The sequence below is a fragment of the Paraburkholderia sp. Clong3 genome (genome assembly GCF_050436485.1).
GTDB classification, from domain to species: Bacteria; Pseudomonadota; Gammaproteobacteria; order Burkholderiales; family Burkholderiaceae; genus Paraburkholderia; species Paraburkholderia tuberum.
In genome coordinates this window covers 2,355,932-2,413,227 of sequence record NZ_JBNDMH010000002.1, presented here as the reverse complement: position 1 = coordinate 2,413,227, position 57,296 = coordinate 2,355,932, and the positions used below count along the sequence as shown (strand labels likewise).

The following is a 57,296-nucleotide window of genomic DNA, read 5'->3' as shown; positions in this document are numbered from 1 at the left end:
CTTCGTCTTGATTTCGGGTCTCGCGTGGTTCACGCGCAAGGTGCTGTGGCGCGATCGCGTGGCCGTGCTGCTTTATCACGATCCCGATCCGGACACGCTCGACCGTCACCTGACTTATCTCGGCAAGCTGTGCGAGTTCGTGCCGTTGACCGACGTCAGCGCGCCCGGCCGCGGCCGGCCACGCGTGGCGATCACGCTCGACGACGGCCACGCGGGCAACGCGAAGCTGTTGCCGGTGTTCATCAAGCACAACGTGCGCCCGACGATCTTCCTGTGCAGCCGCATAGTCGGACGGCCGCGCAGTCACTGGTGGCTGCATCCGGGCTCGCTGCGCGTCGGCCATGAACGTCTGAAGCGGATGACGAACGACGAGCGCCTCGCCGCGCTGGCGGCCCAAGGCTACCAGCAGGACGGCGATGACCGGCCGACCGGCCTGTCGATCGAAGCGATGCAGGCGATGCGCGAGCACATCGACTTCCAGGCGCATACGCGCTTCCATCCGATCCTCACGCATTGCAGCGACGCTGAAAGCGAGGCCGAAATCCGCGATAGCCGCCATGAGATCGCGGCGCTGCTGCAACAACCGTGCGAGCACTTCGCGTATCCGAACGGCAATTACGGCGAACGCGAAGTGGCGTTCGTGCGGGCCGCCGGCTTCAAAACCGCGCGCACCTGCGACATCGGCTGGAACGATCAGCACACCGATCCGTACCGGCTGCGCACGATCATCATCGACGATGCGGCATCGACGCTGCGCTTCGCGGCGCAATTGAGCGGCATTGCGCTGTTTCTGCGCTATCTGCGCGAGGGTGGAGGCTGGCGCGGCAAGTTTCCGCAGTTTTGAACAGAGGGAGCGTCTGGACGAAGCGATTCGTCCGGGCAACGCCGTCCGGGTTTTTCGCGAGACGGCACGAGGGGCATACGACAGGAGGGGACATGCAGCGCTGCAGGGTACTGGTGATCAACGATTACGCGCACATGGGCGGCGCGGAAGTGGTCTATCAACAATCGGCCGAGCTGTTGGGCACGCTGCCCGGCGTCGAGGTCGAGCGTTTCGACGATAGCCAGTTTTCCGCGCGCTCGACGATGCTGTCGCGCTCCTGGAACACGACCGCCGCGCGCGCGCTCGAAAAGGCGCTGCATCGTTTCCGGCCGCATCGGCTGATGGTGCACAACTACCACAACGTGCTGTCGCCTTCGATTCTCAGCGTGATCGCGCGGCACGAGCGTCAGTTCGGTTATCGCGCGTATCACACCTGCCACGACTATCACCTCGTCTACTACAACCCGTCGCTGCAGTACTTCGACAAGGATAAGCGTCCGATCATTCTGCCGCTCGACGTGCTGCGCACGCGCGCGGTCTTCACGTTGCGGCCGACGCCGAAGGGCCTCGTGCACGATCTGATGACGAAGGCGTGGTGGCACGCGGTGCGCGCGGCCTATCAGCCCGCGCGCGTGTTCGACAGGATCTTGTGCCCGAGCCTGTTCATGCAGCAGGCGCTGCATCGCGTCGGCATCGAGAATACGGTCATCGTGCACAATCCGTCGGCGGTGCCGAGCGCGATGCCAATCGTCACGGTGCGTGACAAGGAGCGCTTCAACATCGCGTTCGTCGGACGGATCTCGCCGGAGAAAGGCCTGCTGCAATTTCTGACGCTCTGCGAGGCGACGGGCTTCGAGCGCATCAATTGCATCGGCGTGTACGGCGACGGCCCGGACCGCGCGGCGATCGAGCAGCGCTACGCGTCGCTGATCGCACAGCGCAAGCTGATCCTGTTCGGCACGATGCCGCAGCAGCAGTTGTTTCCCGCCGTGCGCGAGTTCGCCGATGCGGTGGTCGTGCCGTCGGTGGGCGCGGAGAACGCGCCGCTTGTCGTGATCGAGGCGGCGATGCTCGGTCTGCCGGTGCTGGTTCGCGATGGCGGCAGCATGGCGGTGACCGCGGAATCGGTCGGCAACAAGATCAAGTTCAGGTTCGATCCGGGCAGTCTGAAACAGGCGCTCGGCGAACTCGCCATTCATCTGGCCGATGAGCACAGAAAGTACGACGTCGAAGAATATCTGCCCGAGCATTACGCGCGGCGTCTGGCTGAAATCATGCACATCGGCGAAAGTTCGACGCACGTCGCGCCGTCGCGCCGTCGCGCGCGCTATGCGGATAATCCGCGTCCGGTGCCCTGAAAATAGTCGGCGCTGATTGTGGCAAACGGCGTGTATATCCGTGCCGTTATCGTCGCTTTAAACACGTGTTTTTTATCGCGTGATTTGTCTGAAGCAATCCTGTAGCAATCGGCTTTTGTGTGCGCTGCCGAACGTTGTAAGGACGGGCTCTCTGAATATTATGATCGCCAAGGAAAGGCATTTTATCGAGCGCTGAAGCGCGTGGCTCGACAGAGTAAACGAAGCCGCGGTGACGGCGCGGAGTTGGCGATGACCGGCTCAATGGGTCGGCGAAAAAGCCAGACTCATCAGAACAAAAGCATGTGCATGTCGTGAGCGTTTGCGTGGAAAAACGGCGGACGAGACGCGGCTAATCGGGGAATCTTCGCGACCGGGCCCGGCAGTCAGTTCAAACCAAACAGGAATGTGGCCGCAAGCGGCCACATCGGCGATACGGGGGGTCCAGACGGTGATGCGCTACAGCTCAGCGCACGCTGTACGGATCGGCGGTCTCGGGAGACGCGTAGGTCTGGTCTGAATTCCACAAATCGCTGCCGTAGGGGTCCGCTGAGTTCTTGCCGCGGACAGGCTGTGCAACGCTTGTACGTTTCTGCTTCGGAAGGCTGTTTTTGGTTTGGGTGTACACGTTGGGCGCGACATAGCGGTTCCTTTTGGCGTACGCGAAATCCGACGAGGAGCCGTAGAGCGTGGTGGAACTGGCCGCATGAGGCGTCATCGCGTCGAGTTGCGAGTGTTTGGCGACATAACTCGGCGCATAAGACGAAGAGGCGGCGGACACGATGCTCTGGGCGTAACCCACCTGGGCGCTCAGCAATACGGGCATTACGGCGGCAAGAAGTTTTTTCATTTCGGGATCCGTAAGAAAGCATGTGGTGCGATGTTAGGGAAAAGAGCCGACCTCGCATAGGCGCTGTTACACACAAAGGTAGCCGATGTGGCGTAAATCAGCTACCCCCGTCCGATCGAGGCGGTCAGCTCGCTGGACACAGGCGTGACTGGATGCGGCGACGTGCCGGTCCCGGCGCCAAGAACAAGTGGCAAACCGTCGAGACTTTGGGAGAACTCGCATGAACCAAAGCAGTGCACCATTCGATAGCCGGAACAACAACAGCGAACATGCGCCGGCAGGCTTCGCGAATTATCTGGATGCGCTGTACGACAATCGCAAGCTGATTGCCATCACGACGGCCATCGCGGTCGCGCTCGGCATCGCCTATTCGGTGTTCTCCCAACCCGTGTATCGCGCGGACATTCTGGTGCAGGTCGAGGAGAACGCGGGTACCTCGTCCAGGAGCGTGATCGGCGACGTGTCCGCGATGTTCGACGTGAAGACCGCGACGTCAGGCGAGGCACAGGTGATCGGCTCGCGCATGGTGGTGGGCCGCGCGGTCGACAAGCTCAATCTCGACATCGAAGCGGCGCCGCGCTACTTCCCGCTGTTCGGCCGCTGGCTCGCCCGTCATTCCGATCACCTCTCGACGCCGGGACCGCACGGCTACGTGTACGGCAACGAGCGCATCACGGTGTCGAAATTCGACGTCCCCGAAGAGCTATTCGACCGTCCGTTCGTGCTGAAGATGGGCGAGGGATCGAGCTACGAGTTGCAATACGGCAAGCTGAAGCTCGAAGGCACGGTCGGCCAACCGCTGAGCGCGACGACCAACTACGGGCCGCTCACGCTCGTCGTCGACCGGATCGAGGCGAATCCCGGCGCGACCTTCGAAGTGCGGCGCCAGTCCGCGCTGACGACGACCGAAAAGCTGCGCAAGGAACTGACGATCTCGGAAAAAGGCAAGGAATCGGACATCCTCGGCGTGTCGCTCGAAGGTAGCGATCCGAAGAAGATCAGCGCGATTCTCGCGACCATCGCTGGCGAATACGTGAGCCAGAACCTGAAGCGCAAATCCGAGGAAGCGGAGCGTTCGATCCGTTTCCTCGAAATACAGCTTCCGGAAATGCGCCAGCAGCTTTCCGCTTCGGAAACGCGCTTCAACGACTTCCGCGCGAAGCATGGCACCGTCGATCTCGGCGAGGAAGCGACCAACCTGCTGCAACTGTCGGTTCAGGCGCAGACGCGGCTCGCGGAACTTCAACAGAAGCGCAATGAACTGCTGACGCGCTTCACCGACCAGCATCCGGCCGTGCAGTCGGTCAACGCGCAGTTGCATGCGGCGCAACAGGAAGCGAAAGATCTCGCGAGCCGGACGCAATCGCTGCCGCCGCTCGAGCAGAACGTGCTGCGCCTGCAGCGCGACGTGCAGGTCGGCACCGAGCTCGATACGTCGCTGCGTAATACGCTCGAACAGCTGAAGCTGATCAAGGCGGGTAAGTCCGGCAACGTGCGCATCGTCGACGGCGCCGTCGCGCCCGATACGCCGGTGCGGCCCAAGCCGCTGCTGATCATCATCGGCGCGCTGATGCTGGGCGTGTTCGTCGGCGCGGTGATCGCGCTCGTGCGTCAGCGTCTGTTCGACGCGATCGACGATCCGTACGAAGTCGAGCTGCGCACCGGTTTGCCGGTCTACGCGAGCGTGCCGTTCAGCCGTCAGGAAGAGCGGTTCGCGCACAGCCGTCGCCGTCCGGAATCGAAGGCGCTCGTGCTCGCGGGCGAAGCGGTGATCGATCCGGCCATCGAAAGTCTGCGTGGCTTTCGCACCGCGCTCGAATTCACGATGACCAAGGCGCGCAACCATATCGTGCTGATCACGGGCCCGACGCCGGGCATCGGCAAGTCGTTCGTGTCGCTCAATCTCGCCGCGGTAATCGGTGCGACCGGCAAGCGCGTCCTGCTGATCGACGGCGACCTGCGTCGCGGCTTCCTGCATCGGCATCTCGGCGGCGATCGCGGTCCTGGCCTCACCGATCTGATCCAGGGCGCGTACCGTCCCGAAGAGCTGATTCGCGCGACCCGTTTCCAGGGTGTCGACTTCATCGCGAGCGGCCGCCAGGTTGCGAGCCCGAGCGACGTGCTGTCGAACACACGGCTCGAAGCGGTGCTGCGCCAGGTCGCGACCGGCTACGACGTCGTGCTGCTCGACGGACCGCCGGTGCTGCTCGCCGCGGATGCGGTCCGGCTCGCCTGCGTGGCAGGTACGACGTTCTTCGTCGCGCGTCAGGGTGTCACGGGCATCGGCGAGCTGCGTGAGTCGGTCCGCCAGATGCAGAAGGTCGGCCTGCCGGTGCGCGGCGTGATCATGAACGGACTGCGGATGCGGCCGGGACGCTACAGCTACGGCTACGGACGCTATCGCTACGCGGCCTACATCTACAAACCGTACGACAGATAAGCCCGGGCGCCTGGTTCGCGACGCGCCCGCGGTGCGGGGCGTCGCGCCCGACTGGACCGATCAGAACAGCAACATGGCAATGCGAAGGGATCTTACGGCCGCGCCTGCCGAGCGCATACCGTACAGGCAAGGGACTACCCGGATGAAACAGCTATTTGTCACGCCTTTTCTGCCTCAGAAAAACGCGCCGCAAGCTGGCCACCGTTTGGCCTACGACTACCTGATCAAACTGAGCGCGGAATCTGAGCTCGACGTGCTGATCGTGTCGCGCGTGCCGGTCGACGAACAAGCCATCGAGTTTCGCGCGAACGTGCGCAACGTGTACATCCAGTACGTGAGCCGGTTCGACCTGATTCCGTCGTTCCTCGCGAATCCGCTGACTTTTTCACCGCGCCTGTTCTCGCGCTATAAGCCCGCGATCGGCAAGTTCCTCTGCGAGCTCGTCGACAGGAACCGATACGACACCGTGCGGCTCGAGTTCTCGCAATGCTTTGCGTATGCCCAGAATCTGCGCGAGCGTTTCCACGACCGCGTGAAGATCGTGATGTGCGCGCATGACTTGCAGATCCAGGTCATATTGCGCGTCAAGTCCATCGAAGGATGGCTGTTCACCCGGCAGACCTTCATGCTCGAGCAGCGTCTGCTGAAGCTGGCCGACAAGGTGCTCGTGCTGTCCAGCAAGGACGCGCAGCTGATCAACGGCCTGTACCCCGGGGTCGGCACGTTGCAGGTCGTGCCGATCTCACTGCCGGCGTTTCTGAAGGAAGTGCGGCGCTCGAAAGACACGGTCGAGAAAGGCAACATCCTGTTCTGGGGGGCGATGCAACGCCGTGAGAACGAAGAGGCGCTGCTCAATTTCGTCGACACGATTTTTCTGCCGCTGCGCCGGCGCGGCCTGCAACTGAAGCTGTTCGTGGTCGGCTCCGATCCGAGCGACCGCGTAAAGCGCCTGAACGGCGACGATATTTGCGTGACCGGCTTCGTCGAAAATCCGGGCAAGTACTTCGAGTCCGCCGATATCGGCGTGGTGCCGCTGCTGTCGGGCGCCGGCGTCAAGCTGAAGACGCTCGAAATGCTCGCGGCGAAACTGCCGGTCGTCTCGACGCCGCTCGGCGCGGAAGGCGTCGAGCACGACGGCACCTTGCTCAACGTCTGCGAAATCGATGAGTTCCAGGACGTGATCGAACGCATCTACCGCGGTGATCCGGTCAACGTCAACGCCTCCGTGGCGTATCAGGCCTGACGCCATGATCGCAACCATCGCCTATCTGCTGGCCGTCGTGCTGTGTGCCTCGCGCGGCGTGCTCGAGTATCTGATCGGCAAGGACGCCGCCTATCTGATCCAGGTCGGCGGTATCGTCGGGCTGCTCGTGTGGTACATCTCGCCGACGGCGATCGCCGCTTACTTCCGCGACGAAGGACGCCTGTCGTTCGGCTTCCTCGTGGGCATGCTGTTCTCGACCGGGCTGTCGATCGTCGCGACGCTCGCGCTCACCGGTGAGTTCGGGCCGTCCTATCTGTTCGTCTTCATCTTCACGCTGTTCATCTACTTCTACGCGATCTCGAACTATCAGAGGCGCTTCGTGCAGCCGCGCGTCGCCTATGCGGGGCTCGTGCTGATCGCGCTGATCGAGGCGGGTGTCGCGCTCGCGCAGCAGCAGAACGTCTTCCCGATCGATCTGCCCGGCGCGACGTACGGCTTCGACAATCTGCGCGCGCCGTCGCTGACCGGCAGCTATCTGCACTACCCGCTGTTCGTCGCGATTGCCGCGTCGCTGTGCGGCGTCGACTATCTGGTGCGCAAGAACGTGCTGTCGGGCCTCGCGTGCGCGGTGCTCAGCTTCGCGATTTTCTCGGCGCTGTCGCGCAGCGGCATGCTGATCATTCTCGGCACGTTTGGGCTCGCGTTCCTGCAGGCGCCGATCCAGTTCATCACGAGAAACGCGAAACTGATCGTTGCCACCGTGTTCGCGACGATGGCGATCATGATCTTCGGCGTCGCGGTGAGCAGTCAGAACGATAGTGTCGTCAACGTCGGCACCGAACGGATCATAGGCGCGACCGATCTGCAATCGGACGGCAACGACGGCCGCACCGAAGCATGGGAAAAGGCCAAGTCGCTCGTATTGCCGGTCAACGTGATCGCCGGCACGTACTTTGGGCTCGTCACGAACTCGGCACCCGAGCCGGTGAAACAGGAGTTCGGCGTCGTCGAATCGAGCGTGCTGCAGCAGATTCTGAATATCGGCCTGATGGGCGCGATCTTCTATTACGGCGTGCTGATATCGGTGACGAAACTCGCGAGCAGCGCGAGCCGGATTTCGTTGTGCATGTGGGCCGCTTTATTTCAGACGCTCTTCTATCAATCGATCGAAGTGATTCCGTTTGTCTTCATCCTGATGACATTGCCAGTGTTCGATTACGTGGGCGGACCGCGTGCAAACAGCACGTAGCGAACCACAAGGCAGTGCGTTCCAGATCGTCTGCATCGCGCGGACGAGCAAGTGGGTAGTCGGTAGTGCGCGCGAACAGCGCGAAGCAAGGTGCAAGAACCAGAAAGCCGTGTTTGGGGGTAATTCCACGAACACCAGATGTAAAGCAGGAGGTGGGGATGAACCTGAAGGGGATGTTTAGCGTGGTGATCGTCAATTACAACACGCCAAAACTGGTCGGAAATTGCGTGCGCTCCGTACTAGAACTTTCGATTGCGGATAAGGAGGACATCGTCGTGGTGGACAACGCTTCACCCGACAATTCGTTTTCCTATCTGAGGGAGACGCTTCCGACGGGAGTGAGGCTCGTCAAAACGTCGATCAATCGCGGCTTCGGAGCCGGCGTCAATTTCGGCATGGTCGGTTGTCTGCGCGAACTCGTGCTCGTGCTGAACCCGGACACCTATTTCGTCGATACATCGCTCGAAAACGCGGTGCAGTTGTTCAGAACGGAGAAGGATGTCGGCCTCGTCGGCCTCGATCTGGTCTATCCGGATGGCGAGCGGCAGTTTTCCGCGCGGCGCTTTTATTCGGTGCTCGACATACTCGGCCGGCGTTCGCCGCTCGGGCGGCTCGGCGCGTTCAAGCGCCGCATCGACAACCACATGATGCGCGAAGCGTGGGCCGCGGGCACGCCGTTCGAGGCCGACTGGGTGCTGGGCACGGGCTTTATCGTGCGGCGCGCGCTATTCGGCGAACTCGGCGGCATGGACGAGCACTTCTTTCTCTATATGGAGGACGTCGATTTTTGCGCGCGCATCTGGCAGGCGGGCTACCGCGTGCTGTGCGTGCCGGGCGCGCGACTCACGCACGAGCATCAGCGTGCGTCGGCAGCGGGCTTCCTGAGCAAGGCGGGGCGCCGGCATATGAACAGCTTGTGGCGTTTCAGCCGCAAGTATCGTGTGCCGCTGTTCAGACCGCCAGGCGTGCAGGGCCTGAGTCGCAGCGCGAAGGCGCGTGCGGTGCCGGTCCCCATGACCGTGAGCGCGCGTCCGGCGGCCGCCGAGCAGGGGCAAAGCATCACGGTGGACTGATGCCTGTCGATGTCTCGACGTGAAAAAAGAACGGAGTAACGCAATGGGGGAAGGCTAGATGAAAACCCGGCGACAGGCGCTCAAGACGTTCCTGCTCGGCGGCCTGGCCGGGGCCAGTGCAAGCACAGCCGATTTCGGCATCGCGCGCGCGACGGGGCACGCGCCGCGCGAGCGCGGCGCGTTCGCGAGTATGGGTAACGGCGCGGACGACGGCGCCGGCGGCATCCTGCGCGTCGCCGCGTCCGTGCCCGAGCGTGCCGCATCGGAACCGGTTGCGCCGAGCTATCTGAAGACGCTCAGCGATATCGTCGCGGGACTCGAGGTCAGCGTCGCGCGCTTCGTCGATCCGCACCGGCTGGCGGCGATCCAGCGCGGCGCGTCCGGTTACGACTGCGGCGCTGAACTCAGGGAAGCGTTCGCGAGCGGTGCGCGCGGGTTGTATCTACCGCGCGGCATCTGGCGTTACACCGGCGACCTGGCCACCGCGAACGGCTCGAGACTGCGCGGCGACGGCGGCGGCGAATACGTGGTGATCACCGACATCGCGATGGCGGCGACCGTGCTGGAGAGACAGGACTCGGGCGGCCCGAGGTCGGCGGCGCTGACGCTGGGCGACTCGGCGTTCGTCGAGCATGTGCAGGTGCGGCCCGCGCATTACGACAAGGTCATCTACTACCTCGCCAACTATCCGGCGCACACCGGCAACACGGCGATCGGCATCCACTTCGGTACGTCGGCCGGGGCTAGTCGTTGCACGGCGATCGGTTTTTCGCGCGCGGGCTACGAACTCGGCGTCACCTCGACGCTCGAGCGCTGCTATGCGTACATGTGCGAGCGCGGCTTCTACGCGACCGAGCACACCGACGGCTCGCTGATCAATTGCATCGGCATGTTCTGCCATACGGCCGGCGCCGATATCGTCGACAACTTCTGGCAGGTGATCGGCGGGCGCTGGGAATGGAACGCGCGATACGGCGTGATTCTCGGCGCGGAGTCGCTGATCGTCGGCGCGGTGTTCGATCGCAATGGCTTTGCCGGCGTCTATATGAAGAGCGGCAACTGGGGCAAGGTGGTGAACGGCAATTACTTCTCGCGCAACGGTTGCGGCGGCGACGGCAAGATCGGCCGCTGGAAATTCTCGACGCGCGGCCATCCGTCGTACCTCGATGTGCCGCCCGGTCAGAGTTGCCACATCCAGATCGATTACCAGCAGGGGGCGACGATCGTCGGCAATCGCTACCGTCCCGGCCAGGACGACGAGAACGCCGGCTGCGACGGCCCGCAGTTCGTGTACGGCAGTTCGACCGCGCCGGGCAGCACACCGCTCGACGGCATCACGATTCAGGGCAATTTCGGCGATCGCGCGGGTGACACGATCGTCGGTTACGCCAAGGCGTATCCGGGCGGCGGCGCGATCGCGGGCGGCAAGGACGCGAGCCTCGTGCATGCGCTGAATCTCGGCGTCGGCTACGAACGCGGCGGCGTCGCGGCGGCGCTGCATTGCGGAAACCAGACCGTGTCGCAGGAGACGACGCGCATCTCGATCAACGTGCTGCGCTCGACCTCGGGCCGCGTGGTGTTGCGCGCGGCTACACGCGGCCATGCTCTACTCGCCGAAATCCTGTTTGCAACCGACGCCACCGACGCCAACTACAAGACCGTGGTAAGCAATCTGATCGGCAATGCGGTGAAGAGCGCGGTGTTGAACGCAAATGGCGAAGACGATCGCTACAACAAGATCGATATCGCACTAAGTGAACCTTCTTTCGTGTCGTATTCCGTTTTTTCGACCTGAGTTTTAACCGCCTACTGCAAACAGGACGATTGTGTCGACGAGAAACGTCATCATCGCGCTGTATTCGGTGTACGCACTGAACTACGTGCTGCCGCTCGTTACGTTGCCGTATCTGTCGCACGTACTTGGGCCGGCCGGGTTGGGCGTGATCGGTTACGCGCAATCGATTTCGCAGATTCTTCTCGTCATCGTCGACTTCGGCTTCGGCCTGTCGAGCGCGCGCAAGGTGGCGGTGCACATCGATAACCCGGAGGTCGTGAACCGCATCTACTGGTCGACCACGATCGGCCGCGCGATTCTCGCGTTGCTGTGCTCGCTGGTGCTGGTCGGCTGGGCCTTCGCCGCGCACATGTCGCCGCAGGAGCGCGGTGCGACGCTGCTGGGCTCGCTCGTGATCTGGGGCGGCGTGCTGACGCCCGGCTGCTTCTACGAAGGCACACAGCGCCTGCCGGTGCTCGCGGGCACGCTACTCGCGACGCGCGTGGGTCTGCTGATTCCGCTGTTCCTGTTCGTGAGGACTCGCGACGACGTGATGCTCGCGGCCGCTTTGCAATATGCGCCGACCTTCGTGTGCGGCGTGATCCTGATGGGCGCGCTGATCTGGAAGCGCGAGATCCTGCTGACCGTGCGGGTCAGTTGGGCCGACGTGATGGCCGAGGCGAAAGAGGCGTATCACATCTTTCTCGGTTCGGCGCTGACGTCCGTGTACATGTACGCGAACGTGATCATGCTGCGCATGATCAGCGGCCCGGGCGCGGTCGGCTATTACGTGGCGGCCGAGCGACTCACCAACGCGCTACGCGCGTGCACGGCGCCGGCCATCCAGGCGTTCTTTCCGAAGATCTGCGTCGCTTACGAGCGCAACGACATCGCCTATATCCACAAGGTCAACCGCGGCTTCATGGTCGCGTTCGCGGCGTCGGCGGTGCTGATTCTGGTTGGCTTTACGGTGCTCGGCGAATGGTTCGTCAGACGTTTTCTCGGCGAGGCGTTCGGCGAGACGTTCCGCATTTTGCGCATTCTCGTGTTCGTGCCGGCGATCGTCGGCATGACGACGACCCAGGTGATGCTGACGATCATCGCGTCGGGCAATCAGTCGTTGCTGAAGCGGATCTATATCTACGGCGCGCTGTTCCATCTGGTGCAGGCACCGATCAGCATCTACCTCTGGGGCGGTGTCGGCACCGCGTGCTCGGTGGCCGCCACCGAGCTGTTCATGCTGATCGGCGTGTACAACGTGTCGAGCCGAATCAATCACGGCCAGATCGCGGTGCGCGCGCAGACGACGATCAAGCAGGAGATGGCGGCGGAGAGAGATTAGCCGCGAGGATGGACAGCGGGATCGAATGGCCGCGGCGCGCGTCGTGAAGACTTTGCGCGTCGCGGCCTTTGCGTCAGCGCCGCGCGTTCGTTGCGCGCGTTCACTGCGAGTGCTTACTGCGAGTGCTTACTGCGCGGTAGACAGACTGGTTACTTTCGCGTTGCGCAGATACAGCACCGTCGACAGCACGACCGCCGCGGCAGCCGCGATCGCGGCAAACAGGAACACCGAGCCGTAACCGAACTCGCCGGCGATATACCCCGCCAGCGGCCCGGTAATGCCGAGCGACAGATCGAGAAACACCGAGTACGCGGACAGCGCTGCGCCGCGGCTCGCCGGCGGCACGAGCCCGACCGCCTCGACGCCGAGCGCCGGAAACACCAGCGCGAAGCCAAAGCCGGTCAGCGCGGCGCCCGCGAGCGCGATATGCGGCTCGGGCGCGAGCCACAGCATCAACAGACCCGCGCATTCGAACGAGAACGACGCGATTGCGACACGAAAGCCGCCGTAGGTCTTGATCGTGTTCGCGAACAGCAGGCGCGCGCCGATGAACAGCGTGCCGAACAGCGTCAGCGACAGCGCCGCATTCGGCCAGTGCTTCGCCGCATAGAACAGCGTGATGAAGGTCGCGATCGAACCGAAGCCGGCCGAGCCGAGCGCGAGACCCATACCGTGCGGCAGCACGCGCGTCAACACGCTGCGATACGACATCCGCTCGCCGTGCACGACCGGCACCGGCGCGATCAGACGCGCGAGGTAATAGCCGAGCCCCGCGAGCGCGATCACCAGAATGCCGAGCGCGGTAAAGCCGATCGAGCGCGAGATCATCACGCCGAGCGGTGCGCCGATCGCGAGTGCCCCGTAGGTCGCGATGCCGTTCCACGAAATCACGCGGGCGTTGTTGGAGGTGCCGACCCGGCCGATTCCCCACAGGATCGCGCCGGTGCCGCACAGGCTCTCGCCGAAACCGAGCACGAGCCGGCTGCACACGAGCAGTGCGAGGCTCAGTCCCGGCCAGCGACCGGTCAGCGCGGCGAGCAACAGCAGCACACCGCTCGCGCCGCAGCCGAGCAGACCGATCGACACCGTGCGCTTCGGCCCGAGCGTATCGGCCGAGCGGCCCGCGAGCGGCCGCGACGCGAGCGTCGCGAGGTACTGCACGCTGATCGCCGCGCCGGCCAGCACCGCGCTGTAGCCGAGGTCGCCGTGCACATAACCGGGCAGCACCGCGAGCGGAATACCGATCGCGAGGTAGCAAAGAAAGGTGAAAAAGACGACCGGAATGATCTGCAGGGTCGTCGCAAATTCGCTGCGGGCGGACGCGGAGTCGGTGGACATCGGGAAAACGAGACTTGAATTCGGCGGGAAGGCGTGATTCTCCCATGGAACCGATTCCCTTGCAGAGTTTGCTTAAAAAATGGGACGAATCAATGGCGGGTCATATCGCGCGAACAATATGTCCCCCATGCGATTCAGGCTATGGGTCAGGTTTATTGACGGTGATAGCTTTCAAACCATTGACGCGGCGTGTCCGCGCGAACACGGAACAGACGAGAGCACCGAGACATGACCGAGCCGATTCGTTTCTATCACCGCAACGCGATCCGCGAAATCGAGGACGCGCCCGTCACCCGCACGGTGCTGCAGTATCTGCGCGAGGACGCGCATTGCACCGGCACCAAGGAGGGCTGCGCCGAAGGCGACTGCGGCGCCTGCACCGTCGTGATCGGCGAGCGCAATCCGGCGGGCGGCGTCGAGTTCAAGGCGGTCAACGCCTGCATCCAGTTCGTGCCGACCCTCGACGGCCGCGCGCTCTTCACGGTCGAAGACCTGCGCCAGCCGGACGGCTCGCTGCATCCGGTGCAGCAGGCGATGGTGGACTGCCACGGCTCGCAGTGCGGCTTCTGCACGCCGGGCTTCATCATGTCGATGTGGGCGCTCTACGAGAAGCACGGCCACGAGCATGGCTGCGCGAACCGCACGGTGCCGTCGCGCGAGGCGATCGGCAATGCGCTGACCGGCAACCTGTGCCGCTGCACCGGCTACCGGCCGATCGTCGACGCGGCCGAGCGCATGTTCGACGCGCCCGCGCCGCGAGCGCCAGTCGACGTAAAGGCGCTCGCCGACACGCTCGCGACGCTCGAACGCCGCGACACGTTTCAGTACGAGCACGCGGGCCAGCGCTTCGCCGCGCCGCGCACGGTCGCGGCGCTCGCGCGGATCAAACAGCAGGAACCGGCCGCGCGCCTGCTCGCGGGCAGCACCGACATCGGCCTGTGGGTCACCAAGCAGATGCGCGAGCTCGGCGACCTCGTCTACGTCGGACAGATCGCCGAGCTGCAAAAGCTCGCAACCAATGACGACTGGATCGAGATCGGCGCCGGCGTCAGCGTCGAAAAAGCGTATGCCGAGATCGCGAAGCAGTACCCGGAGCTGACCGAAATGTGGCAGCGCTTCGCGTCGCTGCCGATCCGCAACGCCGGCACGCTCGGCGGCAACATCGCGAACGGCTCGCCGATCGGCGATTCGATGCCGGGGCTGATCGCGCTCGGCGCGCGCGTGATCGTGCGGGGCGGCGACGTCGAGCGCGAGATGCCGCTCGAAGACCTGTACCTCGCGTATCAGAAGAAGGACATGGCCGGGCACGAGTTCGTCGTCGGCCTGAAGGTGCCCGCGCGCGGCGGTGCGCGCGCGAACCTGCGGTTTCGTACCTACAAGCTGTCGAAGCGCTTCGATTCGGATATCTCGGCCGTCTGCGCGGCGTTCTCGTTCATCGCCGACGGCGACGCGATCCGCGAGCCGCGCATCGCGTTCGGCGGCATGGCGGCGACGCCGAAGCGTGCGCTCCAGGCCGAAGCCGTGCTGCGCGACGCCGAATGGCACGAGGCGACCGCGCAGGCCGCGATGCTCGCGCTCGGCACTGACTACGCGCCGCTCACCGACATGCGCGCGAGCAGCGACTACCGCCTCGAAGCGGCGAAGAACACGCTGTACCGCTTCTGGCTCGAAACGCGCGCGCGGCAGCCGCTGCCGAAGAGCGCGCTCGACGTGCGCGCGGTCGCGCCGGCCGGCGCGAGCGCCTGAGCGCCGCGCGTTCAAGGATACGGAGAACACAACCATGAACCAGCAAGCCGAACCGTTCCTGAAAGAGGTTCAGGAACTCGACGACTTCACCCAGGTGCACGTGTCGCGTCCGCACGAGTCCGCGCATCTGCACGTAAGCGGCCGCGCGACCTACACCGACGACATTCCCGAGCTGGCCGGCACGCTGCACGCGGCGCTGGGGCTGTCGTCGAAGGCGCACGCGAAGATCGTCTCGATCGCGCTCGACAAGGTGCGCGCGACGCCCGGCGTCGTCGCGGTCTTCACCGCCGACGACATCCCCGGCGTCAACGACGTCGGCCCGATCGTTCATGGCGACGATCCGATGCTCGCCGACGGCGTCGTGCAATACGTCGGCCAGCCGATGCTGATCGTGGTCGCGACGTCGCACGAGGCGGCGCGTCTCGGCGCACGGCGCGCCGAGGTGGTCTACGAGGAACTGCCGGCGGTGCTGAGCGCGCAGCAGGCGCGCGCCGCGAACCAGTTCGTGCTGCCGCCGATGAAGCTCGCGCGCGGCGACGCCGGCACAAAGATCGCGCGTGCCGCGCATCGCGAGGCCGGTGAGATGTGGCTCGGCGGCCAGGAGCAGTTCTATCTGGAAGGGCAGATCTCGTACGCGGTGCCGAAGGACGACGACGGCATGCACGTCTACTGCTCGACCCAGCATCCGACTGAAATGCAGCACCTCGTCGCGCACACGTTGGGCGTTGCATCGCATAACGTATTGATCGAATGCCGGCGCATGGGTGGCGGTTTCGGCGGCAAGGAATCGCAGTCGGCGCTGTTCGCGTGCTGCGCCGCGCTCGCCGCGTGGAAGCTGCTGTGCCCGGTCAAGCTGCGCCCGGATCGCGACGACGACATGATGGTGACCGGCAAGCGCCACGATTTCCACTACACGTACGAAGTCGGCTACGACGCAGAGGGCGTGATCGAAGGCGTCGCGGTCGACATGACCTCGCGCTGCGGCTTTTCCGCCGACCTGTCGGGCCCGGTGATGACGCGCGCGCTGTGCCACTTCGACAACGCGTACTGGCTGTCGGACGTCTCGATCGACGGCTTCTGCGGCAAGACCAACACGCAGTCGAACACGGCGTTTCGCGGCTTCGGCGGCCCGCAGGGCGCGTTCGCGATCGAGTACATCCTCGACAACGTCGCGCGCTCGTGCGGCATCGATGCGCTCGACGTGCGCCGCGGCAATCTCTACGGCAAGACCGAGCGCAACCAGACGCCGTACGGCCAGGTGGTCGAAGACAACGTGATTCACGAGCTGATCGACGAGCTCGAAGCGACCAGCGACTATCGCGCGCGCCGCAAGGAGATCGACGCATTCAACGCGAACAGCGAGATCCTGAAGAAGGGCCTGGCACTCACGCCGGTCAAGTTCGGCATCGCGTTCAACGTCACGCACTTCAACCAGGCCGGCGCGCTCGTGCATATCTACACCGACGGCTCAGTGCTCGTGAACCACGGCGGCACCGAAATGGGCCAGGGGCTGAACACGAAGGTCGCGCAGGTCGTCGCGCATGAACTCGGCGTCGGTTTCAACCGGATTCGGGTGACCGCGACCGATACCAGCAAGGTCGCCAATACGTCTGCGACGGCCGCGTCGACCGGGTCCGACCTGAACGGCAAAGCCGCGCAGGACGCCGCGCGCCAGTTGCGCGAGCGGCTCGCCGCGTTCGCGGCCGAGCGCTTCGGCGCGGGCAGCGTGAATCCGCGAGACGTGCGCTTCGCGCATGATCGCGTGATGGTCGGCGAGCTCGCCGTGCGGTTCGAGGAAGTGGTCGCGAAGGCTTATCTCGCGCGCATCCAGTTGTGGTCCGACGGCTTCTACGCGACACCGAAGCTCTACTGGGATCAGTCGAAGCTGCAAGGACGGCCGTTCTACTACTACTCGTATGGCGCGGCGGTATCGGAAGTCGTGATCGACACGCTGACCGGCGAAATGCGCGTGCTGCGCGCCGATGCGCTGCACGACGTCGGCGCCTCGCTGAATCCGGCGCTCGACGTCGGCCAGGTGGAAGGCGCGTTCATTCAGGGCATGGGCTGGCTCACCACCGAGGAGCTGTGGTGGGACGCCGGCGGCAAGCTGATGACGCACGCGCCTTCGACGTACAAGATCCCGACCGTCAACGACGTGCCGCCGGTTTTTAATGTCAGGCTGTTCAGGAACCGCAACGCGGAAGACAGCATCCATCGTTCGAAGGCGACCGGCGAGCCGCCGCTGCTGCTGCCGTTCTCGGTGTTCTTCGCGGTGCGCGACGCGGTGTCGGCGGTCGGCGGCCATCAGGTCAATCCGCCGCTCAATGCGCCCGCGACCAGCGAGGAAATCCTGAAAGCGGTCGGCGCGGTGCGGGCCGCAACGGCGGCCGCGCGGCAGGCGTGATGGCGAGTGGCCAACGAGTTGGGAGCGCAATATGCAAGCACGCCTGAATTATTGTCCGGGCGGGACCGGGTCCGAGCTTGCACCGCGGCCGGCGCCGATGCACATCGTGCTGTTCGGCGCGGGACACGTCGGCCATGCGCTCGTGCATCTGCTTGGCAGCCTGCCGTGCGTGGTCCAGTGGGTCGACGAACGCGACGAGCTGTTCCCCGACGAAACGCCGCCCAACGTGCAGGTCGAAGCGACCGACACGCCCGAGGCGATCGTCGACGCGGCGCCGCCGGGCGCGTGGTTTCTGGTGACGACGCACAACCATGCGCTCGATTTTTCGCTGGCCTCGTGCATCATGCGACGGCGTGATTTCAGCTACTTCGGCATGATCGGCTCGAACACGAAGCGCGTGAAGTTCGAGCGGCGACTGCTCGAACGAGGCGTGGAGTTGGAGCGGCTCGCGCAGATGACCTGCCCGATCGGCGTCGAAGGGATCGTCGACAAGGCGCCCGCCGCGATCGCGATTGCGGTGTGCGCGCAACTGCTGCGACTGAGGACACGGCAGGCCGCGACGGTTCATGCTTTGGGGCAGGCCGCGAACCACGTCCGCGCAACGGAGCAGATCACGATTTAGGCCATACGGCGCAACGGGGGCTTGCGCGCGACCAGCTCACCCGACACCTCGGACATCAACGTCCTCAGCCAGCCGATATCGCTCGGCCGATCCGGCTGCGAATGCCACAACTGATAGCAGCGGATGCGCGGAAATGCGATCGGCACGTCGACGACCGCGAGCGGCAACATGCTCGCGTAGTGCATCGCGAAACGCCGCGTCGTCGTGAAGATCAGATCCGATTGCAGTAGCGTTTGCGCGACGAGCCCGAAGTAGGGCAGCGTCGCGACGACGCGCCGGCTCGCCTTCGCCCGCGCGAAGCCGGTATCGATCGCGCCGCCGCGCGCGCCGCTGTAGGGTGTCGGCGCGAGATGCGGCGCGGCCAGATAGGCTTCGCGGGTGAGCGGCTCGTGTGTCAGCGGATGGTCCGCGCGCATCATGCACACGACGGTATCGGCGAACAGGTCGCTGCGCTCGAAGCGCGGATCGGGCTTCGGCCAGTTGCCGATCACCAGATCGAGTTCGCCGGCGTCGAGCGCGGCCGAATGATCGAGCAGCGGCCCCAGCGATTCGATTTCGAGCCGCGCATGCGGCGCCGCTTCGCGAAACCGCGCGATCACGGTCGGCATGAAGAAGTCGTTCAGATAGTCGGGCGCAGCGACGCGAAAAGTGCGGCGCGAGCGGCTCGGGTCGAAATCGCCATGCGGCGTCGCGACGAAATCGACATCGCGCAACACGCGCTGCGCGGCCGCGAGCAGCGACTCGCCGTATTCGGTCGGCACCATGCCCGACTTGCCGCGCACCAGAATCGGATCGCCGAGCGTTTCGCGCAGCTTGCGCAGCGCGGTGCTGATCGCGGGCTGGGTCTGGTTCAGCCGCAACGCGGTCTGCGTGACGCTGCGCTCGACGAGCAGCGTGCGCAGCACGCGCACGAGCCAGATATCGAGTGAGGCGGCGGTGTCGTCCATGATCGAAGCGTGGTGGCGCGGGCGCTGCCGATGAGCTCGCCGCGCGGCGCGCGCGTGGGGTGCGAAAGCTTAACCTTAGGCGCGTTTGCGCTTCGGCGGCATAGCGGGCACGGTATGGCCGGCATCAGCGCGACGCCTGCCGGCATCGATTCGTTCGGGCCGCAGCCGCAACCAGGGTGCGGCCCGCAGCGACCCCGGTGTCATGCCGGTGTTGGTTTGTCCGGCAGCCCCCACGGCAGCGAACTGATCCGCTTCACCTCGCGCGATTCGAGCCAGTTCGGCGTGCGCGCGCAGTACAGCACCATCGGCAGCGCGTCCTCGCCCCAGAACAGCTGATCGTTCAGACGAAACGTCGGCACGCCATAGACGCCGAGTTCGACCGCATCGGCGGTATTGCGCTGCAATTGCGCCTTCACGGCTTCGTCCTGGATCAGTTCCGGGCCGTCCGGCTTGCCGACGCGCTCGCACAGCTCGGCGAACGCTTCGTCGCTCGACGGATCGCGCCCCTCGCGCCAGATGAAGCGGAAAATCTCGCGCACGAATTGCACGTCGCCGTTCGCGGCGGTCGCGAGCAGCAGCGGCTTCATCGAATCGAACGGATGGGCGGGCGGCATTTTGTACGGGATACCGAGCTGCTCCGCGCGAAACAGCGCGTGCCGGTACATGAAGGTGCGCTTGGCGGGCACGCTGTACGCGGAGCGCTGGCTCCAGTGGCGATACAGATCGTTCAGCACGACCGGCGTGAACGCGAAGTCGAAGCCGGGCCATTTGTCGTATTGCTCGAGCAGCAGGTAGGTGAACGGCGAGACGAAATCGTAAAACCACTGCCGCTGTTGGGCGTCGATGCCAACGGTCATAAATTTCTCCCGGATTGCCTGGTGTCGGACGACGCGGAGGGCGCGTCCGTTATCTGATCAAAATTGTAGCGATCTTACGCGGTGCGGTCCCGGCTTGCACCGGTCGATATCCCCTGGTGGCGGCAGGTGGGCGTAGGTTCCGGCGGTGTCGTCAGGGGCGCTCAGCCTTTGACTTTTTCGGCCGCCTGCTCGTCGGCCTCGTCCAGCTCGCCCCGCGTGTCGCGGCTTTCCGTGAGCCGCCGCCGCACGAAGCCGATGTGCTCGCGCAGCACGTAGAACTGGTCCGCGTACGCGAGCGGCATCTTCATGCCGTTGACCGAGTCTTCGATCGCGTCGAGCTGCTCGATCAGCGACGCGCGTTCGGCCGACGAATGTTCGCCGAGCGCGCTGCGCTCGATCGCGATCAGCGCGCCGTACCAGCGATAGATGCGCGATTTGACGCGCCACGCGTACAACCCGGGCACGATGCGCAGCGCCGGCACCAGCAGCACGATCAGCGGCACGACGATCACCAGCAGGCGGTCCGCGAGACTCGCGATCCAGAACGGCAGCGTTCGGTACAGGAAGCTCTTGCCCGACTTGTAGTAGCGCGCGGCGTCGTCGGAAAGCGGGAAGTCGTGCGCGAGCGGGGCGGGGAATTCGCCGGCGCGCTGCATCGTCGTCGCGCCGCCATGCACCTCGCGCGCGGCTTCGATCAGCAGATCGGACAGCGCCGGATGCAGCGAATCGCGCGCGATCAGCTCGGCGGTCGGCGCGACGATGCTGATCGAGTTCGCCGGCAGGTTCTTGCCGAGGTCGAAGGCGCCCATCGGCACCTTCAGCTGCGTCAGGTACGGAAAGCGGCGCGTGTACGCGTCGGCCTGCGAAAAATCGTAGAAGCGCACGTTCTGCGTGCGGTAGAGCTTGCCCATCACGGCCGGCTGCGCCGAGTCGCCCGCGAGGAAGGTCGCGTCGATCGTGCCGTCGATCAGCGCGTCGGCGGCGGCGTCGCCCGTTAGCGGCAGCAATTGGGTCGGACCGCCCGGCACGATGCCGTTGGCCTTCAGCAGCGCGAGCGCGAGCTCGCGCGTGCCGCTGCCCTCGGGGCCGATCGCGAGGCGTTCGCCCTTGAACCCGGACAGCCAGTCGACGGGGGCGCCGCGGTAGAAGATCGCGAGCGGCACGTAAGCGACGCTGCCGAGCGACATCAGGCTTTTGTCCTTGTCGAGCCCGGCGGGCGCGATGCCGCTCTGCACGAAGCCGACGTCGACGTCCGCGTTCGGGTCCAACAGCCGCTTCAGATTTTCCTGCGAGCCCTGCGAGGCCAGCACGTTCAGCGTAATGCGATTGCGCGCAAGGATCGTCTTGTACTTCTGCGCGGCGATCCAGAAGGTGCTGCCGACGGGACCGGCGCTAATCGTCAGCGTATTCGGCGGGGCGGGTTGGATCAGCCGCACGGCGGCCCAGATTGCGACGATCACGAGCAGCACGAGCGGGCCGAACGAGACCGCCAGGTCGCGCCACGAGATCGCGACAAAACGGGCGACGAGATGGGTAGGGCGGGTGCGGCCGGTGTCAGGCTTCATCGGATCATCTGAAAGCGGCGGTCGATCGGGCTCGAATGCGCGAAGGCGGCTTGGGCGGCGCGCGCCAGCACGCGTCGCGCCGATGGTACCTGAGATTGGCGCGGCCGCGAAACGCGTAGCCGCCCGTCACGCCGACAAACGCGTAACAAATGGTGAGCACCGCGGTGAACGCCGGCATGAGCGCTGGCATGATGCCCGTGCAAATTCTTGCGCGACCACGGAGCGTGTCTGCTTCTATCCGGCACGCATGACGCACCCGCTGTCGGCGCGCCACGCCGCGCGCTAAATCCTTTGCGCTTCTGTGCCGGCTAGATTAAATTGTGCATCGCTACCGCGATCCAACGTTTGCGGCGCGACCCCGCCAAGACGGACAAGAACCGGTGCGTCGGCGGACGTCGCGGTTTGCCGGTTACCGGTAATCAGCCTCTCTCGCCTCTTGCACATCGTGTCACAGCCGTTGATGGCCGTCGCTCACGCGCGCGTTCGCGCGATGACGGCCGCCCGTAGTCGTAACGATGCCGCTTGTTCATGCGGTCCAATGTGAAACCAAGGAGAAGAGAGCTATGAAGACGGTCGGTTTTCTGAAAGCACTGGGTCCGGTGGTGGCGATGGTGGTGGCGTGCAACGTGTACGCCCAAAACGCTCCGGCAACCGATACGGCGTCGGCGGCAGCCGCCGTCAAGGCCGGCAAGGCAGCGAATCACGAACTTGGCCGTAAGGTGCGCCACGCGCTGACGAAGACCCAGGGTCTCGACGTGTCGCACATCGCCGTGCGCGCGCGCGGCGGCGCAGTGACGCTGACCGGCTCGGTGCCGACCGAGGGACAGATCGATGCGGCCGGCGAAGCCGCCAAGGGTGTCGACGGCGTAACGTCAGTGTCGAACAAGCTCAAAGTGGTGCAGCAGTAAGCGGTACGCGTGCGCGCGGCGCCGCAAGGCCCGCGTCGCGCGGTGGTGCGCAGCGGCTTGGGGCATGGGCGCCGTCACCGGCGTCGCGTAGACGGTTTGACGCCGCGCTTGCATCGCGTCGCGAGGTCTATCTATCAACCTGGAGGCTCCGGCATGATCGCCGGAGCTTTTTTTTCGCCGCCGGTTTTATGGCGTGGCACTCGCGAGATTTGCGGGACCGCAGCAATGCGGCTTGCCGCACGCACAGGTCCTGATGGAGGCGCGGCCGTCGCGGATTCGTGCGCTGCGACACATTACCGACGCATCGCGAGGCGTACTGTGACCAAGAGGGAAGGGGGAGCCAAGGTCATGGAAACCACGCTGTTTCGCTATATCGATCTGCCGATCGGCGATCGCGCGGCATTCGAACTGGTGTGCGCGCGACACGGTTTCGCGCCCGCGCATTTCGACATCAGCGCGAGCGCGGCACCCGGTGAGCCGGCGCACGAGCGGGTCGTCACCGTGCGGCGCGGCAGCTGGTCACAGTCGTATTACGACCGCCACGGTCAGTGGGTCAGGCAGTTCGAGGCGGATCTGACCTGCCGGTTTTTCAAATAGACACGGGTTGCGGCGTGCGCGCTTGACGCGTCTTCAGCGCCTCACGACAACACCAGCCGCACGCCGACCAGCGTCAGCGTCGCGGCGAGCAGATTGCGCAGCAGCGCGTCCGGCGCGCGCGAGGCCAGATAGCTGCCGATCGCGATGCCGGGCAGCGATCCCACCAGCAGCGACAGCAGCATCGACCAGTCGATCGAGCCGAGCAGCCAATGTCCGGCGCCCGCGAGCAAGGTCAGCGGCACCGCGTGCGCGATGTCGGAGCCGACGATGCGCGTCGTCGGCAGCATCGGATACAGCAGCATCAACACCGTCACGCCAATCGCACCCGCGCCCACCGACGTCAACGACACCAGCACGCCGAGGGTCGCGCCGGTCAGCATGGTCAGCGCGAGCGTGCGTGCCTGGCTCGGCGCGCGTTGCCTGCGCGCGCCGAGCGCCGCGAGCTGCGGACGGAACACCAGCGCGATCGCGGTAATCAGCAGCGCCGCGCCGAGCACGACCTGGATCAGCCGGCCCGCGCCAGGCGTATCCATTCCATAGCGATGCAGCAGGATCAGCGTGACGGTCGCCGCGGGCACGCTGCCGGCCGCGAGGCGCAGCGTGACCTGCCAGTCGACCGAGCCCTTCAGCCCATGCACCAGCGTGCCGGTCGCCTTGGTGGCGGCCGCGTACAGCAGGTCGGTGCCGACCGCGGTGGCAGGGTGCACCTTGAACAGCAGGACGAGGATCGGCGTCATCAGCGAGCCGCCGCCGACGCCCGTCAGCCCGACCAGAAAGCCGACGAACAGGCCGGAGACGGAGTACAGCAGATCGATGTGGGGTAGAGCCATTGAACGGACAGCTGACGCAGCGCGGGTGAAGGGTTGGGGCGGCAAGGCCGGCGTACGCGCCGGGGCGGGTGGGTGCGGTGCGCTGCACGGCCGCGTCGGCCGGCGCCTCAGCGGCGAAAGGCACTATTGTCGCAAAACTGCCGCGCCGGCGTGCGGCACTTGTTCAGGGGGAGCGCGTCGCGGCTGGCAGCGGGCTGCGTTCGGCGTGTACGGCGCTGATGTGCCGCATGGCGTGTGAGGTGCCGCTCAGAGCGCGCGGCGGATTTCGACGACGCCGAACGCCGCGAGCGTGAAGCCGACCACGCGATCGATCGCGACGCGTAGCCTGCTGCCGATCGCATGACGCGCGAGCGACACCATGGTCACCAGACAGCACCACCATGCGATCGAGCCGGCGAACACACCGCCGACGGTCGTCAGCGCGATGGCCGGCGAGAACGCGCCGCGTGGCGCGAGCGTCGTGAATAGCGCCGCGAACATGATGACGGTTTGCGGATTGGTCAGCGTCAACAGCAGCGCGCTCGCGTACGCACGCAGCGCGCCGGCGCGGCCGATCTGCGCGAGCTTGCCGCTGCCGTTGCCATTGCCGTTGCCATTGCCGTCGGCGGTTTGAGCGGGCGGCTTCTGCAGCAGCGCGCGCACGCCGAGATACAGCAGGAACAGGCCCGCGAGCAGATGCAGCGGGCGGTCGTACGCGAGCGTGAACTGCGAAATGCCGACGAGGCCGAGCGCCGCGATCAGCCCGTAGGCCGCGTCGCCGCTGGCGATGCCGAAGCCGATCGCGAGTCCCGCGCGCGGACCGCCGCTCAGCGTTCGGCGGATGCACAGCATGCCCATCGGGCCGACCGGCGCGGCGATCGCGAGGCCGACGCCGGCGGCCGTGAAAAACAGACTGGTGGTGGACATGGGCAGGTTCTCGAGCGTTGTTCTGGTTGGGGCGGTCGCCTGCGGGCAGCCGGCGCACCCGCCAGCATAGCCAGACCGGAAATCGCGGGCAAGGGCGGGGATGGGTGAGACGCGACGCGCGATGACTCGCTTCAGCGCATCGGCCAGCATGGCGATGAAAGCTAACATCGCCGCGCTCGCTTACAACGGCTTTTTTGTCAGAAAAACAAAAATGCCGCTCAGTTGCTCAACTGAACGGCATTGCGGCTCAATGCCGCTTTTTTGTTTGGCCGTGATATCGGGAAAAATTCGCCTAAAAATGAGATGGCCAGAGCAATCGTTAATATCTGTCAATGAAGTTTTGTCCCGAATTAAAATCATTGACCGTGCCCCCGTTTAGATGCTTAATTCGCCGGGTGTTTTCTGGAAAATCAAAAGAGGTCGAATGGGACAACAGAAACAGGCAGGTACCGCAGGCGAGGAAGAGTGCCAGGTTTGTCGTGTCACCTATTCAATATACGCAAACTTCCCGCCAATACCGTCTGCAATGGCGATGAACGTCGAAACTGGCGAATGGTTTCCGCAGGATAGGCTTCGGTCGTATTCGACCGGTTACGAAATGGCCGACGCCCTGGGTTATGCATGGGCGTGCGATTGCCGCGGTCGCACGGCAGCCTCAGCGCTGACGTCGAAAATTCGCACTCACGACGAGTATTACGTGCTCAAAAAAAGCGATGGCCAACCCCTCGCCAACGTGCGTTACAGAATTGTCGTTGACGGTAAACGGGTGATAACGGGAACCACAAGCCGGAGCGGACACACTGTGCGCGTAGTTACTCGCGGAACAGCAAGCCTCAAACTTCAATTGGAGAAATAGGAATGCCGGAAAGTCCGGATTGGCTAACGGTTCACGACACCGCGTGTACAAACACGAACCCGAACTCATGCGTTGAAGTTCGGATTGCAGCGAACCTGTTGTCGTGGAATATTCCAGCCAATAGTTACGGCGACAAGTTGCCTGTCATTCCCTCGTCATCACGTGTGTTGCGCGGCAAGATTCTGTACCATCTGGCTATCCAGGCCGCAGTGAAAAGTCGTCGAGGAGATTCGGTTTTCGGGCGTACCCTATCGATCAGGAGCAACCGTCCGAGCGACACAATACAGATTTCAGGTCCGACCGATTTAGACGGTTGCGCGACGGTTATTCTCGAATCGCGCGAACCCGGGGATTTGACACTCACCGTAGCTGACGAAGATATAACCTCGGTCCCGCTGCGTTTGAGGTTCAAGGACGCATGGTACGAGAGCACGTTTCTTATTACGGGGTATCACGTTTGCTTCGAACAGGATTTTACAGGTGAAGTTGTGATTGCTCGCGGAACCAACGATCAACACAAGCGCGATTTTCTCTATGGCGCGCGAGGCGTTGTCATGCAGGGAACTGGTAAAGCATCTAACGGGCGCTATATTCGACCAATACAGGTGAATTCAGGTTGGCATAGAAATAGTCACGGCAATCGCGACTATCTCAACAACCCGGATGGCGTAGCCTTCGCTTACACGGATTCAGTGCAAGGCGCATTCGGACCGGTTACGGAGAATCGTTCGATAGCGGTCGATCCTAACGTCATACCGAAGCACGCTCAAGTCGAAATAGAGATCGTCGGCAGACGCTTCGCCGATGATACTGGCAGCGCGATTACCGGCCATCACATCGACAATTTCGTCGGTGCGGGCGCCGTTGTCCAGTCCCCTTGGGAGCACGGGGCGGTAAACAATACGCAGCGCAAAGTTAAGTATATTGGATGACCGTCGAGGAATAGAGTTATGAGTAAACAACGCTTAGCACATAGACTCAGCGCCGGGTTATTTTGTACGTTGCTTGTTCCGACTGTCTACGCTGACGGGTCGATTAGCTTCAACGATTACATCGTGCCGATGCTGAAGGATCGCCCCCAATTTAAGGAATTTATACTGCAATCGTTTTCGGTTACGGATACGGGATGGGGGATCCGGATAAATAGTCCGACAATGCCCCATATGGGCGGCGCGCGAATGGGACCATACAGATTCCAGGCTATCTGGCATAGTTCGCGTGGCGACACTCCTGTTACTCTTGTAATTGATACTAAAACGGAGTTTTTTGATCGCCACCGTCGGCAAATAACCGGTAGCGATCTACGCGGAACCACTTCGATTACGGAAACGTTGGACTCTATTGAGGTCGAGCCAGCCCAAACACAATAGCTTGCGCATCCTGTGAGCGCAATCGTTGGCCCGCTTTGTGGGACCTTCCATCTTGTCTTGCCGGAAGACAATCTGCACCTTGGGCAGACAGTATCAGTCAACACGCCAGAGAGTTTTTGAAAGGACTTGAGGCGAACAGAACGCGCCATCAATGCAAAAGTGCACGTACCGTTGTTTCAGTACGTGTACGATACATTGGTGAGTGTTTCTTTAAATGCTGTAGCAGACCATGCTGCGGACGAATTGACGCATCGCGAAAATCAGATGACTACCGAAATATTCCGAATTACATAAAAAAGTTTTCGCTGTTCCTCGAGCTTGCGTCAGCGCCGGGAAACGGAGGCTGGAGTGTTCTCTGAAGGTGTATATGATGCGTCCCACTAGAATGCTTGCTGTGCGGCTTATCATGGTTTCGATGTTTAATTTTCTTGATTTAACTGCGCTGAGCAAAACAATTTACTCGGTGCAGTTCGACTACAAAAAAGCAGCGCCATCATCGGTTTATTTTTCTGGAAAATTGCGCGAAGAAATTGACCGTCTTTGCAAGACCGGTGAGCACGCGGCAACCGCCGATATCGCTGCGTGCAGCCACAGGAATTTCGAACAAATTTACGCAGAATTGAATTCCACGATTAAATCGTTGGAAACTGAGTTGAGGAAAGGCGATGTTGATTTGAAGGTCGATAACAATCCTGTCGCATTGCCTTACTTTGAGAAAGGACAAAGGGCATGGGTCGAGTATCGCGACAACCAGTGTTACGCTGAAACCTATTCATTAGGCGAAGCGTCGGTGCGTTATATGACGTTTTGGGATTGCATGGCGCGCATAACGAAAGGGCGGATAAGCGATCTGAAGAGCACGGAAGACTAACGGAAGGCAACCGCGCCTCAAACAAGTCGCCCCGCTTTGCGGGCTTTCCATTCGAGCGTCAACGTGCTTGTTTCTGCTCTGCTTTGCACGGCAAGCCGTGGTTCGAGCCGCACCGCAAGCGACAGAAATCCTCCACGGCCTTCCACGATCAACCATAATTCCCCCCACCCCCAACCCACAAATCCGCTGCGCCGATGTGGCAAATCGATCAGGTGACGCTGCGCTTGTTCATCGCCGTGTGCGAGGAAGGCACGATCGCGCGCGCGGCCGAGCGTGAGTTCATCGCGCCGTCGGCGGTCAGCAAGCGGCTCGCCGATCTCGAAGCGCTCGTCGATGTCGCGTTGCTGTCGCGCAGCCAGCGCGGCGTGCGCGCCACCGCCGCCGGCGAAGCGCTGTTGCGCCACGCGCGGCTCATCATGCGCGGCCACGAACGCCTGCAGGCCGAGCTCAGCGAGTACGCGGCCGGCGCGCGTGGGCATGTGCGCGTGCTGGCGAACGTGTCGTCGATGGTGGAGTTTTTGCCCGAGGCGTTGTCGGCGTTTCTGCAGGCGAATCCGGCGATTCGCGTCGACGTCGAGGAGCGCGTCAGCGCGGACATCGTGCGCGGACTCGAAGAGGGTGTGGCCGATCTGGGCATCTGCCGCGACACGGTGCCGCTCGGCAGTCTCGACACGCTGCCGTATCGCGCCGACCATCTCGCGCTGATCGTGCCGCGCGCGCATCCGCTCGCGGGCGAGACGCAGATCGGCTTCGAGCAGACCCTCGGGTTCGATCATCTGGGGCTCGCATCGAATGCGTCGGTCAATGCGCTGATGCAGCGCATCGCGCTGGAGAAGGGCAGCGAGTTGAATTACCGCACCTATGTATCGACGTTCGACGCCGCCTATCGCTTCATCCAGGCGGGTCTCGCGGTCGCGATCCTGCCGCGCGAGGCGCTGTCGCGCCATGCGGCCGACGAGTACGGCATCGTCGCCGTGCCGTTGCGCGAGGCTTGGGCCGCGCGGCGCTTCGTGATCTGCATGCGGGATCGCGTGGCATTGACGCTGGCGGCCGCGCGATTGCTCGAGCATCTGCTGAGCGCCAGATAAGACGGGCGACACGCCTCGTCATCCACCCCTTCGCCACCTCCCCAGACAAACCCCTAGGCATTTCACCCAGGCGAGCGCCAAAGCCCGCCCCATCGGCCTGAGCCGCCATCGCGAGCGGCGATGGTGTGCTTCGTCAAAGCAGACTTTGCCGCGCGCCAGCACGCGGGCACGCTGTGACCCAGTCAGCGCATCACTTCCATCCAACGGGCCTCTGAAGCCCGCGTCCACGACGAGGATTCCAACCAATGAATGAAACCCGCGAGCGCGTCGTCGTGACCGAGGTCGGTCTGCGCGACGGTCTGCAAAGCATTGCCCGCATCATGTCCACCGACGACAAGCGGCGCTGGATCGACGCCGCCTACGCGGCCGGCGTGCGCCACATGGAAGTCGCGTCGTTCGTGCCGGCGAAGCTGCTGCCGCAAATGGCGGACGCCGCCGAGGTAGTCGCCCACGCCCGTAGCTACGACGATCTCAGCGTGAGCGCGCTCGTGCCGAACCTGAAGGGCGCGCAGCACGCGCTCGAGGCAGGCGTAGAGCGCATCGTCGCGCCGATTTCGGTGAGCGCCGCGCATAGCGCCGCGAACGTGCGCAAGACGCCCGCCGAGATGATCGACGCGTTCGCCGCGATGCGCGAGCTGATCGATGGCGCGTCCCCGGCAGGTGGGCGCCGCGTCGAGTTGATCGCCGGTTTGTCGACGGTGTTCGGCTGCACGCTGCAGGGCGCCGTGCCGTACGCGGATATCGCCGCGATCGCGCGCGCCGCGGTGCAGGCCGGCGCCGACGTGATCGCGCTCGGCGATACGACCGGCGAAGCGACGCCGCGTCAGGTCGGCGAGGTCATCGAGCTGGTGCGCGACGTCGCGGGCGACAGGCTGCGCTCGCTGCATTTCCACGACACGCGCGGCCTCGGGCTCGCCAACACGCTGGTCGCGCTGCAGCACGGGATCCGCGAGTTCGATGCGTCGCTGGCTGGTCTCGGCGGCTGTCCGCATGCGCCGGGCGCAACCGGCAACGTCAATACCGAAGACCTCGTGTTCATGCTCGACAGCATGGGCTACGACACCGATATCGACATCGCGCGGCTACTCGCATCGCGCGCGGTGCTGGCGCAAGCGCTGCCGGGCGAGCCGCTGTACGGCTATCTCGCGCGAGCGGGACTACCGAAACAGTTCGCGCACGCGCAAGCGGTCGCGCGCGACTCCGCCAGCTACGCCGAATCTTTGCGTTGTCCCCATGCTTCCGTTCCGCAGGTGCCGCAATGACTCCGCTTTCCTCCGCTACTTCAGCTTCGTCGTCGACGTCCACGCCGCAGCCGGGTACCTTGCCGCTCGCGGGCATCCGCGTGATCGAGTTGTCGCATATGGTGATGGGTCCGACCTGCGGCATGATTCTCGGCGACCTCGGCGCCGAAGTGATCAAGGTCGAGCCGCCGCGCGGCGACAGCACGCGCCGGCTGCTCGGCACCGGCGCGGGCTTTTTCCGCACCTTCAATCGCAACAAGAAGAGCGTCGCGCTCGATCTCGACAGTGAAGCCGGTCTCGCCGCGCTGAAGCAACTCGTCGATAGCGCCGACGTCTTCATCGAAAACTTCAAACCCGGCCGCATGGCGAGTCTCGGCCTCGATTACGCGACGCTGCGCGAGCGCAATCCGCGGCTGATTTACGTGTCCCACAAGGGCTTTCTCAATGGTCCGTACGAACATCGTCTGGCGCTCGACGAAGTCGTGCAGATGATGGCGGGCCTCGCGTACATGACCGGTCCGGTGGGCCGTCCGCTACGCGCGGGCAGCTCGGTCAACGACATCATGGGCGGCATGTTCGGCGCGATCGGCGTGCTGGCGGCGCTGCACGAACGGCACGCGAGCGGCCGCGGCAAGGAGGTGCAGAGCGCGCTGTTCGAGAACTGCGTGCTGCTCTCGGCGCAGCACATGCAGCAGTTCGCGGCGACCGGCGTGGCCGCCGCGCCGATGCCCGAGCGCATCAGCGCCTGGGCCGTCTACGACGTGTTTACGCTCGCGCACGGCGAGCAGATGTTCATCGCCGCGACCGGCGACGCGCAGTGGCGCGCGCTGTGCGCGATTCTCGAACGCGACGATCTGCTCGCCGATGCGCGCCTCGCGACCAACAACGACCGCGTGCTCGCGCGCGGCTGGCTGCTGCAGACGGTCGGCGAAAGCCTGAGCCGTCTCGACGGCGCGACGCTCGTGCCGCTGTTCGAGCGCAATCACATTCCGTTCGCGTCGATCACGAAGCCCGAGGAGTTGTTCGACGATCCGCACCTGAACGCGAGCGGCGGCCTGGTGCCGCTGACGCTCGACGACGGCAGCGAAACCGCGATGCCGTTGCTGCCGATTTCGCTCGACGGTGCGCGTCTCGGGCCGCGTCGGCCGATCGCGAAGATCGGCGAGCACACCGTCGAGGTGCTGCGCGAACTCGGGTTCGACGACGCGCGGATCGCGGAGCTCGGCGGTGGCGTGCAATCGCGGGCGCCGCGCGCGGCTGCGTGAGCGTCGTGCCGCGCTTGACCCGCTGCAGCGGGCAATAGACCAATAATTCTGGAGACAGACGATGAAATCGTCGAATCAGGCGATGTACTCAACGGCGCTCGGCGATGCCGGCGCGCTCGACGGCTCACCCACGGACGCGGGCGCAGATGCAGCAGGCTCGGACCGCGCCGGCGCGATCGCGCTCGACGGCGCGCGCATTTCCGCGCGGCTCGACCGGCTACCCGCGACCCGCACGATCTGGCAGCTCGTGATGCTGCTGAGCTTCGGCATGTTCTTCGAACTCTACGACCTGATGTACTCCGGCTATATCGCGCCGGGACTCGTGCACAGCGGCCTGCTGACGGCCACGACGCGCGGCCTGTTCGGCACGAGCGGCGTCGCGAGTTTCATCGCCGCGCTGTTCGCGGGCCTGTTCATCGGCACGGCGGCGTGCGGCTTTCTCGCCGACCGCTTCGGCCGGCGCGCGATCTTCACCTGGTCGCTGCTGTGGTACACGGCGGCCAACGTCGTGATGGCTTTCCAGCATACGGCGCTCGGATTGAACTGCTGGCGCTTTATCGCGGGGATCGGCATCGGCGTCGAGATCGTCACGATCGGCACGTATATTTCCGAACTCGTGCCGAAGCACATTCGCGGGCGCGCTTCGGCGTGCTCGCAGGCGGTCGGCTTCTGCGCGGTGCCGATCGTCGCGTTCCTGTCGTATCTGCTGGTGCCGCAACGCCTGTTCGGTCTCGACGGCTGGCGTGTGGTCGTGCTGATCGGCGCGATTGGCGCGATCGTAGTGTGGTGGATTCGCCGCGGCTTGCCGGAGAGCCCGCGCTGGCTCGCGCAAAAAGGCCGCCTCGACGAAGCCGACGCGGTGATGACGCGTCTCGAAGCACGCGTCGCGCGCGAGTATCGGCGCCAATGCGGCCTGCCGTTGCCCGAGCCCGCGCTGCCCGAACCGGTGCGCGCGCGGGCCGCGTTTCGTGATCTGCTGGTGCCGCCGTATCGCAGGCGCACGCTGATGCTGATCATCTTTCACGTGTTCCAGACGATGGGCTACTACGGCTTCGCGAACTGGATTCCGACGCTGCTGATGAAGCAGGGCATCACGGTGACGACGAGTCTGATGTACGCGAGCATCATCGCGATCGCGGCGCCGCTCGGGCCGTTGCTGGGGCTGCTGATCGCCGATCGCTTCGAGCGCAAGACCGTCATCGTCTGCATGGCGGCGGTCAACGTCGTGTGCGGACTCGCGTTCAGCCAGGCGCGCGAGACGGTGCTGCTCGTGAGTCTCGGCGTGTGCCTCGTGCTCGCGGGCAACATCATTTCATACAGCTATCACGCGTACCAGGCCGAACTGTTTCCGACCGGCATCCGCGCGCGCGCGGTCGGCTTCGTCTACTCGTGGAGCCGGATTTCGGCGATGTTCTCGGCGTTCGTGATCGCCGCCTGCCTCGGCCGCTTCGGCGTGAACGGCGTGTTCGTGTTCATCTCGGGGGCAATGGCGATCGTCATGGTCGCGATCGGTACGCTGGGACCGAAGACGCGCGATGTCGCGCTCGAGGATCTTTCGAAGTAGCTAGGAGTCCTGGCGAGTCTCGTCGTTGCTCGACAGCCGGTCCGATACGTTGCCGAGCAGCAGCGCGAGCAGCACCACGCCGATCATTGCGAACAGGAACCCGCCGATCATCGTGGCAAGTATCAGCGTGATCCATGAAATGCCGTTCATGTGTGCGGTCCAGCGCGTTTGTCGGGGGCATCGTAACCCGTTCAGAACCACTTCTATGTGCGCTTGCCCGCCGTAAACCTGTCAGGCGACGCCGAACTATCGTCGCGTCGTGCCATTACGCGGCGCGTTTTGCCCGGGTGTCACAGTCGTTGCGTAGGGATGGCGGACTTCGTTCGCTGTCCTCGATCCCCCTTGCGGAAACCTCGTAGTCCATTTCCGCAATCGGTTGGCGGAAATGCACCCGCTCGCACCCGACTTATTCCGCCATTGGCCCACCTATTGCGGGGGCGCTAAAGTCGTCCGATATCCGTGTTTCAGGTTTGAAACGTTAATCGCCACGTTTATATTCCCGCCATCAGTAAAAATGAATTAAATAATCTTTTCTGGCGCGTTGAGTGCTTGCATTGGACGGCGCAAGGGTCGGTTGCGCGGCGCTTGCGCGGATCCTCAGGGGACGTTGTCGATGGAGCCGGGCCCGCTTGGTAGGGGCGGGGGTGTTCCACTCATCAATAGCCGATCTCGGCAAAAAAACTCTTTTAAAATACGCTTCGGTGGGTACATAAGGCGGAGACACGCCGCTTTTCGAGTAGCCGCGCAGTGTGCGCTGGCGTACGCATTCATTTTTCAAATTGCATTAAGATTTGCGAGTGCATATTCAACCATATGCGGTTAGACGATTAATTCAGTGAAAAGACGGTCGTTTCGGTATTGTGCCGAATTGCACTGGCCGATCACGTATTCATAGTGCCAATATGTCTGCACTTTCGGACATGACGGCAGAGCGCCGGAGGCCGTCGCTATGATGCACTGCGCGGAGTTCGCATTGTGCGTGATCGTAAAAGGTGTAGTAGATCGTTTTCTGTCGAGAGGATGACTATGACCTGCGCGAGTCTGGAGTCTGCAATGCTGCGCTGGGTGCACGCTCCGAACAAGGGCGTGCGTCGTGTCGCGATTCTGTTGTTCAACGACTGCGCGCTGCAAGGGGCGGGCGTGATCGCCGAGGTGTTCCAGGCTGCCAACGAACTCGCCACCTCCGGTTCGGGCGCGTGGCTGTACGACGTGTCGTTCTTGTCCGCCGGCGGCGGCATGGTGATTTCGTCGTCGGGTTTGCGCGTCTGGACCGACGGACTCGACGCGCGCCATTACGGCGGCTTCGACGCGCTCTATGTGGCGGGCGGCAAGGGCGCGGCGGCGGCGGCGCGCGATGAGCGTCTGCTTGGATGGCTGCGGCGCGTGCGTCGCAACACCGCGATGATCCGGCCGATCGCCGAAGGGCGCGCGGTGCTCGACGCGGCGGCCCTGCCCGAGGACAAGGAAGAGAGCGACCCGCACCAGCCGGCCTTGGCCAGAAATGGCGCGGGCTCGGCGGAGCAGGGCGTCGTCGACCTTAGCGACCGGCTGGAATCGATGCGCAGCGCGCTCGCGATGATCAAGCGCGATCTGGGCAACGCGACCGCGCGCTCGGCTGCCGAGCGGCTGCTGTCCGACTCGTGCACGAACCTCGCGCCGCTGCTCGGCGAGGACGGCGGCATGAGTCCCGGCGCCAAGGTTCGCGCGGCGGCGCGCTGGCTGCAGGAAAACTGCCAGCAGTCAATTTCGATTGCGGATGCCGCGCAGTTCGCGGCGATGAGCGAGCGCAACTTTCTGCGCCGCTTCAAGATGGAAATGGGTATCACGCCGTCGAGTTTCCTGTTGCACGAGCGCCTCGCGGTGACGTGCAGCCTGTTGACCGAATCGGAATTGCCGGTCGACAAGATCGCCCGGCGCACCGGGATGGGCAACGGCGACCGGCTCGCGAAAGTGTTTCGCAAGCGGATGAGGATTTCGCCGACCGAGTTCAGGATTCAAAGCCGCCGCATGGCAGGCGAGTAGCACCGACGGAGCCAGCCCGGTAACCGCGCACGACAGGCGGGGACCGGTCCGTTGTTCGCCGTACCTTGCAGATCGAAAAGGATTCCCGATATGTTGACGCAGGCAGGTGTGAGCGCCCGATCCGTCGAGCCGAACGGCGCAAGCGCCGGGGTTGCTGGCGCGCGCTGCGCGCACATCGTCCCGGTCATTCTCGCGGGCGGCTCGGGCACGCGGCTTTGGCCGGTGTCGCGCGAAAACTTTCCGAAGCAGCTGATCGACGTGGTCGGCTCCGACTCGCTGCTGCAGGCGACCGCGCGGCGGCTCGAGGGCTTCCCGGCGGGCTGGAGCGTCGACGCTTCGCCGATCGTCGTGTGCGGCGAGGAGCATCGCTTCGTGATCGCCGAACAGTTGCATGAAAACGGCGTCGACGCGCGTCTGATCGTCGAGCCCGCGCGCCGCGACACGGCGCCCGCGCTGACGCTCGCGGCATCGCTCGCGTGCGCGGCCGGCGACGACGCGATCCTGATCGTGATGCCGGCCGACCACGCGATCGCGGACCTGCCTGCCCTGCAGCGCGCGCTAGCGTGCGCGGCGCACCACGCGAGCGAGGGCGCGATTGCGACGCTGGGTGTGCCGCCGACGCGTCCCGACACCGGCTTCGGCTATATCCGGATCGGCGCGGCATTGGCCGCTGGCGGCCACGCGATCGACGGTTTCGTCGAGAAGCCCGCCGAGGAAATCGCGAGGCAATACCTGGCGGCCGGCACCTACTGGTGGAATAGCGGCATCTTCGTCGTGCGTGCGCGCGTGTGGCTCGACACGCTCGCGGCGCTGCGGCCCGACATGCATGCGCCGTGCGCAACCGCGTTCGCGAGCGGCAAGCAGGACGGCGACGTATTCCGGCCATCGCACGACGCGTTCCTCGACGTGCCCGCCGATTCGATCGACTACGCGGTGATGGAGCGTTTGACCGAACCGCCGCCGGCGCAAGACGACAGCGCGAGCAACGTCGAAGCGCAAGGCGCGGCACAGAACGATATGCAAGCTCAAAGTCGAGCCGCGGTTATTCCGCCCGGCGTCGTGATCCCGCTCGAAGCCGGCTGGTCCGACCTCGGCTCATGGGACGCGGTATGGGCGGCGATGGAGAAGGACCCGAACGGCAACGCCGGGCGCGGCCGCGTGGCGTTCGAAGGCGCGGTGTCCTGCTATGCGCATTCGGAAGGGCGGCTCGTCGCGTGCGTCGGCACCGCGAACGTCGTCGTGGTCGAGACCGCGGACGCGGTGCTCGTGGTGGATCGCTCGCATGTGCAGGACGTCAAGGGGCTCGTGTCGCGCATCAAGGCGCAGCACGCGCCGGAGGCCGACGCGCATCGCAAGGTGCGGCGCCCGTGGGGCTTCTACGACTCGATCGATCGCGGCGAGCGCTTCCAGGTCAAGCGCATCGTCGTGACGCCCGGCGCAAAGCTGTCGCTGCAACTCCATCATCATCGCGCTGAGCATTGGGTGGTCGTGCGCGGCACCGCGCTCGTCACGCGCGGCGAAGAGCAGTTCCTGCTCAGCGAAAACGAATCGACCTACATTCCGCTCGGCACGCGTCACCGGCTTGAAAACCCCGGCAGGGTGCCGCTCGAAATCATCGAAATCCAGTCGGGTACCTATCTCGGCGAAGACGACATCGTGAGGTTTGACGACAACTACGGCCGCTGCCCGTAGGCAGCCCATGCACGCCCCTTTTTGCGTACAGGAACGGCAGAACGAGGTAAGTAAAATGCGCAAGTTTCAGGATCTGCTCGCGCGGATTTTCGATGTCGCTCTGGTATTGGCGGGTGCGACCGTGGCGTCGCGGATCCGCTTTGATTATCTCGGCCAGTCGGGTTTCTACTGGGCGCTGGTGATGTTTTCGGCTGCGTTCGCGCTCGCGATCTTCCCCGCGTTCGGCGTCTACGAATCATGGCGCGGCCGCTCGAAGCTCGGGCTCGCCGGTCAGGTGTCGCTCGCGTGGCTGATCGTGCAGGCCTGCGCGCTCGTGCTGATGTACTCGCTGCATCGCATCGATATCGTGTCGCGGCTGTGGTTCTCGTACTGGACCGCGACGACGGGTGGCCTGCTGATCGCGAATCGGGTGATCGCGCACGCGGTGCTCGCGCGGGCGCGCGGCGCGGGCATGAACCTGCATCAGGTGGCGATCGTCGGCAGCGGTTCGCAGTGCGATGCGCTCCTGCGCCGCATCGAGTCGGCGCCGACCGCGGGCTTTCGCGCGACCGCCGTCTACAACACGCGCCCGGACGACACCGGCATAACGAATCCGCGCGTGCCGGTGTTCGATCGCGTCGATCTGCTGGCCGACTACATTCGCACCAACGACGTGCACGAGCTATGGCTGATGCTGTCGCTGTCCGAGGAGCCGCTGATCTGCGCGCTGATCGACGAGTTCCGCGACGACCTCGTGAATATCCGCTTCATGCCGGACGTGCGCAGCCATGCGCTGTTCGAAGGCAGCGGCGTGGTCGATCTGCTCGGCGTGCCGGCGATCAATCTGGTCGCCTCGCCGCTGTCGGCCAACGCGATGCTGAAAAAGGAAGTCTTCGACCGGCTGTTCGCCGCGGCCGCGATCGTTGCCCTCGCGCCGCTGCTGCTTGGCATCGCGATCGCGGTCAAGCTGTCCTCGCGCGGACCGGTGCTGTTCAAACAGAAGCGCAAGGGCGCGGACGGCCGAGTGTTCACGATCTACAAGTTCCGCTCGATGCGCGTGCATACCGAAGCGAAGGGCACTTTGAGCCAGGCGACGCGCAACGACAAGCGCGTGACGAAAGTGGGCGCGTTTCTGCGCCGCACGAGCCTCGACGAGCTGCCGCAATTTTTCAACGTGTTGCGTGGCGACATGTCGGTCGTAGGACCGCGTCCTCATGCGCTCGAGCACGACGACCTCTATCAGAAGGTGGTCGCGGGCTATATCAATCGCTACCGGATCAAACCGGGAATCACGGGCTGGGCGCAAATCAACGGCTTCCGTGGCGAAACCGACCGCATCGAGAAGATGGAGCGTCGCGTCGAACATGACCTGTACTACCTGGGACACTGGTCGTTCGCACTCGACATGCGGATCATCGGCGCGACGATTGTCGCCGGACTGGTGCATCGAAACGCTTACTAGAAAGTCGATAACAACGCCTCGGGGCGAAGGAGTAAAGATCATGAGCTCACTTGGTTTTCGCACAGGAAGTCTTGTGGTTTTCGCAAGCGCAGCATTGCTTTCCGGATGTCAGGTCGTACCGGGACAACGGATGGTCACGCCGGCCGCGATTCAGGAGACGGGTGGCGAATTCAGTACCGAAGCCTCGCAGCAGAAGCAGATTCCGATCACCGATATCAATCTGGAACTGCTGAAGAAGCTGAATGCCGACCAGACTGCCTCGGTGTTGCCGCCGACGACGACGGGTCTGTTCGGCAAGCCAGCCATGTACAGGGTCGGCCCCGGCGACGTGCTGCAGATCGTCGTGTGGGATCACCCGGAACTCGCGGCCGCGCTGGGACAGCCGCCGACGACCTCGCGCCCTTCCGATGCAAGTCCGGGCTTCCTGATCGACGAGAACGGCGACATCCAGTTTCCGTACGCGGGCAACCTGCACGTCGCCGGCAAGGACGTCGCGACGATCCAGCGCGAGCTGCATTCGCGGCTGAGCAAGGTCTATCAGAAGCCCGAGGTGACGGTGCGCGTCGCGTCGTTCCGTAACGCGACGGTGTATATCGACGGCGAAGTGCGCACACCGGGCACGCAATCGATCAACGACATTCCGATGTCGCTGACGAACGCGATCGGCCTGAGCGGCGGCTTCAACACGACCGCGGATCGCAGCCGGGTCGATCTGATCCGCAACGGCACGACCTATAGGCTGAACATCGACGACCTCGTCAAGCGCGGCCGCAATCCGTCGGATATCTATCTGCAGCCGGGCGATACCGTGCGCGTGAACGCGCGCGAAGACAGCGGCGTCTACGTGATGGGCGAAGTCAACAAGCCGGCCACGGTGCTGCCGTTGCGCAACGGCTCGCTGACGCTGTCGCAGGCGATCTCCGACGGCGGCAGCTTCGACTCGAATACGGCCTCGGGGCAGCAGCTGTTCGTGATCCGCAATTCGACCAGCGACTCGCCGCAGATCTATCACCTCGATGCGACCTCGCCGGTGGCGATGCTGCTTGCGAACCAGTTCGAGCTGCAGCCGAAGGACATCGTGTACGTCGGTCAGGGCGGTCTGGTTCGCTTCAACCGTGTGTTGAACCTGCTGTTGCCCGCGATCAACGCGGCGGTGACGGGAGTCGTCGTGTCGAAGTGACGCATGCGTGACGCGATATCTGAACCGGCAGGCCTTGTTGGGTGAAAACATGGCAATCAATTACGAAAACCGTTACGCCGGCGTGTATGAACCGGGGCAGTTGCATCTGTCGGACTACGTGCGCACGATCGTGCGCGGTTGGCGCACGATCCTCACCGTGACGCTGATCGCGCTCGCGCTCGGTTGCGCGTACGCGTTCCTCACGCCGCCGGTCTATCGTTCGGACGTGCTGTTTCACGTCCAGGACAGGACGGCGAACGCGGTGAACGTCAATGCGAACGGCCGGGACGCGGCGGCGCCGCTTCCCGGAGCGTACGATTCGAAGCCGTCGACCGCGGCGCAGATCGAGCTTTTGAAGTCGCGTCTCGTCACCGAGGAGGCGGTCCGCGCGCTGCACCTCGACATCACGGCGAAGCCGCGTTATCTGCCGGTGATCGGCAGCAAGATCGCCGGACTCGTGAACGGGCACTGGTGGTTCCGGCTGCCGTCGTTCGTCAACCTGCGCGGGTTCGCGTGGGGCAACGAGAGCATCGCGGTGTCGCGCTTCGACACGTCGAAGGACTTGTATGGCGAGACCTTCACGCTAGTCGCGGGCGCCGGCAACACCTTCATGCTGCGCGATCCTCACGGCAGCGCGATCCTGTCGGGGCGCGTCGGCGAGACCGTGCAAACCGATACCGCGGTCGGCCCGGTCACGCTGCACGTCGACACACTGGTCGGCGCGCCCGGCTCGCGTTTCGAGCTGACGCGCGCGTCGACGCTCGGCACGGTAGAGCGTCTGGCGAAGACGATGGTCGTGCAGGAAACGGCGGAGGACTCCGGCGTGATCCGCGTGAGTCTCGAAGGCGCCGATCCGGCGCTGACCGCGGCGATCGTCAACAACGTGGCGCGCCAGTTCGTGCGGCAGGATCTCGCGAGCCGTTCGACCGAATCCGACCACACGCTCGCGTATCTCGAACAGCAACTGCCCGACGCGCGCAAGGCGCTCGACGACGCGGAAGAGCGCTACGGCAAGTTCCGCAATACACATGGCGCCGTCGATCTCGGTGAAGAAAGCAAGCTGCTGCTGCAGCAGATCGTCGACAACAAGACGAAGCTGCTCGATCTGCAGCAGCAGCGCGCGGAGCTGTTGCAGCGTTTTACGCCGAATCATCCGATGGTCGCCGCGCTCGATGCGCAGATCGCCGCGTTGCAGGGCGCGCAGAGCACGATGAACCACAGCGTCTCGACGATGCCCGACACCGAGCAGACCGCGCTGCGTCTGCAGCGCGACGTGCACGTGAACACCGATCTGTACACGAACCTGCTCAACAGCGTGCAGCGACTGCGGGTCGCGCAGGCGGGGCAGGTGAGCGGCGTGCGCGTGGTGGACTTCGCCGAAACGCCCGACGATCCGGTGTGGCCGAAGCGCATGCTGGTGATCCTGATCTCGCTCGGCGGCGGCCTCGCTCTCGGCTTGCTGCTGGTCTTCTTGCGGCGCGCGATGCGCGGCGGCGTGGAGCGCCCGGACGAACTCGAGGGGATGCTCGGCGTGCCGGTATTCGCGGTGGTGCCGCGCAGCCAGACGCAGTTGCGCCTGCAGGAAAAGGTGTCGCTGCGCCAGCGCGGGCAGCATGTGCTGGCGCAACAGGCGCCCGAAGATATCGCGGTGGAAGGGGTGCGCAATTTGCGCACCTCGCTGCAGCTGTCGCTCGATCATGCGGCCAACAACGTCGTGATGATCACCGGCTCGCGGCCCGATGCGGGCAAGTCGTTCCTGTCGGTGAATCTGGCGACGCTGGTCGCGTCGGCGAACAAGCGCGTGCTGATCATCGACGGCGACATGCGACGCGGCGACGTGCATTCGCATTTCGGCGTCAGCCATCGGCCGGGACTGTCCGACGTGCTGTGCGGCGGCGATCTCAACGCGATGATCCAGCGCGACGTGCTGCCCAACCTCGACGTGCTCGCGAAAGGCACGCTGCCCTCGCACCCGGCCGAGCTGCTGATGAGCAAACGCTTCGAAGCGATGCTCGAGGTGTTGAAGCCGCAATACGACGTCGTGATCATCGACACGCCGCCGGTGCTCGCCGTGACCGACTCGACGCTGATCGGCAAATACGCGGCGACGACGCTGCTCGTCGTGCGGCATGGGCGTCAACCGCTGCATGAGATCATCGAAACCACCAAACGCCTGCGTAACGGTGGCGTCGGTCTGCGCGGCGTGCTGCTCACCGACGTGCCGCAGGAAGCGGCGTTTCTCGGCTCGGGGTATCAGGGCGGCTATTACGGCTACGACAGCATCGCCGGCTGACACTGCTGCCCGCGCGCGCGTCTTTCGGGGCGCCGCGCGGGCGGGCGTGATCGACTGCACGCCCGTGCCGCCGTCCCGCGAGATACCTCGCAATCCTTAGTGGTGACGCAGCAGATCGCGCAATGCGCGCGACTCTTCCGCCGTCGGCTGCATGGTTTGCCACGCCGACTCGTGCGACGCGAGCGCGACGAGCCGTTGCGCGGCCTTGCTGCTCGAATCGATCCGCAACGCTTCGTTGGCGTTGTGCGACGCGCACTCCCAATGTCCCACGTTGCTGCAGCCGCGCGCGAGGCTCAGCAACGCGTCGCGTTGCTGCTCTAGCGTGCTCACCTGGGCGCGCATGCTGCGCGCGTCGCGATTGTCGGGCTGCGCGGTGATTACGGCGGCGAGGCGTGCTCTGGTCGCCGCCAGATTGCCTCGTTGCAGATAGCCGTGCGCGGCTTTCAGATTGCGCTCGGCGTCGGCGCGCTGTTTGTCGGCTTGCGTGAGCGGGGCGGCCATCGTGTCGGTGTTGGTGCTGGTCGACGCGACCGCCGTGCCACGCGGCGTGGGCGCGGAGACGGCCGCGCTCGATGTCTTCGTTGACGCTACGGCGCGCGCGGTCGTGACGACGGGCGGTGTCGGTCGCGCTGCGGTCGGCGTGGTCGCAACGACGGGCGTTGACGGTCGCGCTGGGACGGGCGCGGTCGCCACGACGGGTGGAGCCGATCGCGCTACGGCAGGCGCGGTCGCAACGACCGGCGGTGACGATGGCGCAACGGTCGGTGCGGTCGCCACGATGGGCGGGCTCGATCGCGCTACGGTGGACGCGGTCGCAACGACCTGCGTTGACGATGGCGCGACGGTCGGCGCGGTCGCCACGACGGGCGGTGCCGGTGGCGCGACGGGGGCCGCGTGCACGTTCGCCGGTTGCTGCCGCGCGACGACAACGGGACGCGGCCGTTGCGCGGCGATCGACGCCGGCTTCGGCGCCGCGGCAACCGACGGCGCCGCATTCTGCGCAACGTTCTGTGCAGGGGCTTGGCCAGGGTTGTCCGGGCGCACCGTGCCGAAGACCGTGACCGGCGTGTCGACGCTCGCATCGTCGTCGTTGAGTAGAACGAAGCCGACGTACACGACGCCGAGCGTCGCGAGCGCGGCTGCGGCAAGCGCGAGCGGATGCCGCCGTCGACGCCCGCCCGGCTCGAACGTCGCTTCGTCGATCAGATCGTAGGGGCTCATCTTCGTTTGCGCGGAGCGTCGCGACGAACGGTCCGCGGGCAAGCTCGCGGCCGCTGGCAGCGGTTCGAGTTGCGTGCGCGATGCGCTCGGCGCCCGGGATCGCGCGGAGCGCTCGCCGGGCTTGTCGTCCGTATCGAACGAATCGATCGGCAGCGCATGGCATGCGGGACACGGCGAAAAGCGGCCCGGCAGCGGCACGCCGCAGTATGCGCAGTGATGGAAAAACGGCTGGTCGGAGGTCGTGTCGCGCGGCATGGCCGTGTTGCTCCACTGGCGCCGAAGGGCGGCGCCATCAAAAAGAATGAATGCAACGACGCCCGCAAGCGGCGTCGGCCGGACTACTGGACGACGTAACCGCGCGCCTGCATGCACGCGCCGTAGGCGGCCCAATAGCGGGTCATCGGCGGCTCGGGCGCGGGCAGCGGCGGCAGCTTCACGTTCGACGCCGCGTTGGCCTGCAGCGAAGCGGCCGCCCCATCCGACGCGCCGGGTGCCGCGTTCGCGCTCGCGCCCGGTGCCGCCGCCGATGCGTTCGGCGGTGCATTCGCCGCCGCGGTGGCCGGTGCGCCTGGCGCGCTGGCACCGGCCGCGGCTTCGTTCACCGGTTTCGCCGACGATGCGCCGCCAGGCGCTTGCGCGCCAGCCAACGGCGCGCTCGCGGCTTCGGGCGCGCTCGCGCTCCACGGCAGCGGCGTGGCTGAGAAGGAACTAGGCGGAAGCGGCGGCTTCGATGGTACGCCGGTCGACGCACCTTTGGCCGCGGGCGGCTGACGCGGCGGAATCTGCGACTCGTGGGCCATGTTGACCCCGGTCACGCGGTTCGCCTCGGCGTAGCACATCGCGTTGTCGATGCTGCGCTCGTAAGGGCTCTGACTTCGGATCGGATAGGTGACAGGCCGCCACGCGAACGCGGCAGTGCTCGTCACCAACAGCGTCAGTACGGTATATGTTCTAAATGCCATCGCAGTCACTCCCGCAGCGATGTCTCGCCTTTTTGTGTTTGATTTCGTGTCGTGCTTTCGTTCTGTGCTCGTTGCGCGTCGTGTTCGAGCTCGTTCTCATGCCTGGCGCTCGTGCTTCTGTCGCGGCCTGCCGATAGGCCGTGGCGTTGCGGTGCTTGCGCCACGGCTCCCCGGAACGGGCACGTCGCGAATGCCGCTTTAACGAGCGTAGCACCGCGGTTTGGCCACGCGATGCATCGGATAGCGCGCGAAAACGCCATCGTGCAGTGCAATCAGGACACAATCGGCGCGGCGGCGTTGAAGATCGGGACAATCCCTGGTCGCCACGAAGGATCGTCAGGAGTCGAAGATGAAAAACCTATCGTATCGCTATCGGCCGCTTTGCGCAGCGTTCTGTCTGTCGGTGCTGTCGCTCGCCGCGCCGCTCGCGAGCGGCGCGAGCGACGCCAACATGAGCGCGGAGACGGCGGGTGAGCGCGCAAGCTTCGCGCAGGCGTTTTGCGACGTGTCGCCCGAGCGGATCGGCGCCTATAAGGAGCGGCTCCGAAAGGTCCTCACCGGTGCGACCGATTTCGATCAGCACTGGGACACGGGCTGGCACCGCGCCGACATCACCAATAGCCAGATGAACGCACTGCGCGAGCGAGATCCGAACGAATTCGCGGCGCGCATCAAGGTCAATTGCGAACGGCTCAAGTGGATGGCGGGTAATGCGTTGCACCGGCCTGCGCAGAAGTGAAGTGAAACGAGCGCGCTGTTGGGCGACCGAAACTGGCGGATCGTGGCCTCATGCAGAAGGCTTCGCCGGTCTGAATCTCGCGCGGTTGTATTCCGCGACATGCGAACCGACTGGAACCGGAAGCTTTTTGCATCACTCGACGGTTTCGGCCAAAAATCCACATTATTATGACTTTCGATTAATGGTCGGCTAACCGTCGAGTAGTCTGCAGATGTAACTCTCAACGACTTTTCGAGCATGTAACTAATTCGCGAATATCGTTTTGTCCGTACTGCGGCACATTTGCGGCGGTAATGAGGCCTGCTATGCGAATATTAGCTAACGTAATGCCGGACCGACCTTCTGCTGGGCAAGTTTCCAGATCAAACGCTGTTTGACCTTTTGCCGTTATCGTTTCGAAGTGAGGAGCGATTATGTTGAACCCGAAGACGTTCGGACACTTCCTTTGGCTCGTCCGCAAGACGTGGATAACACGCGGGCCGCGTTTGTACTACTCGCAGTTTGGAGAGGACGCGGTGTTGCGCGAGATAATCAGTCCCCGGTGCAATAAGGGTGTTTATGTCGACGTTGGTGCATACCACCCTGTCAAGTTCTCGAACACACATGCGCTTTACAAGCGTGGTTGGCGCGGCATCAACATAGACATGGATCCAGTGAAAATTGAAACGTTTTCTCTTGCGCGGTCTGGTGATGTCAATGTATGTGCGGCCGTCTCGAACGAGAAACAGCTCAAGGAAGTCTATAATTTTTCAAATTATGGGTTGACTTCGACCATAGATCCCATAGTGGCTGCGGCCGAAGTCCAGAAGCCTATCTCCGTCCGGACCGTTGAAACCACCACATTGAACGACGTTCTCGAGCACACCCCGTACGCCGGTCAGGAAATCGATCTGCTTTCCATCGACGTGGAAGGTCACGATTACGAAGTCTTGCGATCGATTGATATCAGCAGGTATAAACCAAAGATCATCATTGTGGAGTCTACGCTGACTTCGATAAGGGAAGTAATAGATTCCGCCATATTTCGCTATCTGGAGGAGCGCAATTACCGACTGGTCAGTTGGACATATTTGTCGCTGATCTTCAGAGTGGAAAGATCTCAAATCTTTCGCACTCAGTTATAGCGTTACGGTTCTGCACGTATCGTCCTTGCAGTTGCTATCAATTTCACAATCCCACTATCAACGGCCGCCGCAACGGTCCAGATATACCTGGACCGACTGGTAGCTCAGCCGTGAAGCACATTCACGAGCCCCTCGACTTGCCTGAAGGCTGACTATCGTAACGGCCCGCGCTTATGGGGGATTTCCCTGGGTTTGACGTTTCGAGCGGGCGCTCCGCTCCCAAGTCGCTGCCTCGTCATGGCTCGCCTCTTCCTTCACGAAGGGCCGAATCTCAACGCAACACGTCGGTAAATTATTGTTTTCTTAGAGAAAATGCCGAACGGCAGACGTTCCGCACGGGGCGGGGTTCAAGCCCGAGCGAATCACGTTTCAGGGTCAGTGAACTTCGATCGCGTTCCCGCTTCTTGAATTTGTCACTGCCCGTCCATATAATTAGCACTCGCTGCACGAGAGTGCTAACAACATCTCCGGTTGGCTCGGCCAGCCGGGTTTTTCTCAGCGTTCTTCAGTCTCAATCAGAGAGGAGTATGTATGAACCTTCGTCCTTTGCATGATCGCGTGATCGTCAAACGTCTGGATCAGGAAACCAAGACCGCGTCGGGCATCGTGATCCCCGAAGCCGCAGCGGAAAAGCCGGATCAAGGTGAAATCCTCGCAGTCGGCCCGGGCAAGCGCGACGACAAGGGCGCAGCCATTGCGCTCGACGTGAAGGTCGGCGACCGCGTCCTGTTCGGCAAGTACGCAGGCCAGACCGTCAAGGTCGACGGCAACGAACTGCTCGTGATGCGCGAAGAAGACATCATGGCCGTGGTGCAGAAGTAAGCGCAAGGTCGCTACTTCACCGGTTATATCCAAAGTATTCAAGGAGTTAGAAGATGGCAGCTAAAGACGTCGTATTCGGTGATTCCGCCCGTGCCAAGATGGTCGAAGGCGTGAATATTCTCGCCAACGCCGTGAAGGTCACGCTGGGTCCGAAGGGCCGCAACGTGGTTCTCGAGCGCAGCTTCGGCGGCCCGACGGTCACCAAGGACGGTGTGTCGGTCGCGAAAGAGATCGAACTGAAAGACAAGCTCCAGAACATGGGCGCGCAAATGGTCAAGGAAGTCGCTTCCAAGACCAGCGACAACGCAGGCGACGGCACGACGACCGCTACGGTTCTCGCGCAATCGATCGTCCGCGAAGGCATGAAGTACGTCGCATCGGGCATGAACCCGATGGACCTGAAGCGCGGTATCGACAAGGCTGTTGCAGCTGCAATCGAAGAACTGCGCAAGATCAGCAAGCCGTGCACGACCAACAAGGAAATCGCCCAGGTTGGCGCGATCTCGGCGAACAGCGATTCGTCGATCGGCGAGCGCATCGCTGAAGCAATGGACAAGGTCGGCAAGGAAGGCGTGATCACCGTCGAAGACGGCAAGTCGCTGCAAGACGAGCTGGACGTCGTCGAAGGTATGCAATTCGACCGCGGCTACCTGTCGCCGTATTTCATCAACAACCCGGACAAGCAAGTCGCCGTGCTCGAGAACCCGTTCGTGCTGCTGCACGACAAGAAGGTGTCGAACATCCGTGACCTGCTGCCGGTGCTCGAGCAAGTCGCGAAGGCTGGCCGTCCGCTGCTGATCATCGCTGAAGACGTCGAAGGCGAAGCGCTCGCAACGCTGGTCGTCAACAACATCCGCGGCATCCTGAAGACCGTTGCCGTCAAGGCTCCGGGCTTCGGCGATCGTCGTAAGGCGATGCTGGAAGACATCGCGATCCTGACCGGCGGTCAGGTCATCGCTGAAGAAACCGGCCTCACGCTCGAGAAGGCAACGCTGGCTGAACTGGGCCAGGCGAAGCGCATCGAAGTGGGCAAGGAAAACACCACGATCATCGACGGCGCTGGCGAAGCAGCGAACATCGAAGCTCGCGTCAAGCAAGTGCGCACGCAGATCGAAGAAGCGACCTCGGACTACGACCGTGAAAAGCTGCAAGAACGCGTCGCCAAGCTGGCAGGCGGCGTTGCAGTGATCAAGGTCGGTGCTGCGACCGAAGTCGAAATGAAGGAAAAGAAGGCACGTGTCGAAGACGCACTGCACGCAACGCGCGCGGCTGTGGAAGAAGGCATCGTGGCGGGTGGCGGCGTCGCGCTGATCCGTGCACGTACGGCAATCGCTGGCCTGAAGGGCGCTAACGCCGATCAGGACGCAGGTATCAAGATCGTTCTGCGCGCCATGGAAGAGCCGCTGCGCCAGATCGTCGCCAACGGTGGCGAAGAAGCGAGCGTCGTCGTGGCAGCGGTTGCTGCTGGCAAGGGCAACTACGGCTACAACGCAGCGACCGGCGAGTACGTCGACCTGGTCGATGCAGGTGTCGTGGACCCGACGAAGGTGACGCGCACGGCGCTGCAAAACGCAGCTTCGGTTGCTGGCCTGCTGCTGACGACCGACGCAGCTGTCTGCGAACTGCCGAAGGAAGATGCTCCGATGTCTGGCGGCATGCCCGGCGGCATGGGCGGCATGGGCATGGACATGTAATTCCGCTCGGGCCTCGTGGTCCGGCCCCGTGGTTGAACTGCCGCGCGTCTGGATCACGGACGAGGCCCGGCTGGAAGTCCATGTGGGGAGTGCGCCGCGAGGCGTTTCCCCAAACGAAAAAACCCGCTTGTGCGGGTTTTTTTCGTTTGGGGCCGGCGTTGATGTGCTTGCTGGCGAGCGCTTCCGGACGCCCTTTTGTCCGGATCAGGCGCCCGCGGCGTGAGCCGAGCGATGAGAGGACCTTCCGAGGCACTTTTCGCGCAGGTAGTGGAAGATCTGCGCGACGCTTTGCGCGGGGCTCAGCGTTCCCGTGTCGACGTTCAGGTCGGGATCGATCGGCGCTTCATAGGGCGCTGATACGCCGGTGAACGAGCTGATCTCGCCAGACCTCGCTTTCGCGTAAAGACCTTTGGGATCGCGGCTCGCGCAGGTGGCGAGCGAGGTGGACACATAGGTTTCGACGAACTTGTCGGCTCCGATGATCGCGCGCGCCATCGCCCGATCTTCGCGTAGCGGCGAAATCAGCGCGGAAATCACGATCAGACCCGCGTCGTTCATCAATTGGGCGACGTGCGCGACCCGGCGGATGTTTTCGCGCCGGTCGTCGGGCTCGAATCCAAGGTCGCTCGCCAGACCGTGGCGGATGTTGTCGCCGTCGAGCACATAGCAGGCGTGACCGAGCGCGATCAGCTGCTCCTCGAGCGCGAACGCGAGCGTCGATTTGCCGGCGCCGGACAGGCCGGTCAGCCAGATCGTGGCGGGCATCTGATCGAACATGCGTATGCGGTCCTGCACCGCGATCTTGCCGTGGAAGCGTTGCACGAACTGGGGTGGCTCTTTCATGGATAGGTTCTCTTGGCTCTTCTGGCTCATTCGCAGTGCCAGCCTTGCCGCCACGTGCCGGCGTTGTGCAGGCTTTCGGTGGAATTGGCAATGGTAACGCGAAAGCCTTCCGGAATATCGTTCGGCAGTGGAATCGAAAATCCGCTGTATGCGCTCGGATAGCCGGCCCTCGCCACATCGGGCCGCGGCTCGCCGCTGCAGCCGGTCGCGACGATCTGCGTGCCGACCCGCACCTCGAGCGGTACCTGCCGCTGCGGCTCGCTCAGGTTGACGGCCCAGCCGCACACTACGCCGTCGCGCACCGTGTCGACAAAACCGTCGAACAGGTCGACCGGCGGACGCTGCCGGCTTCGCGCGAACTCCAGATAGGTATCGATCGGCGCGAGATCGAAGCGGCGGATCACCTCATGCACGCGCGACAGGAATGAGCCATCGAAGCCGAAAACGGTCGAACTATAAACGTGCGGATTGTCGAGCTGATCGATTTCGGACTGAATCACGCGGACCAATTCGAGCGCATTCGAAAAGACGCTGCCCGTTTCTTTCGCGTAAGCTTCCACGATCTGACTCGCGTCGCGGAACAGTTCGTAATCGAGGCTATTGTCCTCGATAAATTTTTGTCTTGTTGCGTCGCTTAAGTGAGCCTTGCCCTTCGCCGTGCCATTGGTGCGATTCGCTTCGAAATAGAACGGCAATTTCATCCCAGTCGAACCGCAAAGCCGCAGTAAGAATTCGCTCATGTCCTCGCAGACGCCGACGGTGCCGATCTGTTCGCGCAAATGGATTTGCGCAACGGCGAGGCTCGTTTGGTTAGCCACTGGCTCGCCGCTCAACATGTGCACGAACAGGTTCTTGCCGCCGAGCGATTCGCTGACCCACTCGTCGAGCGACAGCACACCTTGCTGCGCCAGAGCTTCCGGCGTGGACACGCTGACGCCGCGTGTGACCTCGCCGTTCTTGCCGTTCGCCGCATACCAGTAGTGCGAGATCTGGCGCGCGAGCGGCTCGCGCAGGATCGTGCAGTAGTTGACCGGATGTTTGATCATCCGATGAATGCCATACGGGAGATGACCGCCGCCTACCTGCGTCTCGAGCAGCTTCGCGCGACAGTTTCCCCATCCATCCTGATCCCAGACAAAGCTAATGAATTGGTCATTACCTTTATTCAAATCAAAAAACGAAATAACGGTCGAACCGCCGCATTTCGGTGGATGGATGAAAAAGGTGGGAAATGACATGTGGGGACATATGACTGATCGTGATGCGTAAAGTCTAGACAAAAGATGTCATCGGCGTTGTAACGTTTGATTACGCGGTAAAACGTCCGGTTGCATCGCCGACAGCAAGATTCATGCGGCTATGCAGAATAAATTGACTAGGATGCCCACGAGACGAACTGGGCGCGGCAGTATCGATAGCTACGCGCTAATTACATTATTCAATTTGGATAAATCGAATGGAAAGTCGCACCAATCGCGAAACTCGCATTAATGAAAAAAACCGGCTGACAGCGGGTTTCTAGTCGATGCCGACGAATGGCGAGGTCAGTGCCGCGCTTCCCCCGGCGCCGCGCCCTTGCCTTGCGCGGGCGGCGTTTCGTCTTCATCGCTGCTGCGTGCCCAGAAGAAGCGATCGGGCATGTACGCCCCCATGCCGGGCCGGAACGCATTGCGCACTGCCTGATACAGATACTCCTGGCTTTCGCGCACCGCTTCCGCGGGCTCCTGGCCGTTGGCGAGAAGCGCGGCGATCGCCGCGCCGAGCGTATCGGTCAGGCCCGTCAACCGATGCGGCGCGCGGTCCCACATGTCCTGACGCAACTGGCCGTCCTCGCTGAAGAGTGTGTTGACGAGCCGATGCGTGCCGGTTTCGGTCGACAGAATGTACTCGCAGCCCTGCGACAGCAGGTGCGAGATCGCCGCGTCGAGGCTCGGCGCCTCCGCGTCGCCGTCGGGCTGCGCGAGCGCGAGCAGCGTCGCCGAGTCGGCGACTAGCAGCGTGGTTTGCGGCGCGAGCAGATCGGCGATCGCTTCGCGCAGTTCGTCGGCGGCGAGCACGTGCTCGTCGTCGAGCGTGAAGTCCGGGGCGAGGATCAGCGGGATGTCGTCGTAGTCGGCGACAACTTCCGCGATCGCGCTGACCACTTCGGCGCGCGTGCACGCGCCGACCTTGAATGCGGCGATCGGCATGTCCTCGAGCAGCATGCGCGCCTGCGTCGCGACGATGTCCGGGTCGAGCCCGGTGACTTCGTCGCAGTTCGCCGAGTCGCGCACGGTATAGCCCGTGAGCACGGAAACGCCGTGGCAGCCCATGCTGGCAAGTGTCAACAGGTCCGCCTGCAGGCCGGAGCCGCCGGTGGGGTCGGAGAGACCGAAGGTGAGGACGATCGGAGGCGTGTCGCTGGGCATGAAAATGGATAAGGAAAGCAGGATTTCGGCGCGCAATGCGCAATTGGCTCAATTATGCGGCCTAAACCGAGGAGAGGGCGTTTTTTCGCGCGGCGGGGATCGCCAGAGGCTGGCTCGCGGCCCGCTGACGCGCAGCCGGCGGGGATCGCGTTGAGGTTGCCACGCTAGCGCCGCGAGCTTGCCGGGGGCGCCCCCTATCGCGCTGCCGGGTGTCCCCACCGCCATGCGGCATGACGCCGCGAGCGTCGTGCGCACGGCGCGCGGGCGCACCGCCGAAGCCCGGTCCACGCTACGATTGCGAGTTTTCGATTGCTAGGCATGGGGGCGGCAACACGGTACCATCATGGCTCCCGCTTCCACGGACTCAACGACGCGACAAAAGAATGGAATATCAAAGCTGGATGTGCCTGATTTGCGGCTGGATTTACGACGAAGAGGCCGGCTTGCCCGACGAAGGCATTGCGCCGGGCACGCGCTGGGAAGACGTACCCATCAACTGGACGTGTCCGGAGTGCGGAGCGCGCAAGGAAGACTTCGAAATGGTCCAGATCTGAAGTTCGGCAAGCCGCCGGCGTCAGCCGGTCGGTCGGTCGTTCGTTCGCGTCGCTTGATCATTGTTGCGGCGTCGCGGTTTGATGGGCTCGTGCGACACGCCGGAAGCTTCGGCCCCCAAACCGGGTCCCGAGATTCGGTCCGAACCTGAACCCTGAGCTTCGATCCCGAAAAGTCAGCGGCGTCATCCGCCGCGCAATTGCTGCAATCGCTTGATGCGTCCGGCACGCCCGGCGCCTGTCCGAGCGCGCCGGCGCGGAACATCGCCGGTCGCGTCGTGTCGCAACGGTAGTCTGTCATTGTCCTGTCGCCGGTTCGCGCGGTGGCCGCTCACTCAGCATGCGGCGCGAAGCGACGGCCCCGTCAGCTTCGTGTCGCCTGCCCATGACTCTTCGATCCGCAGCACCCGTTTCCATCGATGCACTGCCGAACCCGCGCGGCGGCGCGGTCCGCCCTGCGGAACTCGCGCTCGCCGAGGCGTCGCTCGCGTTCGAGCAGCGCGACGAGAGCGGTGCCGCGCTGCTGCGCGCGTCGCATGCATTGCGCACGGCGGGCTGGCTCAGCGCGCAGCGTTTCACCGACGCCCTCGTGCGGCTCTCGCCGCTCGCGAGCGGCGAGCCAGCCGAAGCGGAAAGCGCGCGGCCAGTGTTCGGCGCGGCGCTGCGCGACTTCCGCGCGGCGCTCGAGCGTCACAATCTGCGCGAGCTCAGTTGCTCGCCGACGCTGTTCAACCACTACCGCGAGCTGTGTGCGCAACTCATCGAACCCACGCCGGGTTCCGCCGTTGCGTTCGAAGACCTCGCGCTGTGCGCGCGGCCAGTGCCGCCGGCTTCGCTGCACGCGCAATCGGCCGATCAGCTTGCCCATCTGCGGGCGCGCTACGAGCGCGCGTTGCTGCCGGTGCTGCGCTCGCAGGCCGACACAGGCAGCGCGGTGGCGCTTGCGGTCACGAACGCCGCGCTCGACGAGCTCGACGCCGTGTTCACCGAACTCGCCGGCCCCGATCCGTATGACTTCTGGCGGCTCGCGCGCGCCTGCGCGAAGGCGCTGCGCGCGCGCGGCCACGCAATCCGCGATATCGAGGCGCGGCGCTTCTACGCGCGCTGCAACCTGGCGCTCGCCGATCACGCGCGCGGCATCGAGCGCGCGCCGCGTTCGCTGGTGCGCGCGACGCTCGCGCTGCTGTGGCGCGACTACGCGCTGTTCGGCGCGGCCGCGCAAGACGCCGACCAGGTCGAGGTGCTGCACGATTATGGCTTGACCGTCGACTGGCACGTCGCCGGCACGCAGTCGTCGGAAGCGCTGTGGGAGGCGGGCGCGCTCGAGGCGCAGTCGCTGCCGCACACGCGCGATCTCGGCGTGCTGAGCGTCAACGCGAACGCGTACGAAGACTTCCTGCAGACCGCCGACGCGTCCATCGAGGCGCTGGCCGCCCATGCGCGCGCGGCCGATCAGCCGGAAAAAGCCGACCCGAGCGAAGCGCTGCAGGCGGGCGACGCCGCCTACCGGCTGGGCTCGGCCGCCTGCGCGCTCGGTCTCGGTCACGTGGCGCTGCTCGCCGACGCGCTCGGTCTCGCATGGCGGCGTCGTGCGCATGCGAGCGTCGCGACGCCGGCGGTGCGCGCGCACGTGATCGTCGGCGCGCCGCCGGCCGACACGCTCGAGCAGGCCGCCGAGGCCTTGCGTGCGTCGCTGCACAAGGTCGCCGCGGGCGTTGGGCCGGCCGGCGGCAGCTTCACGCAGGCGGCGCTCGCCGCGCTCACGCGTGCGATCGAGCAGGGCGGCGCGTGAAGCGCAAGCCGGGTCGAACCAAACGCGCGACGTGGCGCGCGAATTGCGTCCGCAACGCTACGACCGACGCGCGCCGAACCCGCTTAGACCCATTGTGACAAGTCACAATCCCGCTACTTCGCGACGCGCGCCGAACGTGCCGTTCTACGCGGTGTTTCGGCGCCTGATCGCGGCATGGCGCAAGTCGCGCGCGTGATAGAGTGCAACTTGATCCGGCGTCGATGGCGCGTCGCATAGCGTGCAACCCAACGGGTTGCAATGCTCAAAGCAGCCCGCCATCGCGCATCGTCTTTGCTAAAATCCGAACTATGTCCAAGAGTACCGATCGCATCAATCTGACCAACCAGTTCCTGATCGCCATGCCGAACATGGCCGATCCGACGTTTTCAGGAACGGTGGTCTACCTTTGCGATCACAGTGAGCGCGGCGCGCTCGGCCTCGTGATCAACCGGCCGACCGATATCGACCTGCAGGCGCTCTTCAATCGCATCGATCTGAAGCTCGAGATCGAACCGCTTCTCCATGTCCCCGTGTATTTCGGCGGCCCGGTGCAAACCGAGCGCGGCTTCGTGCTGCACGATCCGAAAGGCGGCAGCGCATACACGTCGTCGATGTCGGTGCCGGGCGGGCTCGAAATGACCACGTCGAAAGACGTGCTCGAGGCCGTCGCGAGCGGCAACGGTCCGGAGCGTTTCCTGCTGACGCTCGGCCACGCCGGCTGGGGCGCGGGTCAGCTCGAAGACGAAATCTCCAAGAACGGCTGGCTCACGGTCGAGGCCGATCCGAAGATCGTTTTCGACGTGCCCGCCGAAGATCGTCTCGAAGCGGCGCTCGCGCTGCTCGGCGTGTCGTTGTCGATGCTGTCGGGCGAGGCCGGGCACGCATGAGGGGCCGCGCATGAATCTGCCGGCCGGACGTGAGGCGACGCTGCTTGCGTTCGACTACGGAGAGAAACGCATCGGCGTGGCAGTCGGCAATTTGCTGACGCGCCGCGCGCGGCCGCTCGTCGTCGTGCAGAACCGCAGCAGGGAGTACCGCTTCGAAGCGCTCGGCAAGCTGATCGCCGAATGGAAGCCCGATGCGCTGGTGGTCGGCCTGCCGATGCACCCCGACGGCACACCGCACGAGCGCACGCAACTCGCGAAGCGCTTCGGCAACCAGCTGAACGGCCGCTTCAATCTGCCGGTCACGTGGGTCGACGAGCGCTACTCGTCGGTCGAGGCCGAGGCGGAAATCCGCGCCGGCAATGCCCGCGCCGACATGCTCGACGCCGAAGCCGCGAGCATCATCCTCCAGCAATATCTAGACGGACTTTCCGACGATCATGAGTTCCATTGACGCCGAAGCGCTGTATCGCGCGTTGCTCGACCAGATTCGAGCGGCGTATGGCGACCAGCTCGCCGCCACGCAAGCCGGTGCCGACGCGGCGGTACTGGCGGGTATCCATAGCGGCGGCGCGTGGCTCGCCGAGCGGCTCGCGCGCGACCTGAAACTGCCGAGCTTCGGCGTGGTGAACGTCGCGCTGCATCGCGACGACTACGCGAAGAAAGGGCTGCACGCGCAAGCAAGCCCGACCTCGCTACCGTTCGCGGTCGATGGCCGCCGCATCGTGCTGGTCGACGACGTGCTGTACACCGGCCGCACGATTCGCGCGGCGCTCAACGAGCTGTATGACTATGGCCGGCCGGCATCGGTCGAACTCGCGGTGCTCGCCGATCGGGGCGGACGCGAGTTGCCGGTGGCGGCGCGCTTCGTCGGCGGCGTGGTCGACGTACCCGCCGACGCGACGCTCGTGCTGGCCCGTGAAGACGACGGCGCGGGCGGCCAGCGGTTTTCTTTTCACACTGAAGCACGCGTCGATTGAAACGCGCGTGAGCGGCGTGTCGACGCGACCTCGATCACGTTGAAGCCCGTATTTGAAGCAGGTACATCATGAACACCGCCACCCCGGCTCCGCAAGATTCCTCCGCTAGCGCATCCGAGCGCTTCCGCTACGGCTTCCTGAAGGGCAACCCGCAGCTCACGAAGAGCGGCGAGCTCAAACATCTGCTGTCGATCGAGGGGTTGCCGAAGGCCATCGTCAATCACATTCTCGAGACCGCCGACCAGTTCGTCAGCGTGACCGATCGCGAAGTGAAGAAGGTGCCGCTGTTGCGCGGCAAGTCGGTGTTCAACCTGTTCTTCGAAAACTCGACGCGCACGCGTACCACGTTCGAGATCGCGGCCACGCGGCTGTCGGCCGACGTGCTGAATCTGAACATCAACGCGTCGTCGACCAGCAAGGGCGAATCGCTGCTCGACACGATCAACAACCTGTCGGCGATGCACGCGGATCTGTTCGTCGTGCGTCATGCGTCGAGCGGCGCGCCGTTCCTGATCGCGCAGCACTGCGCGCCGCACGTGCACGTGATCAACGCCGGCGACGGCCGTCACGCGCACCCGACGCAGGGTCTGCTCGACATGTACACGATCCGCCACTACAAGAAGGACTTCACGAAGCTGCGCGTGGCGATCGTCGGCGACATCCTGCATTCGCGCGTCGCGCGCTCGGACATTCATGCGCTGACCACGCTCGGCGTGCCCGAAGTGCGCGCGATCGGTCCGCGCACGCTGCTGCCGGGCGGCCTCGAACAGATGGGCGTGCGCGTGTTCCACAACCTCGACGAAGGTCTCAAGGATGTCGACGTGATCATCATGCTGCGCCTGCAGAACGAACGCATGAGCGGCGCGCTGCTGCCGTCGTCGCAGGAGTACTTCAAGAGCTGGGGGCTCACGCCCGAGCGTCTCGCGCTCGCCGCCCCCGATGCGATCGTGATGCACCCCGGCCCGATGAACCGCGGCGTCGAGATCGACTCGCAGGTCGCGGACGGCCCGCAATCGGTGATCCTGAATCAGGTCACGTTCGGTATCGCGGTGCGCATGGCGGTGATGGGGATCGTCGCGGGCAATAACGACTAAGCAACGACTGATCGGGAAGCCGAACGATAGGCTGAACCACAGGTTTAACAAAGGCAGCGCATGAAGATTCATATTCAAGGCGGCACGCTGATCGATCCGGCAGCGGGCACCGAACAGCAGCAGGATATCTTTATCGAGGCGGGCAAGATCGCCGCCTTGGGCAACGCGCCGGCCGGCTTCCAGGCGGAGCGTACGCTCGACGCGCGCGGTCTGTCGATCGCGCCGGGTCTCGTCGACCTGTGCGCGCGTTTGCGCGAGCCGGGCTACGAGCACAAGGCGACGCTGGGCTCGGAAATGGCCGCGGCGCTCGCGGGCGGCGTGACGAGCCTCGTATGTCCGCCGGACACCGATCCGACGCTCGACGAACCGGGCCTCGTCGAAATGCTGAAGTTCCGCGCGCGCAATCAGAGCAAGGCGCACGTGTATCCGCTCGGCGCGCTGACGGTCGGTCTCAAGGGGCAGGTCATCA

At 64.1% G+C, this 57,296-nt stretch carries 50 protein-coding genes (2 of these 50 running past the window's edge); 37 read left to right on the top strand and 13 right to left on the bottom strand.

Annotated elements, in window-relative coordinates:
- Positions 1–844 carry the 3' portion of a polysaccharide deacetylase family protein gene (locus OKW30_RS15295; protein ID WP_184034642.1) on the top strand. Its footprint begins 41 nt before the window's first position, so only the last 844 of its 885 coding nucleotides appear in the window; the start codon falls outside the window, past its left edge; its stop codon occupies positions 842–844.
- Between the two features lie 92 nt (positions 845–936).
- A complete protein-coding gene (locus OKW30_RS15290; RefSeq protein WP_429347033.1) occupies positions 937–2,181 on the top strand; it encodes a glycosyltransferase in 1,245 nt (414 codons plus the stop codon).
- Positions 2,182–2,644: 463 nt separating this feature from the next.
- Here OKW30_RS15290 and OKW30_RS15285 read toward each other — a convergent pair whose 3' ends face one another.
- Positions 2,645–3,028, bottom strand: coding sequence for a hypothetical protein (locus tag OKW30_RS15285; RefSeq protein ID WP_184074245.1), 384 nt, complete (start codon positions 3,026–3,028; stop codon positions 2,645–2,647).
- Positions 3,029–3,248: 220 nt separating this feature from the next.
- On the opposite strand from OKW30_RS15285, the gene OKW30_RS15280 reads away from it, so the two are divergent.
- The 6 genes from OKW30_RS15280 to OKW30_RS15255 all read left to right on the top strand — a co-directional run bounded on the left by OKW30_RS15280 (position 3,249) and on the right by OKW30_RS15255 (position 12,110).
- Positions 3,249–5,468, top strand: coding sequence for a GNVR domain-containing protein (locus tag OKW30_RS15280; protein ID WP_184074244.1), 2,220 nt, complete (start codon positions 3,249–3,251; stop codon positions 5,466–5,468).
- A gap of 142 nt (positions 5,469–5,610) precedes the next feature.
- Positions 5,611–6,711 (top strand): glycosyltransferase, encoded by a 1,101-nt coding sequence (locus OKW30_RS15275; protein ID WP_184074243.1) that lies wholly within the window; start codon positions 5,611–5,613, stop codon positions 6,709–6,711.
- Positions 6,712–6,715: 4 nt separating this feature from the next.
- A complete protein-coding gene (locus OKW30_RS15270; RefSeq protein WP_184034284.1) occupies positions 6,716–7,921 on the top strand; it encodes a hypothetical protein in 1,206 nt (401 codons plus the stop codon).
- A gap of 158 nt (positions 7,922–8,079) precedes the next feature.
- Complete coding sequence (locus OKW30_RS15265) at positions 8,080–8,994, top strand: glycosyltransferase family 2 protein (RefSeq protein WP_090803220.1); 915 nt, start codon at positions 8,080–8,082, stop codon at positions 8,992–8,994.
- A 58-nt stretch (positions 8,995–9,052) separates the two neighbouring features.
- A complete protein-coding gene (locus OKW30_RS15260; protein WP_429347032.1) occupies positions 9,053–10,789 on the top strand; it encodes a hypothetical protein in 1,737 nt (578 codons plus the stop codon).
- Positions 10,790–10,820: 31 nt separating this feature from the next.
- On the top strand, positions 10,821–12,110 hold the full coding sequence (locus tag OKW30_RS15255) for an oligosaccharide flippase family protein (protein ID WP_429347031.1): 1,290 nt from the start codon (positions 10,821–10,823) through the stop codon (positions 12,108–12,110).
- A gap of 126 nt (positions 12,111–12,236) precedes the next feature.
- On the opposite strand, the gene OKW30_RS15250 is transcribed toward OKW30_RS15255, so the two are convergent.
- A complete protein-coding gene (locus OKW30_RS15250; RefSeq protein ID WP_184055477.1) occupies positions 12,237–13,448 on the bottom strand; it encodes an MFS transporter in 1,212 nt (403 codons plus the stop codon).
- A gap of 228 nt (positions 13,449–13,676) precedes the next feature.
- Between OKW30_RS15250 and xdhA the strand changes: the two genes are divergently transcribed.
- The 3 genes from xdhA to xdhC are packed head-to-tail and all read left to right on the top strand — an operon-like array spanning position 13,677 to position 18,220.
- On the top strand, positions 13,677–15,194 hold the full coding sequence (xdhA, locus tag OKW30_RS15245; RefSeq protein WP_429347030.1) for a xanthine dehydrogenase small subunit: 1,518 nt from the start codon (positions 13,677–13,679) through the stop codon (positions 15,192–15,194).
- 34 nt (positions 15,195–15,228) lie between these two features.
- Positions 15,229–17,598, top strand: a complete 2,370-nt coding sequence (xdhB, locus tag OKW30_RS15240; RefSeq protein ID WP_184074237.1) for a xanthine dehydrogenase molybdopterin binding subunit — start codon at positions 15,229–15,231, stop codon at positions 17,596–17,598.
- Positions 17,599–17,629: 31 nt separating this feature from the next.
- On the top strand, positions 17,630–18,220 hold the full coding sequence (gene xdhC / locus OKW30_RS15235) for a xanthine dehydrogenase accessory protein XdhC (protein WP_429347029.1): 591 nt from the start codon (positions 17,630–17,632) through the stop codon (positions 18,218–18,220).
- Here xdhC and OKW30_RS15230 read toward each other — a convergent pair.
- The 3 genes from OKW30_RS15230 to OKW30_RS15220 all read right to left on the bottom strand — a co-directional run bounded on the left by OKW30_RS15230 (position 18,217) and on the right by OKW30_RS15220 (position 21,589).
- Positions 18,217–19,167: a LysR family transcriptional regulator gene (locus tag OKW30_RS15230; protein WP_184074233.1), complete on the bottom strand. Its 951-nt coding sequence runs from the start codon at positions 19,165–19,167 to the stop codon at positions 18,217–18,219. The genes xdhC and OKW30_RS15230 overlap by 4 nt on opposite strands.
- A gap of 200 nt (positions 19,168–19,367) precedes the next feature.
- Entirely contained in the window at positions 19,368–20,024 is a 657-nt protein-coding gene (locus tag OKW30_RS15225) for a 2-hydroxychromene-2-carboxylate isomerase (RefSeq protein ID WP_184074231.1), read from the bottom strand.
- A 161-nt stretch (positions 20,025–20,185) separates the two neighbouring features.
- A complete protein-coding gene (locus OKW30_RS15220; RefSeq protein ID WP_187627364.1) occupies positions 20,186–21,589 on the bottom strand; it encodes a TAXI family TRAP transporter solute-binding subunit in 1,404 nt (467 codons plus the stop codon).
- Positions 21,590–22,152: 563 nt separating this feature from the next.
- Here OKW30_RS15220 and OKW30_RS15215 point away from each other — a divergent pair.
- Together OKW30_RS15215 and OKW30_RS15210 are read left to right on the top strand one after the other, a co-directional pair.
- On the top strand, positions 22,153–22,497 hold the full coding sequence (locus tag OKW30_RS15215; RefSeq protein WP_184074227.1) for a BON domain-containing protein: 345 nt from the start codon (positions 22,153–22,155) through the stop codon (positions 22,495–22,497).
- A gap of 348 nt (positions 22,498–22,845) precedes the next feature.
- Positions 22,846–23,094 carry a hypothetical protein gene (locus tag OKW30_RS15210; protein WP_184041125.1) on the top strand — a complete coding sequence of 83 codons (249 nt, stop codon included), beginning with the start codon at positions 22,846–22,848 and terminating at the stop codon, positions 23,092–23,094.
- A 41-nt stretch (positions 23,095–23,135) separates the two neighbouring features.
- Here the strand turns inward: OKW30_RS15210 and OKW30_RS15205 are convergent, their stop codons facing one another.
- Both OKW30_RS15205 and OKW30_RS15200 read right to left on the bottom strand, forming a co-directional pair.
- Positions 23,136–23,924, bottom strand: coding sequence for a sulfite exporter TauE/SafE family protein (locus OKW30_RS15205; RefSeq protein ID WP_429294573.1), 789 nt, complete (start codon positions 23,922–23,924; stop codon positions 23,136–23,138).
- A 246-nt stretch (positions 23,925–24,170) separates the two neighbouring features.
- Positions 24,171–24,830 carry a LysE family translocator gene (locus tag OKW30_RS15200; RefSeq protein ID WP_429347028.1) on the bottom strand — a complete coding sequence of 220 codons (660 nt, stop codon included), beginning with the start codon at positions 24,828–24,830 and terminating at the stop codon, positions 24,171–24,173.
- 121 nt (positions 24,831–24,951) lie between these two features.
- Here OKW30_RS15200 and OKW30_RS15195 point away from each other — a divergent pair, with 121 nt between their 5' ends.
- The 7 genes from OKW30_RS15195 to OKW30_RS15165 all read left to right on the top strand — a co-directional run bounded on the left by OKW30_RS15195 (position 24,952) and on the right by OKW30_RS15165 (position 33,085).
- The gene (locus tag OKW30_RS15195; RefSeq protein WP_429347027.1) at positions 24,952–25,209 is read left to right on the top strand and encodes a hypothetical protein; all 258 of its coding nucleotides are present in this window, start codon (positions 24,952–24,954) and stop codon (positions 25,207–25,209) included.
- 479 nt (positions 25,210–25,688) lie between these two features.
- A complete protein-coding gene (locus OKW30_RS15190) occupies positions 25,689–26,618 on the top strand; it encodes a 3D domain-containing protein (RefSeq protein ID WP_429347026.1) in 930 nt (309 codons plus the stop codon).
- Between the two features lie 805 nt (positions 26,619–27,423).
- Positions 27,424–27,927 carry a lysozyme inhibitor LprI family protein gene (locus tag OKW30_RS15185; RefSeq protein ID WP_429347025.1) on the top strand — a complete coding sequence of 168 codons (504 nt, stop codon included), beginning with the start codon at positions 27,424–27,426 and terminating at the stop codon, positions 27,925–27,927.
- Positions 27,928–28,121: 194 nt separating this feature from the next.
- Complete coding sequence (locus tag OKW30_RS15180; RefSeq protein WP_429347024.1) at positions 28,122–29,015, top strand: LysR family transcriptional regulator; 894 nt, start codon at positions 28,122–28,124, stop codon at positions 29,013–29,015.
- Positions 29,016–29,260: 245 nt separating this feature from the next.
- A complete protein-coding gene (locus OKW30_RS15175; RefSeq protein WP_429347023.1) occupies positions 29,261–30,277 on the top strand; it encodes a hydroxymethylglutaryl-CoA lyase in 1,017 nt (338 codons plus the stop codon).
- The gene (locus OKW30_RS15170) at positions 30,274–31,521 is read left to right on the top strand and encodes a CaiB/BaiF CoA transferase family protein (protein ID WP_429347022.1); all 1,248 of its coding nucleotides are present in this window, start codon (positions 30,274–30,276) and stop codon (positions 31,519–31,521) included. Before OKW30_RS15175 ends, OKW30_RS15170 begins: the two co-directional genes overlap by 4 nt.
- A gap of 61 nt (positions 31,522–31,582) precedes the next feature.
- Positions 31,583–33,085 (top strand): MFS transporter, encoded by a 1,503-nt coding sequence (locus OKW30_RS15165; RefSeq protein WP_184065059.1) that lies wholly within the window; start codon positions 31,583–31,585, stop codon positions 33,083–33,085.
- Here OKW30_RS15165 and OKW30_RS15160 read toward each other — a convergent pair whose 3' ends face one another.
- Entirely contained in the window at positions 33,086–33,235 is a 150-nt protein-coding gene (locus OKW30_RS15160; RefSeq protein WP_176109418.1) for a hypothetical protein, read from the bottom strand. It abuts the gene before it with no gap.
- Positions 33,236–34,111: 876 nt separating this feature from the next.
- Here OKW30_RS15160 and OKW30_RS15155 point away from each other — a divergent pair.
- The 5 genes from OKW30_RS15155 to OKW30_RS15135 all read left to right on the top strand — a co-directional run bounded on the left by OKW30_RS15155 (position 34,112) and on the right by OKW30_RS15135 (position 41,713).
- Entirely contained in the window at positions 34,112–35,107 is a 996-nt protein-coding gene (locus OKW30_RS15155; RefSeq protein ID WP_429347759.1) for a helix-turn-helix domain-containing protein, read from the top strand.
- Between the two features lie 90 nt (positions 35,108–35,197).
- Complete coding sequence (locus tag OKW30_RS15150; RefSeq protein WP_429347021.1) at positions 35,198–36,799, top strand: sugar phosphate nucleotidyltransferase; 1,602 nt, start codon at positions 35,198–35,200, stop codon at positions 36,797–36,799.
- A gap of 55 nt (positions 36,800–36,854) precedes the next feature.
- Positions 36,855–38,240, top strand: a complete 1,386-nt coding sequence (locus OKW30_RS15145) for an undecaprenyl-phosphate glucose phosphotransferase (RefSeq protein ID WP_184065063.1) — start codon at positions 36,855–36,857, stop codon at positions 38,238–38,240.
- A 40-nt stretch (positions 38,241–38,280) separates the two neighbouring features.
- Positions 38,281–39,420: a polysaccharide biosynthesis/export family protein gene (locus tag OKW30_RS15140; protein WP_184065065.1), complete on the top strand. Its 1,140-nt coding sequence runs from the start codon at positions 38,281–38,283 to the stop codon at positions 39,418–39,420.
- 49 nt (positions 39,421–39,469) lie between these two features.
- Positions 39,470–41,713, top strand: coding sequence for a polysaccharide biosynthesis tyrosine autokinase (locus tag OKW30_RS15135; RefSeq protein WP_429347020.1), 2,244 nt, complete (start codon positions 39,470–39,472; stop codon positions 41,711–41,713).
- Between the two features lie 96 nt (positions 41,714–41,809).
- On the opposite strand, the gene OKW30_RS15130 is transcribed toward OKW30_RS15135, so the two are convergent.
- On the bottom strand, positions 41,810–43,189 hold the full coding sequence (locus OKW30_RS15130; protein ID WP_429347019.1) for a hypothetical protein: 1,380 nt from the start codon (positions 43,187–43,189) through the stop codon (positions 41,810–41,812).
- A gap of 83 nt (positions 43,190–43,272) precedes the next feature.
- Complete coding sequence (locus tag OKW30_RS15125) at positions 43,273–43,896, bottom strand: hypothetical protein (protein WP_184065073.1); 624 nt, start codon at positions 43,894–43,896, stop codon at positions 43,273–43,275.
- 349 nt (positions 43,897–44,245) lie between these two features.
- Between OKW30_RS15125 and OKW30_RS15120 the strand changes: the two genes are divergently transcribed.
- The 4 genes from OKW30_RS15120 (at position 44,246) to groL (ending at position 48,275) form a co-directional block, all read left to right on the top strand.
- The gene (locus tag OKW30_RS15120) at positions 44,246–44,635 is read left to right on the top strand and encodes a hypothetical protein (RefSeq protein WP_429347018.1); all 390 of its coding nucleotides are present in this window, start codon (positions 44,246–44,248) and stop codon (positions 44,633–44,635) included.
- A 413-nt stretch (positions 44,636–45,048) separates the two neighbouring features.
- Positions 45,049–45,759, top strand: coding sequence for an FkbM family methyltransferase (locus OKW30_RS15115; protein WP_260330644.1), 711 nt, complete (start codon positions 45,049–45,051; stop codon positions 45,757–45,759).
- Positions 45,760–46,290: 531 nt separating this feature from the next.
- Positions 46,291–46,581 carry a co-chaperone GroES gene (gene groES / locus OKW30_RS15110; RefSeq protein ID WP_008923887.1) on the top strand — a complete coding sequence of 97 codons (291 nt, stop codon included), beginning with the start codon at positions 46,291–46,293 and terminating at the stop codon, positions 46,579–46,581.
- 53 nt (positions 46,582–46,634) lie between these two features.
- The gene (gene groL / locus OKW30_RS15105; RefSeq protein WP_429347017.1) at positions 46,635–48,275 is read left to right on the top strand and encodes a chaperonin GroEL; all 1,641 of its coding nucleotides are present in this window, start codon (positions 46,635–46,637) and stop codon (positions 48,273–48,275) included.
- A gap of 204 nt (positions 48,276–48,479) precedes the next feature.
- Here groL and cysC read toward each other — a convergent pair whose 3' ends face one another.
- Both cysC and OKW30_RS15095 read right to left on the bottom strand, forming a co-directional pair.
- Positions 48,480–49,118: an adenylyl-sulfate kinase gene (gene cysC / locus OKW30_RS15100; protein ID WP_429347016.1), complete on the bottom strand. Its 639-nt coding sequence runs from the start codon at positions 49,116–49,118 to the stop codon at positions 48,480–48,482.
- A gap of 26 nt (positions 49,119–49,144) precedes the next feature.
- Positions 49,145–50,164, bottom strand: coding sequence for a chondroitin 4-O-sulfotransferase (locus tag OKW30_RS15095; protein WP_429347015.1), 1,020 nt, complete (start codon positions 50,162–50,164; stop codon positions 49,145–49,147).
- Between OKW30_RS15095 and OKW30_RS15090 the strand changes: the two genes are divergently transcribed.
- The gene (locus OKW30_RS15090; protein WP_429347014.1) at positions 50,153–50,353 is read left to right on the top strand and encodes a hypothetical protein; all 201 of its coding nucleotides are present in this window, start codon (positions 50,153–50,155) and stop codon (positions 50,351–50,353) included. The two genes, OKW30_RS15095 and OKW30_RS15090, sit on opposite strands and share 12 nt — an antisense overlap.
- 309 nt (positions 50,354–50,662) lie before the next feature.
- On the opposite strand, the gene OKW30_RS15085 is transcribed toward OKW30_RS15090, so the two are convergent.
- Positions 50,663–51,526, bottom strand: a complete 864-nt coding sequence (locus tag OKW30_RS15085; RefSeq protein ID WP_090803266.1) for a hydroxymethylpyrimidine/phosphomethylpyrimidine kinase — start codon at positions 51,524–51,526, stop codon at positions 50,663–50,665.
- 383 nt (positions 51,527–51,909) lie between these two features.
- Between OKW30_RS15085 and OKW30_RS15080 the strand changes: the two genes are divergently transcribed.
- From OKW30_RS15080 to OKW30_RS15050, 7 genes are all read left to right on the top strand, one after another.
- Complete coding sequence (locus OKW30_RS15080; RefSeq protein ID WP_006047743.1) at positions 51,910–52,080, top strand: rubredoxin; 171 nt, start codon at positions 51,910–51,912, stop codon at positions 52,078–52,080.
- A gap of 382 nt (positions 52,081–52,462) precedes the next feature.
- Positions 52,463–53,869 carry a hypothetical protein gene (locus OKW30_RS15075; protein ID WP_184038464.1) on the top strand — a complete coding sequence of 469 codons (1,407 nt, stop codon included), beginning with the start codon at positions 52,463–52,465 and terminating at the stop codon, positions 53,867–53,869.
- Positions 53,870–54,177: 308 nt separating this feature from the next.
- Positions 54,178–54,756 (top strand): YqgE/AlgH family protein, encoded by a 579-nt coding sequence (locus tag OKW30_RS15070; protein ID WP_090803272.1) that lies wholly within the window; start codon positions 54,178–54,180, stop codon positions 54,754–54,756.
- Positions 54,757–54,766: 10 nt separating this feature from the next.
- The gene (ruvX, locus tag OKW30_RS15065; RefSeq protein WP_187628502.1) at positions 54,767–55,207 is read left to right on the top strand and encodes a Holliday junction resolvase RuvX; all 441 of its coding nucleotides are present in this window, start codon (positions 54,767–54,769) and stop codon (positions 55,205–55,207) included.
- Positions 55,194–55,733: a bifunctional pyr operon transcriptional regulator/uracil phosphoribosyltransferase PyrR gene (pyrR, locus tag OKW30_RS15060; RefSeq protein ID WP_184065090.1), complete on the top strand. Its 540-nt coding sequence runs from the start codon at positions 55,194–55,196 to the stop codon at positions 55,731–55,733. Before ruvX ends, pyrR begins: the two co-directional genes overlap by 14 nt.
- A 68-nt stretch (positions 55,734–55,801) precedes the next feature.
- The gene (locus OKW30_RS15055; RefSeq protein WP_090803276.1) at positions 55,802–56,827 is read left to right on the top strand and encodes an aspartate carbamoyltransferase catalytic subunit; all 1,026 of its coding nucleotides are present in this window, start codon (positions 55,802–55,804) and stop codon (positions 56,825–56,827) included.
- A 60-nt stretch (positions 56,828–56,887) separates the two neighbouring features.
- Positions 56,888–57,296: the 5' portion of a dihydroorotase gene (locus OKW30_RS15050; RefSeq protein ID WP_184065096.1), read on the top strand. It continues 872 nt past the right edge of the window; 409 of the gene's 1,281 nt are visible here — the first part of the coding sequence; the start codon lies at positions 56,888–56,890; its stop codon lies off the right edge, out of view.

Bases quoted from the DNA above. Each gene is read 5' to 3' on its own strand.
- OKW30_RS15190 (WP_429347026.1), top strand. From the start codon at position 25,689: ATGCCGGAAAGTCCGGATTGGCTAACGGTTCACGACACCGCGTGTACA.
- OKW30_RS15270 (WP_184034284.1), top strand. From the start codon at position 6,716: ATGATCGCAACCATCGCCTATCTGCTGGCCGTCGTGCTGTGTGCCTCG.
- OKW30_RS15150 (WP_429347021.1), top strand. From the start codon at position 35,198: ATGTTGACGCAGGCAGGTGTGAGCGCCCGATCCGTCGAGCCGAACGGC.
- OKW30_RS15275 (WP_184074243.1), top strand. From the start codon at position 5,611: ATGAAACAGCTATTTGTCACGCCTTTTCTGCCTCAGAAAAACGCGCCG.
- OKW30_RS15220 (WP_187627364.1), bottom strand. From the start codon at position 21,589: ATGAAGCCTGACACCGGCCGCACCCGCCCTACCCATCTCGTCGCCCGT.
- OKW30_RS15070 (WP_090803272.1), top strand. From the start codon at position 54,178: ATGTCCAAGAGTACCGATCGCATCAATCTGACCAACCAGTTCCTGATC.
- OKW30_RS15080 (WP_006047743.1), top strand. From the start codon at position 51,910: ATGGAATATCAAAGCTGGATGTGCCTGATTTGCGGCTGGATTTACGAC.
- cysC (WP_429347016.1), bottom strand. From the start codon at position 49,118: ATGAAAGAGCCACCCCAGTTCGTGCAACGCTTCCACGGCAAGATCGCG.
- OKW30_RS15280 (WP_184074244.1), top strand. From the start codon at position 3,249: ATGAACCAAAGCAGTGCACCATTCGATAGCCGGAACAACAACAGCGAA.
- OKW30_RS15205 (WP_429294573.1), bottom strand. From the start codon at position 23,924: ATGGCTCTACCCCACATCGATCTGCTGTACTCCGTCTCCGGCCTGTTC.
- OKW30_RS15085 (WP_090803266.1), bottom strand. From the start codon at position 51,526: ATGCCCAGCGACACGCCTCCGATCGTCCTCACCTTCGGTCTCTCCGAC.
- OKW30_RS15260 (WP_429347032.1), top strand. From the start codon at position 9,053: ATGAAAACCCGGCGACAGGCGCTCAAGACGTTCCTGCTCGGCGGCCTG.
- pyrR (WP_184065090.1), top strand. From the start codon at position 55,194: ATGAGTTCCATTGACGCCGAAGCGCTGTATCGCGCGTTGCTCGACCAG.
- xdhA (WP_429347030.1), top strand. From the start codon at position 13,677: ATGACCGAGCCGATTCGTTTCTATCACCGCAACGCGATCCGCGAAATC.
- ruvX (WP_187628502.1), top strand. From the start codon at position 54,767: ATGAATCTGCCGGCCGGACGTGAGGCGACGCTGCTTGCGTTCGACTAC.
- OKW30_RS15180 (WP_429347024.1), top strand. From the start codon at position 28,122: ATGTGGCAAATCGATCAGGTGACGCTGCGCTTGTTCATCGCCGTGTGC.
- OKW30_RS15075 (WP_184038464.1), top strand. From the start codon at position 52,463: ATGACTCTTCGATCCGCAGCACCCGTTTCCATCGATGCACTGCCGAAC.
- OKW30_RS15185 (WP_429347025.1), top strand. From the start codon at position 27,424: ATGATGCGTCCCACTAGAATGCTTGCTGTGCGGCTTATCATGGTTTCG.
- OKW30_RS15130 (WP_429347019.1), bottom strand. From the start codon at position 43,189: ATGCCGCGCGACACGACCTCCGACCAGCCGTTTTTCCATCACTGCGCA.
- OKW30_RS15125 (WP_184065073.1), bottom strand. From the start codon at position 43,896: ATGGCATTTAGAACATATACCGTACTGACGCTGTTGGTGACGAGCACT.
- OKW30_RS15055 (WP_090803276.1), top strand. From the start codon at position 55,802: ATGAACACCGCCACCCCGGCTCCGCAAGATTCCTCCGCTAGCGCATCC.
- OKW30_RS15290 (WP_429347033.1), top strand. From the start codon at position 937: ATGCAGCGCTGCAGGGTACTGGTGATCAACGATTACGCGCACATGGGC.
- OKW30_RS15175 (WP_429347023.1), top strand. From the start codon at position 29,261: ATGAATGAAACCCGCGAGCGCGTCGTCGTGACCGAGGTCGGTCTGCGC.
- OKW30_RS15170 (WP_429347022.1), top strand. From the start codon at position 30,274: ATGACTCCGCTTTCCTCCGCTACTTCAGCTTCGTCGTCGACGTCCACG.
- OKW30_RS15195 (WP_429347027.1), top strand. From the start codon at position 24,952: ATGACTCGCTTCAGCGCATCGGCCAGCATGGCGATGAAAGCTAACATC.
- OKW30_RS15210 (WP_184041125.1), top strand. From the start codon at position 22,846: ATGGAAACCACGCTGTTTCGCTATATCGATCTGCCGATCGGCGATCGC.
- OKW30_RS15090 (WP_429347014.1), top strand. From the start codon at position 50,153: ATGTTTGATCATCCGATGAATGCCATACGGGAGATGACCGCCGCCTAC.
- OKW30_RS15285 (WP_184074245.1), bottom strand. From the start codon at position 3,028: ATGAAAAAACTTCTTGCCGCCGTAATGCCCGTATTGCTGAGCGCCCAG.
- OKW30_RS15165 (WP_184065059.1), top strand. From the start codon at position 31,583: ATGAAATCGTCGAATCAGGCGATGTACTCAACGGCGCTCGGCGATGCC.
- OKW30_RS15200 (WP_429347028.1), bottom strand. From the start codon at position 24,830: ATGTCCACCACCAGTCTGTTTTTCACGGCCGCCGGCGTCGGCCTCGCG.
- xdhB (WP_184074237.1), top strand. From the start codon at position 15,229: ATGAACCAGCAAGCCGAACCGTTCCTGAAAGAGGTTCAGGAACTCGAC.
- OKW30_RS15215 (WP_184074227.1), top strand. From the start codon at position 22,153: ATGAAGACGGTCGGTTTTCTGAAAGCACTGGGTCCGGTGGTGGCGATG.
- OKW30_RS15115 (WP_260330644.1), top strand. From the start codon at position 45,049: ATGTTGAACCCGAAGACGTTCGGACACTTCCTTTGGCTCGTCCGCAAG.
- OKW30_RS15225 (WP_184074231.1), bottom strand. From the start codon at position 20,024: ATGACCGTTGGCATCGACGCCCAACAGCGGCAGTGGTTTTACGATTTC.
- OKW30_RS15160 (WP_176109418.1), bottom strand. From the start codon at position 33,235: ATGAACGGCATTTCATGGATCACGCTGATACTTGCCACGATGATCGGC.
- groL (WP_429347017.1), top strand. From the start codon at position 46,635: ATGGCAGCTAAAGACGTCGTATTCGGTGATTCCGCCCGTGCCAAGATG.
- OKW30_RS15095 (WP_429347015.1), bottom strand. From the start codon at position 50,164: ATGATCAAACATCCGGTCAACTACTGCACGATCCTGCGCGAGCCGCTC.
- OKW30_RS15250 (WP_184055477.1), bottom strand. From the start codon at position 13,448: ATGTCCACCGACTCCGCGTCCGCCCGCAGCGAATTTGCGACGACCCTG.
- OKW30_RS15230 (WP_184074233.1), bottom strand. From the start codon at position 19,167: ATGGACGACACCGCCGCCTCACTCGATATCTGGCTCGTGCGCGTGCTG.
- OKW30_RS15140 (WP_184065065.1), top strand. From the start codon at position 38,281: ATGAGCTCACTTGGTTTTCGCACAGGAAGTCTTGTGGTTTTCGCAAGC.
- xdhC (WP_429347029.1), top strand. From the start codon at position 17,630: ATGCAAGCACGCCTGAATTATTGTCCGGGCGGGACCGGGTCCGAGCTT.
- OKW30_RS15145 (WP_184065063.1), top strand. From the start codon at position 36,855: ATGCGCAAGTTTCAGGATCTGCTCGCGCGGATTTTCGATGTCGCTCTG.
- OKW30_RS15135 (WP_429347020.1), top strand. From the start codon at position 39,470: ATGGCAATCAATTACGAAAACCGTTACGCCGGCGTGTATGAACCGGGG.
- groES (WP_008923887.1), top strand. From the start codon at position 46,291: ATGAACCTTCGTCCTTTGCATGATCGCGTGATCGTCAAACGTCTGGAT.
- OKW30_RS15155 (WP_429347759.1), top strand. From the start codon at position 34,112: ATGACCTGCGCGAGTCTGGAGTCTGCAATGCTGCGCTGGGTGCACGCT.
- OKW30_RS15120 (WP_429347018.1), top strand. From the start codon at position 44,246: ATGAAAAACCTATCGTATCGCTATCGGCCGCTTTGCGCAGCGTTCTGT.
- OKW30_RS15265 (WP_090803220.1), top strand. From the start codon at position 8,080: ATGAACCTGAAGGGGATGTTTAGCGTGGTGATCGTCAATTACAACACG.